44 protein-coding genes, 1 other RNA gene and 1 pseudogene (1 of these 46 running past the window's edge) are annotated in these 57671 nt (G+C 73.8%); 21 read left to right on the top strand and 25 right to left on the bottom strand.

Going from position 1 to position 57671, the window contains the following annotated elements; translation table 11 throughout:
• Positions 1-1300, top strand: partial view of a UDP-N-acetylglucosamine 1-carboxyvinyltransferase gene (gene murA / locus ADK41_RS23255; protein WP_030834393.1) — the 3' portion only. It extends 47 nt beyond the left edge of the window; only the last 1300 of its 1347 coding nucleotides appear in the window; its start codon lies beyond the left edge, outside the window; its stop codon occupies positions 1298-1300.
• A gap of 175 nt (positions 1301-1475) precedes the next feature.
• Here murA and ADK41_RS23250 read toward each other — a convergent pair whose 3' ends face one another.
• The 10 genes from ADK41_RS23250 to ADK41_RS23205 form a co-directional block, all read right to left on the bottom strand.
• Positions 1476-1757 (bottom strand): HU family DNA-binding protein, encoded by a 282-nt coding sequence (locus ADK41_RS23250; protein ID WP_004987462.1) that lies wholly within the window; start codon positions 1755-1757, stop codon positions 1476-1478.
• Positions 1758-2091: 334 nt separating this feature from the next.
• Complete coding sequence (locus ADK41_RS23245; RefSeq protein ID WP_030834390.1) at positions 2092-3510, bottom strand: NAD-dependent malic enzyme; 1419 nt, start codon at positions 3508-3510, stop codon at positions 2092-2094.
• 386 nt (positions 3511-3896) lie between these two features.
• Entirely contained in the window at positions 3897-6194 is a 2298-nt protein-coding gene (locus ADK41_RS23240) for a HelD family protein (RefSeq protein ID WP_030834388.1), read from the bottom strand.
• Between the two features lie 251 nt (positions 6195-6445).
• Positions 6446-7207, bottom strand: a complete 762-nt coding sequence (locus tag ADK41_RS23235) for an anti-sigma factor family protein (protein WP_078662144.1) — start codon at positions 7205-7207, stop codon at positions 6446-6448.
• Positions 7208-7272: 65 nt separating this feature from the next.
• Positions 7273-7857, bottom strand: a complete 585-nt coding sequence (locus ADK41_RS23230) for a sigma-70 family RNA polymerase sigma factor (protein ID WP_030834383.1) — start codon at positions 7855-7857, stop codon at positions 7273-7275.
• A 278-nt stretch (positions 7858-8135) separates the two neighbouring features.
• On the bottom strand, positions 8136-8735 hold the full coding sequence (locus ADK41_RS23225) for a CGNR zinc finger domain-containing protein (protein WP_030834381.1): 600 nt from the start codon (positions 8733-8735) through the stop codon (positions 8136-8138).
• A gap of 282 nt (positions 8736-9017) precedes the next feature.
• Complete coding sequence (locus ADK41_RS23220) at positions 9018-10172, bottom strand: uroporphyrinogen-III synthase (RefSeq protein WP_030834379.1); 1155 nt, start codon at positions 10170-10172, stop codon at positions 9018-9020.
• A gap of 129 nt (positions 10173-10301) precedes the next feature.
• The gene (locus tag ADK41_RS23215) at positions 10302-11660 is read right to left on the bottom strand and encodes a nitrate/nitrite transporter (RefSeq protein ID WP_030834377.1); all 1359 of its coding nucleotides are present in this window, start codon (positions 11658-11660) and stop codon (positions 10302-10304) included.
• 176 nt (positions 11661-11836) lie between these two features.
• Entirely contained in the window at positions 11837-12685 is an 849-nt protein-coding gene (locus ADK41_RS23210) for a membrane protein (RefSeq protein ID WP_030834374.1), read from the bottom strand.
• A gap of 26 nt (positions 12686-12711) precedes the next feature.
• Positions 12712-13182, bottom strand: coding sequence for an ATP-binding protein (locus tag ADK41_RS23205; RefSeq protein ID WP_037805153.1), 471 nt, complete (start codon positions 13180-13182; stop codon positions 12712-12714).
• A gap of 226 nt (positions 13183-13408) precedes the next feature.
• On the opposite strand from ADK41_RS23205, the gene ADK41_RS23200 reads away from it, so the two are divergent.
• Both ADK41_RS23200 and ADK41_RS23195 read left to right on the top strand, forming a co-directional pair.
• On the top strand, positions 13409-14263 hold the full coding sequence (locus tag ADK41_RS23200) for a helix-turn-helix domain-containing protein (RefSeq protein ID WP_030834369.1): 855 nt from the start codon (positions 13409-13411) through the stop codon (positions 14261-14263).
• 11 nt (positions 14264-14274) lie between these two features.
• Entirely contained in the window at positions 14275-14448 is a 174-nt protein-coding gene (locus ADK41_RS23195) for a DUF397 domain-containing protein (protein WP_078662143.1), read from the top strand.
• 45 nt (positions 14449-14493) lie between these two features.
• On the opposite strand, the gene ADK41_RS23190 is transcribed toward ADK41_RS23195, so the two are convergent.
• The 4 genes from ADK41_RS23190 to ADK41_RS23175 all read right to left on the bottom strand — a co-directional run bounded on the left by ADK41_RS23190 (position 14494) and on the right by ADK41_RS23175 (position 20587).
• On the bottom strand, positions 14494-15819 hold the full coding sequence (locus tag ADK41_RS23190; RefSeq protein ID WP_030834366.1) for an acyltransferase family protein: 1326 nt from the start codon (positions 15817-15819) through the stop codon (positions 14494-14496).
• A complete protein-coding gene (locus ADK41_RS23185) occupies positions 15816-18017 on the bottom strand; it encodes a polysaccharide deacetylase family protein (RefSeq protein WP_030834364.1) in 2202 nt (733 codons plus the stop codon). Before ADK41_RS23185 ends, ADK41_RS23190 begins: the two co-directional genes overlap by 4 nt.
• Positions 18017-19393: a hypothetical protein gene (locus ADK41_RS23180; RefSeq protein WP_106979577.1), complete on the bottom strand. Its 1377-nt coding sequence runs from the start codon at positions 19391-19393 to the stop codon at positions 18017-18019. The genes ADK41_RS23185 and ADK41_RS23180 overlap by 1 nt, the downstream gene beginning before the upstream one ends.
• Before the next feature lie 225 nt (positions 19394-19618).
• On the bottom strand, positions 19619-20587 hold the full coding sequence (locus ADK41_RS23175; protein ID WP_030834359.1) for a LysR family transcriptional regulator: 969 nt from the start codon (positions 20585-20587) through the stop codon (positions 19619-19621).
• A gap of 83 nt (positions 20588-20670) precedes the next feature.
• Here ADK41_RS23175 and ADK41_RS23170 point away from each other — a divergent pair, with 83 nt between their 5' ends.
• The gene (locus ADK41_RS23170; protein ID WP_030834356.1) at positions 20671-21993 is read left to right on the top strand and encodes an MFS transporter; all 1323 of its coding nucleotides are present in this window, start codon (positions 20671-20673) and stop codon (positions 21991-21993) included.
• A 90-nt stretch (positions 21994-22083) separates the two neighbouring features.
• Positions 22084-23088, top strand: a complete 1005-nt coding sequence (locus ADK41_RS23165; RefSeq protein WP_030834354.1) for a LacI family DNA-binding transcriptional regulator — start codon at positions 22084-22086, stop codon at positions 23086-23088.
• Between the two features lie 108 nt (positions 23089-23196).
• Here the strand turns inward: ADK41_RS23165 and ssrA are convergent.
• From ssrA to ftsE, 5 genes are all read right to left on the bottom strand, one after another.
• Positions 23197-23600, bottom strand: a transfer-messenger RNA (tmRNA) gene (gene ssrA, locus ADK41_RS38360).
• Between the two features lie 118 nt (positions 23601-23718).
• On the bottom strand, positions 23719-24198 hold the full coding sequence (gene smpB, locus ADK41_RS23160; protein ID WP_030834350.1) for an SsrA-binding protein SmpB: 480 nt from the start codon (positions 24196-24198) through the stop codon (positions 23719-23721).
• Positions 24199-24244: 46 nt separating this feature from the next.
• Entirely contained in the window at positions 24245-25420 is a 1176-nt protein-coding gene (locus ADK41_RS23155) for a S41 family peptidase (RefSeq protein ID WP_078662142.1), read from the bottom strand.
• A gap of 67 nt (positions 25421-25487) precedes the next feature.
• Positions 25488-26405: a permease-like cell division protein FtsX gene (gene ftsX, locus ADK41_RS23150; protein WP_030834346.1), complete on the bottom strand. Its 918-nt coding sequence runs from the start codon at positions 26403-26405 to the stop codon at positions 25488-25490.
• A 29-nt stretch (positions 26406-26434) separates the two neighbouring features.
• A complete protein-coding gene (gene ftsE, locus ADK41_RS23145; protein ID WP_030834344.1) occupies positions 26435-27124 on the bottom strand; it encodes a cell division ATP-binding protein FtsE in 690 nt (229 codons plus the stop codon).
• A 308-nt stretch (positions 27125-27432) separates the two neighbouring features.
• Between ftsE and ADK41_RS23140 the strand changes: the two genes are divergently transcribed.
• Positions 27433-27624 carry a hypothetical protein gene (locus ADK41_RS23140; protein WP_030834342.1) on the top strand — a complete coding sequence of 64 codons (192 nt, stop codon included), beginning with the start codon at positions 27433-27435 and terminating at the stop codon, positions 27622-27624.
• A 97-nt stretch (positions 27625-27721) separates the two neighbouring features.
• Here ADK41_RS23140 and ADK41_RS23135 read toward each other — a convergent pair whose 3' ends face one another.
• From ADK41_RS23135 to ADK41_RS23120, 4 genes are all read right to left on the bottom strand, one after another.
• Positions 27722-28477: an LPXTG cell wall anchor domain-containing protein gene (locus ADK41_RS23135; protein ID WP_030834339.1), complete on the bottom strand. Its 756-nt coding sequence runs from the start codon at positions 28475-28477 to the stop codon at positions 27722-27724.
• 308 nt (positions 28478-28785) lie between these two features.
• Entirely contained in the window at positions 28786-29892 is a 1107-nt protein-coding gene (gene prfB, locus ADK41_RS23130; protein WP_030834337.1) for a peptide chain release factor 2, read from the bottom strand.
• 143 nt (positions 29893-30035) lie between these two features.
• Entirely contained in the window at positions 30036-31277 is a 1242-nt protein-coding gene (locus tag ADK41_RS23125; RefSeq protein WP_030834336.1) for a serine/threonine-protein kinase, read from the bottom strand.
• Positions 31278-31386: 109 nt separating this feature from the next.
• Positions 31387-33060: a serine/threonine-protein kinase gene (locus tag ADK41_RS23120; protein WP_030834334.1), complete on the bottom strand. Its 1674-nt coding sequence runs from the start codon at positions 33058-33060 to the stop codon at positions 31387-31389.
• 462 nt (positions 33061-33522) lie between these two features.
• Here ADK41_RS23120 and ADK41_RS23115 point away from each other — a divergent pair, with 462 nt between their 5' ends.
• The 10 genes from ADK41_RS23115 (at position 33523) to ADK41_RS23065 (ending at position 51568) form a co-directional block, all read left to right on the top strand.
• Positions 33523-37086: an FHA domain-containing protein gene (locus ADK41_RS23115; RefSeq protein WP_030834331.1), complete on the top strand. Its 3564-nt coding sequence runs from the start codon at positions 33523-33525 to the stop codon at positions 37084-37086.
• Positions 37087-37248: 162 nt separating this feature from the next.
• Positions 37249-37437 carry a hypothetical protein gene (locus tag ADK41_RS41755; protein ID WP_030834329.1) on the top strand — a complete coding sequence of 63 codons (189 nt, stop codon included), beginning with the start codon at positions 37249-37251 and terminating at the stop codon, positions 37435-37437.
• 473 nt (positions 37438-37910) lie between these two features.
• A complete protein-coding gene (locus ADK41_RS23100; protein WP_030834323.1) occupies positions 37911-39326 on the top strand; it encodes an ABC transporter substrate-binding protein in 1416 nt (471 codons plus the stop codon).
• 7 nt (positions 39327-39333) lie between these two features.
• The gene (locus tag ADK41_RS23095) at positions 39334-40683 is read left to right on the top strand and encodes a carbohydrate ABC transporter permease (RefSeq protein WP_078662141.1); all 1350 of its coding nucleotides are present in this window, start codon (positions 39334-39336) and stop codon (positions 40681-40683) included.
• A 91-nt stretch (positions 40684-40774) separates the two neighbouring features.
• Positions 40775-41674: a carbohydrate ABC transporter permease gene (locus tag ADK41_RS23090; protein ID WP_030834320.1), complete on the top strand. Its 900-nt coding sequence runs from the start codon at positions 40775-40777 to the stop codon at positions 41672-41674.
• A gap of 148 nt (positions 41675-41822) precedes the next feature.
• On the top strand, positions 41823-44090 hold the full coding sequence (locus ADK41_RS23085) for a bifunctional glycosyltransferase/CDP-glycerol:glycerophosphate glycerophosphotransferase (RefSeq protein WP_030834318.1): 2268 nt from the start codon (positions 41823-41825) through the stop codon (positions 44088-44090).
• 156 nt (positions 44091-44246) lie between these two features.
• Positions 44247-46445, top strand: coding sequence for a bifunctional glycosyltransferase/CDP-glycerol:glycerophosphate glycerophosphotransferase (locus tag ADK41_RS23080; protein WP_030834317.1), 2199 nt, complete (start codon positions 44247-44249; stop codon positions 46443-46445).
• A gap of 1 nt (position 46446) precedes the next feature.
• The gene (locus ADK41_RS23075) at positions 46447-48663 is read left to right on the top strand and encodes a bifunctional glycosyltransferase/CDP-glycerol:glycerophosphate glycerophosphotransferase (protein WP_030834314.1); all 2217 of its coding nucleotides are present in this window, start codon (positions 46447-46449) and stop codon (positions 48661-48663) included.
• Positions 48660-49925, top strand: coding sequence for a hypothetical protein (locus tag ADK41_RS23070; RefSeq protein ID WP_030834313.1), 1266 nt, complete (start codon positions 48660-48662; stop codon positions 49923-49925). The genes ADK41_RS23075 and ADK41_RS23070 overlap by 4 nt, the downstream gene beginning before the upstream one ends.
• 98 nt (positions 49926-50023) lie before the next feature.
• Positions 50024-51568 (top strand): membrane protein, encoded by a 1545-nt coding sequence (locus tag ADK41_RS23065; protein ID WP_030834310.1) that lies wholly within the window; start codon positions 50024-50026, stop codon positions 51566-51568.
• Between the two features lie 9 nt (positions 51569-51577).
• Here ADK41_RS23065 and ADK41_RS23060 read toward each other — a convergent pair whose 3' ends face one another.
• Positions 51578-51991 (bottom strand): organic hydroperoxide resistance protein, encoded by a 414-nt coding sequence (locus tag ADK41_RS23060; protein WP_030834308.1) that lies wholly within the window; start codon positions 51989-51991, stop codon positions 51578-51580.
• 131 nt (positions 51992-52122) lie between these two features.
• On the opposite strand from ADK41_RS23060, the gene ADK41_RS23055 reads away from it, so the two are divergent.
• The 4 genes from ADK41_RS23055 to ADK41_RS23040 all read left to right on the top strand — a co-directional run bounded on the left by ADK41_RS23055 (position 52123) and on the right by ADK41_RS23040 (position 56270).
• Positions 52123-52620: a MarR family winged helix-turn-helix transcriptional regulator gene (locus ADK41_RS23055; RefSeq protein WP_030834306.1), complete on the top strand. Its 498-nt coding sequence runs from the start codon at positions 52123-52125 to the stop codon at positions 52618-52620.
• A 78-nt stretch (positions 52621-52698) separates the two neighbouring features.
• Positions 52699-54300: a glycosyltransferase family 2 protein gene (locus ADK41_RS23050; protein WP_030834303.1), complete on the top strand. Its 1602-nt coding sequence runs from the start codon at positions 52699-52701 to the stop codon at positions 54298-54300.
• A gap of 57 nt (positions 54301-54357) precedes the next feature.
• Positions 54358-55338: a UDP-glucose 4-epimerase GalE gene (galE, locus tag ADK41_RS23045; RefSeq protein ID WP_030834300.1), complete on the top strand. Its 981-nt coding sequence runs from the start codon at positions 54358-54360 to the stop codon at positions 55336-55338.
• Positions 55338-56270, top strand: coding sequence for an ADP-ribosylglycohydrolase family protein (locus ADK41_RS23040; RefSeq protein ID WP_030834298.1), 933 nt, complete (start codon positions 55338-55340; stop codon positions 56268-56270). Before galE ends, ADK41_RS23040 begins: the two co-directional genes overlap by 1 nt.
• 428 nt (positions 56271-56698) lie before the next feature.
• On the opposite strand, the gene ADK41_RS23035 is transcribed toward ADK41_RS23040, so the two are convergent.
• Positions 56699-57325 carry a TetR/AcrR family transcriptional regulator gene (locus tag ADK41_RS23035; RefSeq protein ID WP_030834295.1) on the bottom strand — a complete coding sequence of 209 codons (627 nt, stop codon included), beginning with the start codon at positions 57323-57325 and terminating at the stop codon, positions 56699-56701.
• Positions 57326-57487: 162 nt separating this feature from the next.
• Between ADK41_RS23035 and ADK41_RS23030 the strand changes: the two are divergent.
• Positions 57488-57671: pseudogene (locus tag ADK41_RS23030) on the top strand (ABC transporter permease); the annotation flags it as partial.

Here is a 57671-nt window from a genome sequence, read left to right as displayed (position 1 = left end):
CCCGCTGGAGGGCGAGATCCGTGTCCGCGGTGCGAAGAACCTCGTACCGAAGGCCATGGTCGCCGCGCTGCTGGGCAGCGCACCGAGCCGTCTGGGCAACGTCCCGGACATCCGCGACGTCCGGGTCGTCCGGGGGCTGCTGCAGCTGCACGGCGTGACGGTCCGTCCGGGCGAGGAGCCCGGCGAACTGGTGCTCGACCCCACGTACGTGGAGAGCGCCAACGTCGCCGACATCGACGCCCACGCCGGATCCTCGCGGATCCCGATCCTGTTCTGCGGCCCGCTGCTGCACCGGCTCGGGCACGCGTTCATCCCGGGTCTCGGCGGCTGCGACATCGGCGGCCGGCCCATCGACTTCCACTTCGACGTGCTGCGGCAGTTCGGCGCGACCATCGAGAAGCGGGCGGACGGCCAGTACCTGGAGGCCCCGCAGCGGCTGCGCGGCACCAAGATCCGGCTGCCGTACCCCTCGGTCGGCGCGACCGAGCAGGTGCTGCTGACGGCGGTCCTCGCGGAGGGCGTCACCGTGCTGTCCAACGCGGCGGTGGAGCCGGAGATCGAGGACCTGATCTGCGTCCTGCAGAAGATGGGCGCGATCATCGCGATGGACACCGACCGGACCATCCGCGTCACCGGTGTGGACAGGCTCGGCGGCTACACCCACCGTGCCCTCCCCGACCGCCTGGAGGCCGCCTCCTGGGCGTCCGCGGCGCTGGCGACCGAGGGCAACGTCTACGTCCGCGGCGCCCAGCAGCGCTCGATGATGACGTTCCTGAACACCTACCGGAAGGTCGGCGGCGCCTTCGAGATCGACGACGAGGGCATCCGCTTCTGGCACCCCGGCGGACAGTTGAAGTCCATCGCGCTGGAGACGGACGTGCACCCGGGCTTCCAGACCGACTGGCAGCAGCCGCTGGTGGTCGCGCTGACCCAGGCGACGGGCCTGTCCATCGTCCACGAGACGGTCTACGAGTCCCGGCTCGGCTTCACCTCCGCGCTCAACCAGATGGGCGCGCACATCCAGCTGTACCGCGAGTGCCTGGGCGGCTCCGACTGCCGCTTCGGCCAGCGCAACTTCCTCCACTCGGCGGTCGTCTCGGGCCCGACGAAGCTCCAGGGCGCGGATCTCGTCATCCCGGACCTGCGCGGCGGCTTCTCCTACCTCATCGCCGCCCTCGCCGCCCAGGGGACCTCCCGCGTCCACGGCATCGGCCTGATCAACCGCGGCTACGAGAACTTCATGGAGAAGCTCGTGGAGCTGGGCGCGAAGGTCGAACTCCCGGGCAAGGCGCTCGGCTGACAGGAGCCCGCACATACGCCGATGGGGCGGTCACCCACACCGGGTGACCGCCCCATCGGCGTATCCGCAAGCGCCCTCGAAGGGCGCGGGACTGCGTGCGTGTGCGGCTCCGCCGCGCGGGCGCGACCGGCCACGACAGGCCCGCAGTCACCTGCGACCTCTTAAAAAGGCAAGGTCACTTGCCCTTGGCGGCTTCCTTCAGCTTCGAGCCCGCCGACACCTTCACGCTGTAGCCCGCCGGGATCTGAATCGGCTCACCGGTCTGCGGGTTGCGCGCGGTGCGCGCGGCCCGGTGGGTGCGCTCGAAGGTCAGGAAGCCGGGGACGGTGACCTTCTCGTCGCCCTTGGAGACGATGTCGCCGACGACCTCGGCGAACGCGGCCAGCACGGCGTCGGCGTCCTTGCGGGTCACCTCGGCGCGGTCGGCCAGCGCGGCCACCAGCTCACTGCGGTTCATGTTGTTACTCCCGTGTTCTTCTTGCCGTTGAGGCGTGCCACGCGGCGGAGCCGCATGTCGGGCACGGCCAAGCCGATGCTGCCAGGTTCCTCGGTGGGTCCCCGGACCCGGGTCCCTCGTCAGACCCTCGCGCCCAGGGACGCATCCTGCCTCTACCTGCGGCGGTAATGCCAATCCGGCACCCGCAGGAGTCGTGAGAACACCCCAGGGAGTCACACGAAGAGCGCCACGGCCCGGCCGCCACGATAAAGGGCGACCAGGATCTCCGGGTGCCCCGACGCGCCGGTTCCAACCCGCCGTGGTGATCCTCACAGCCCTCCGGGGGCGATTTTCCCTAGGAGGCCGACGCCCCCGCCGCCTTCGCCGCGTCGCGCACCGCGCCGGCGACGGCGCCGGCGACCTTGTCGTTGAAGACGCTGGGGATGATGTAGTTCGGGTTGAGTTCGTCCTCGGTGACCACGTCGGCCAGGGCCTTCGCGGCGGCGAGCATCATCTCGGTGTTGACGGTGCGGGACTGGGCGTCGAGCAGGCCGCGGAAGACGCCCGGGAAGACCAGCACGTTGTTGATCTGGTTGGGGAAGTCGGAGCGGCCGGTGGCGACGACGGCCGCCGTCTGGCGGGCGATCGCCGGGTCGACCTCGGGGTCGGGGTTCGCGAGCGCGAACACGATCGCGCCCTCGGCCATCGCGGACACGTCCGTGCCGTCGAGGACGTTGGGGGCGGAGACGCCGATGAAGACGTCCGCGCCGCGCACGGCCTCCTTCAGGGTGCCGGTGAGGTTCTCGGGGTTGGTGTTGTCGGCGATCCAGCGCAGCGCGGAGCCGGGGGCGGCGTCGACGAGGTCGGCGCGGCCGGCGTGCACGACGCCGTGGATGTCGGCCACCACGGCGTTCTTCACCCCGGCGGCCAGCAGCAGCTTCAGGATGGCCGTGCCCGCCGCGCCGGCCCCGGACATCACCACGCGGATGTTCTCGATGGCCTTGCCGGTGACCCGCAGGGCGTTGGTCAGGGCCGCCAGGACGACGATCGCGGTGCCGTGCTGGTCGTCGTGGAAGACGGGGATGTCCAGGGCCTCGCGCAGCCGGGCCTCGATCTCGAAGCAGCGGGGGGCGGAGATGTCCTCGAGGTTGATGCCGGCGAAGCCGGGGGCGATGGCCTTGACGATCTCGACGATCGCGTCGGTGTCCTGGGTGTCCAGGCACAGCGGCCAGGCGTCGATGCCGGCGAACCGCTTGAACAGGGCCGCCTTGCCCTCCATCACCGGCAGCGCGGCCTTCGGGCCGATGTTGCCCAGGCCCAGCACCGCCGAGCCGTCCGTCACGACCGCAACGGAGTTGCGCTTGATGGTCAGGCGGCGGGCGTCCTCGGGGTTCTCCGCGATCGCCATGCACACCCGGGCCACGCCGGGCGTGTAGACCATGGACAGGTCGTCACGGTTGCGGATGGGATGCTTCGACGCCATCTCGATCTTGCCGCCGAGGTGCATCAGGAACGTACGGTCGGAGACCTTGCCCAGGGTGACGCCCTCGATGCCCCGCAGCTGCTCGACGATCTCGTCGGCGTGCGAGGTGGAGGAGGCCGCGATGGTGACGTCGATGCGGAGCTTCTCGTGGCCGGACGCGGTGACGTCGAGGCCGGTCACCGAGCCCCCGGAGGACTCCACGGCCGTGGTGAGCTGCGATACGGCGGTTCCGCTCGCGGGCACCTCCAGCCGGATCGTCATCGAGTAGGAGACGCTGGGCGCCGTTGCCATGGCCGACTTCCTCACATGCTTTTACCGTGCCGCTGAATATGCCGTCCGATCGTCGCACCTACCCCTGGGTACGCGGTAGCCGCCCTGGATTGCGGACGTTTTGTTCATCGGCACATACCGCATCACGGAAGCATGTTTCCGTCACGTGGAGGCGAGGGGGGCAGCAGAAGAGGCCCACGTCACCGGGGGTGACGCGGGCCTCTCGAACGCCTGAGTGGCACCGACCCGCCATGCTCGCCTCGCGGCAAGTGGTCGCTCGAAGCGACTAAGGTTGGGCCCGGGGGCTTGGATCGGGCCGGTGCCACGTCAAGGCTAACAAACGGATCCGGTGAGGCCATTCCCGCGGCGCAACCCTTTTTTCCGGGCACCCTCAGCCCTTCAGTCCCTCAGTCCCTCAGCAGATCCGGCACCCCGGCCGCGTCGGGCTCGTCGCGGTCCGCCGAGACCACCGTCAGCTGCTGCGTGGCCCGGGTCAGGGCCACGTACAGGACCCGTAGGCCGGCCGGGGACTCGTCGGCGATCTCCGCCGGGGAGACGACGATCGTCGCGTCGTACTCCAGGCCCTTGGCCTCCAGGCTGCCGAGCGCCACCACACGGTCGCCCAGCCCGTCGAGCCAGCGCCGGGCCTCCTCGCGGCGCTGCATGGCCACGACCACGCCGACGGTGCCGTCCACGCGGTCCAGCAGCCGGGCCGCCTCCGCGCGCACGGTCTCGCCCAGCGGACCCCCGGCGACGGAGAAGCGCGGCTCCACTCCGGTGGAGCGGACCGCGCTGGGCGAGGGCGAGCCCGGCATGGCGAGGGCGAGCACCTTCGACGCCAGCTCGGCGATCTCGGCGGGGTTGCGGTAGTTCACGGTGAGCTCGAAGCGGCGGCGCGGACGGCTGCCGAGGGCCTCGTCGCGGGCCTGGGCGGCCTCGTCGGGGTCGGACCAGGAGGACTGGGCCGGGTCGCCCACGATCGTCCAGGTGGCGTGCCTGCCACGGCGGCCGACCATGCGCCACTGCATCGGGGTGAGGTCCTGGGCCTCGTCGACGATGACGTGCGCGTACTCGACGCGCTCCTGGGCGAGCCGCTCGGCCCGCTCGCGCTGGCTCTCCTCGCGCACCGGCATCAGCTCCTCCAGGCCGGTGAGCTGGTCCAGCGGGTCGAGCTCGCGCTTCCTGCGGGGGCGGGCCGGGGCGCCGAGGATCGCCTGGAGCTCGTCGAGCATCGCGATGTCGTGCACGGAGTGGCCCTCCCGCTTCAGCGCGCGGGCGACCTTGCGGACCTCGCCCGGGTTGAGGACGCGCCGGGCCCAGCGGCCCAGGCGCCTCTCGTCCGCCATGGCGTCCAGGACGGCGGCCGGGGTCAGCTCGGGCCACCAGGCGTCGAGGAAGGCGGTGAAGTCGTCCTCGGAGGTGACGTCCTCGTCGAAGGAGGAGCGCAGCTCCGCGGCCAGCTCCGGGTCGGTGTGCCGCTTCCCGGCGCCGGAGCGCTCCCACAGGGCGTCGAGGAGCAGCTTGCGGGCGCGGGGGCGCAGCAGGTTGACCGGGGCGGTGCCGCCGAGGGCGGTGCGGCGGACCTCCGCCAGTTCCCCCGCCTCCAGCTCCAGGCGGCGGCCGAAGGCGACGACCCGCAGCCGCTGCGGTGCGTCGTGTCGCTCCAGCGCGCCGCGCGCGGCCTTCCGCAGCACCTTCAGCATGCGGTAGGAACCCTTGACGCGGGCCACCGACGGGGAGTCGTAGAGCGTGGCCTCGGCGCCGTCGACCAGCGAGCCGATGGCGCGGACGGCGACCTGGCCCTCCTCGCCGAGGGAGGGCAGCACGCCCTCGGTGTAGGCGACGAGGAGCGGGGTGGGCGAGACGATCAGGATGCCGCCCGCGTACCGGCGCCGGTCCTGGTAGAGGAGGTAGGCCGCGCGGTGCAGGGCGACGGCGGTCTTGCCGGTGCCGGGGCCGCCCTCGACGTACGTCACGGAGGCGGCGGGGGCGCGGATCACCAGGTCCTGTTCGGCCTGGATGGACGCCACGATGTCCCGCATGGTGTGCGTACGGGCCTGGCCGAGCGCGGCCATCAGGGCGCCGTCGCCGATCACGGGCAGCTCGCGGCCGTCCAGGGAGGCCGTCAGCTCGGGGCGCATCAGGTCGTCCTCGACGCTTCGGACCAGGCGGCCCTTGGAGCGGATGACGCGGCGGCGCACGACCCGGCCGGGGTCGACCGGGGTGGAGCGGTAGAAGGGGGCGGCGGCCGGCGCCCGCCAGTCGATGACCAGCGGGGCGTAGTCCGCGTCCAGGACGCCGATGCGGCCGATGTGCAGGGTCTCGGCGATGTCGGCGGTGTTGTCGGGGCGCACGGCTCCCTCGGCGGGCTCGACGGCGGTGTACGCGCCGTCGGGGCCCTTCTTGCCGTCCTTGCCGAGCAGCAGGTCGATGCGGCCGAAGAGGAAGTCCTCGTACTCGTTGTTCAGCCGGTTGAGGTGGACGCCGGCCCGGAAGACCTGGGCGTCCCGCTCGGCGAGGGCGCCGGGCGTGCCGACCTGGCCGCGCCGGGCGGCGTCGCGCATGAGGAACTCGGCCTCGTGGATCTTCTCCTCGAGGCGCCGGTACACCCGGTCGAGGTGCTCCTGTTCGACTCGGATCTCCCGGTCGCGAACGGAGTCGTGAACCGGATCGACCGCGGTTTGCTGTTGAGCCTGAACGGCCACCGGGCCCCCTTCTGACGTGCTGGGCAGCCGTCAACCGTACGCGAAGGGGGCCCCGGAAGGCTACGGGGCCGTCCGGCGGATCCCGCCGGGGACGCGGGGCCGGGCACGCACGTCCGCCGCGTCGTCGTCGGTCACCGGCTCCCCCGTCGCGTCGGCTCCCTCCTCCGCCTCGCGGCCGCGCGCACCGGGCCCCGCTCACCGGTGCGGAGCGGGACCGCGGCTTCGCTCCGTCCGGATCCGCCGGGCAGGCCCTATGCGTCGACCTCGACGAGCAGCTCGCCGTCGAAGGTCATGACCTGGAAGTGGTCGATCTCGTTCGGCCGGAAGGCGGCGCCTCCCTGGACGTACAGCGGCTGCCTGGCCTTCTCCGACGTGGCGTCCGGCAGCCCGTAGCCCTCGCCGGGGACCGACCAGGAGTTCACCGTCTCGCGCTCGCCGTTCTTGCCGACGGCGATCAGCGAGCACTTCTGCACGCCCTTGACGTTCTTCAGCTCCGTGACGATCTCGGTGCCCCAGAGCTTCTCCTCCAGGGCCACGGTCGCGGTCACCCGGCTGCCGGGATCGGTCGCCATGATCTTTTCGGAGCTCTTGTCGAACGCCTCCTTCGCCGGGTTGGCCGCGAGGGGCCGGTTGGTGCCGCCCCCGTTCCCGCTCCCGTCGCTCCCGCCGCTGGCCGCCACGGCCACGAACGGGCCGCTGACGATCAGCGCACCGGCGGCGGCCACCATGTAGAAGTTGCGGCGGCGCTTCCTGGCGCGGCGCTCGGCCACCTCGTCGACCAGCTTCTCCACCACGCGCGGGGAGGGCCTGGCGGACAGCGACTCGCCCAGCGCGGGCGTCCCGGTGCCGGGCAGGTCCGCGAGCGCGGCCAGCACCGGCTCCATGCCGGCGAGTTCGTCGAGCTGCTGGGCGCACCACTCGCAGGTCGCGAGGTGCGCCTCGAAAGCGGTCGCTTCGGCGTCGTCGAGGATGCCGAGGGCGTAGGCGCCGACGGTCTCGTGTTCGTTCGGCACCGGTGATCCCTGCATGGGACCAGACATACCCGTGCCACCCTCTCCGTATCCCCCGTATACCCTCGTCACGCCGTCACCCCCCGCTCCTCCAGAGCCAGCTTCATCGACCGCAGGGCGTAGAAGACCCGGGAGCGTACGGTGCCGCTGGGTATGCCGAGTGTCTGCGCCGCCTCATTGACGGTACGCCCCTTGAAGTACGTCTCGACGAGTACCTCCCGGTGGGCCGGGGTCAGGTCGTCGAGCGCGTCCGACAGCGTCATCAGCCACAGCGCCTTGTCGATCTCGTCCTCCGCGGGGATGACCTCCAGCGGCGACGGATCGACCTCCTGCGGCCGGGCCTGCCGGCTGCGGTGGCCGTCGATGACGATGCGCCGGGCGACCGTCACCAGCCAGGGGCGTACCGAACCGGTCGCCCGATTGAGCTGACCGGCGTTCTTCCAGGCACGGATGAGCGTTTCCTGGACGACGTCCTCGGCGCGCTGCCGGTCTCCGGCGACCAGCCGCAGGACGTAGGCCAGCAGAGGGCCGGCGTGCTCGCGGTAGAGCGCACGCATCAGCTCCTCGTCGGGTTCCGAGGGCTGTGAGGACATGCGATGTCGGGCCCTCGCTCCACGTTCTCTGGCCACGGCCGCATCCTTGCGCACGCCCACCTCCGGTGTCCGGGGGATTCCCCGTCGGTCGCTCGACAACCGGTACGGACGGTGGGATGCGGGTGTTCAAAGAGAGGGAGACGGTTTTCCGCGGGGGCGCGTGACGACCGGGACATGAACCCACAATCCCCCCGCCGCTTCTTTACATTTCCGGCACAACGACAGGGGTGTGACACCCATCACACCGCATGGGTGGTGAACGATGGTGTGACCGACGTCACTTCACCACTTCTCCGCGGGCGGCGCACGGAAGGCCCACGAGGGACACCGGAGTTCGGCTAGGCGCGCGCCGGCGCCGCGCGCCGGCGTCGGCGGTGGCGGGCCACGCGCTCCCGGTTGCCGCAGGTCTCGCTGGAGCACCAGCGCCGCCTGCGCCCCCGGGACGTGTCGACGTACACGATCGGGCAGTCGTCCCCCTCGCACTGCCGCAGGCTCGCGCGTGCGACGGGGTCGGTGAGCAGGTCCACCGCGTCCCGGGCGACGGCCGCGAGCAGCGCCGCGCGGCCGGGCGGGCCGTCGAGGCGGCGCACCAGGGCGCCGTCCTCACCGGGCACCGCGCGGGGCGCCGGGGGCGCCGCGCGGGCCAGTTCGTTCACCCGGGCGAGCGCGAGGTCGTACGAGGGGACGCCGGGCGCCGGCCGGCCGCGCACCAACGGGGCGAGCCACCCGCGCAGTTCGCGGAAGGCCGCCGGCCAGGAGGCGTCGGCGTGGGCGAGCACGGTGCCCGCGGGCACGAGTCCGGAGCCGGTGATCCAGGCGCGCAGCACCTCCACGGAACCGAGCCGTTCCACGGGATGGGTGGTCGCGAGCAGGTCCAGGCAGACCCGCCCGGTGTCGAACCGCAGCTCGTGGGGCGCCGTGACCGTACCCAGTGCCATGTTCCTGCCACCGCCTAGGTTGGCCCCGCGCGTGGGGGCCGGTGAGCGATCCGGGAAGCCGTTCCCCTCCCACAGTGCCTGCCCGCCCCGGCCGCCGGAACCCCTGGGGCCGGTCGTCGGGCCCCCTCTTCCGCTCCGGAGGACCGGGCCGCGCGGTGCCGGGTGCGTGCCCGGGGCGCCCTCCGCTCGCGGCGCCCGGAAAGCGTGCACGGCGTCACGGGACGGACGGGGTCGGCAGGACCCGGTGCCGGCAGCCGCACGGCCGTCCATTCGGCTGTCCGCTCAGCCTTCCCCGTACTTCGACTCCGCCGCCGGGTCCAGGGCGAGGCGGTAGCCGCGCTTGACGACCGTCTGGATCAGCTTCGGGGCGCCCAGGGCGGAGCGCAGGCGGGCCATGGCGGTCTCCACCGCGTGCTCGTCGCGGCCCGCGCCCGGGAGGGCGCGCAGCAGCTCCGCGCGGGAGACCACCCAGCCGGGCCGCCGGGACAGCGCCCGCAGCAGCGACATCCCGGCCGGCGGTACGGGTCTGAGCGCGCCGTCCACCAGGGCCGCGTGCCCCCGGATCTCCACCCGGTGCCCGGCCACGGGCAACGCGCGGGCCCGCGCGGGCAGTTCCCGGCAGAGCAGCTGGACCAGCGGGCCGAGCCGGAAGCGTTCGGGCTGCACCGTGTCGACGCCGCGGGCCTGCAACGGCAGCGCGGTGACCGGACCGACGCAGGCGGACAGCACGTCGTGGCCGAGCGCGGCGAGCAGGTCGTCGAGCAACCCGCGCTCCTGCGCGCGGGACAGCAGGGACGCGGCGGCGGGCGCGCTGGTGAAGGTGACCGCGTCCAGGCTCCGGGCGACGCATCCGTCGATGAGGCGGTCGACGGGGCCGAGGTCCTCCGGCGGCAGCCACCGGTAGACCGGCACCCCCACCACCTCCGCTCCTCCGGCCCGCAGCGACTCCACGAACCCGGGCAGCGGCTCACCGTGCAGCTGCACGGCGATCCGCAGTCCGTCGACGCCCTCCTCCAGGAGCCGGTCGAGCACCTCGGCCAGCGACTCCGACGCCGGCGACCACTCCTCGGTCAGCCCGGCGGCCCGGATCGCGCCCTTCACCTTGGGGCCGCGCGCCAGGATCCGCACCCCGCGCAGCCGCGCCAGCAGGTCCTCGCCCAGCCCCCAGCCGTCGGCGGCCTCCACCCAGCCCCGGAAGCCGATGGCGGTGGTGGCGACCGCGATGTCCGGGGCCTGCCCGATGATGTCCTTGGTGGCGGCCAGCAGTTCGCTGTCGTCGGAGAGCGGCACGATCCGCAGGGCGGGGGCGTGCACCACGGCGGCTCCGCGCCGCTCGAGGAGCGCGCCCAGCTCGTCGGCCCGGCGCGCCGCGGTCACGCCCACGGTGAACCCCGCGAGGGGCCCGTGCTGCGGCGGCTGCTCTTGTTCGTCGTACATGGCTCTCGTCCCGGCTCGAGTCGGCGTACTGCGAGGAGGAGCGGCTCCGCCTCCCCGCCGGACGAGCCTGTCAACGGTGCGTGACAGGCTCGGTTCGGCTTCATGTCACCAGTGTTACGTCACTTCGCGTCATACGTTGGCGTAGCTGAGCTGCGACTTCTCCTCCGGGGCGGTGTCCGTGTCCGTCGGCCGGACCGCCGGGCGGCGAAGGTATACCGCCCAGGTGACCGCGAAGCAGACCGCGTAGCAGGCCAGGAAGGCGACGAACGCGCCGGTGCCGGAGCCGTAGGAGAGGAAGGACTGGCGGAAGGCCAGGTTGATGCCGACCCCGCCGAGCGCGCCCACCGCGCCGATCAGCCCCATGGACGCACCCGACAGCCGCCGCCCGTACGCGGCCGCCGCCTCCCCCGTGAGCCCCTCGGCCCGCGCCTTCGCCTGGAAGATGCCGGGGATCATCTTGTACGTCGACCCGTTGCCGAGGCCGGTCAGCACGAACAGCACCACGAAGGCGACGGTGAACAGCGCCAGCGACTTCTGCATGGAGGCGACGATCAGCACCGCCGTCGCCGCGCCCATGGCGACGAAGTTCCACAGCGTGATCCGCGCGCCGCCGTACCGGTCGGCGAGCGAGCCGCCCACCGGGCGGATCAGGGAGCCGAGCAGCGGTCCGACGAAGGTGACGTACGCGGCCTCGAGCGGCGTGCGGTCGAACTGGTTCTGGAGCACCTGCCCGAAGGCGAAGCTGTAGCCGATGAACGAGCCGAAGGTGCCGATGTAGAGGAAGGACATGATCCAGGTGTGCGCGTCCCGCGCGGCGTCCTTGGCGGCGCCGGTGTCGTTCTTCACCGAGGCGAGGTTGTCCATGTACAGGGCGGCGAGCACGGCGGCGACGACGATCAGCGGGATGTAGACGCCGAGCAGCACCCGCGGTCCGCCGCCCGCGCCGATGATCGCGAGGGCGGCGAGCTGGATCACCGGGACGCCGATGTTGCCGCCGCCGGCGTTCAGTCCGAGCGCCCAGCCCTTCTTGCGCAGGGGGAAGAAGGCGTTGATGTTGGTCATGGAGGAGGCGAAGTTGCCGCCGCCGATCCCGGCCAGCAGGCCGACCAGGAGGAAGGTGGAGAAGGACGTCCCCGGCTCCATCACGGCGAACGCGGCGACGGAGGGCACGAGCAGCAGCGCCGCGCTGATCACCGTCCAGTTCCGCCCGCCGAAGAGGGCGACGGCGAAGGTGTACGGCACCCGGACCACGGCGCCGACCAGCGTGACCATCGACGTCAGCAGGAACTTGTCGGCGGGCGTCAGCCCGTACTCCGGGCCCATGAAGAGCACCAGCACGGACCACATCGTCCAGATCGAGAACCCGATGTGCTCGGACAGCACGGAGAAGAGCAGGTTGCGCCGGGCGATCTTCTCTCCGGTGCGGTTCCAGAAGGTCTCGTCCTCCGGGTCCCACTGCTGGATCCAGCGGCCGCTGCGGGCTGTCATGAGGCCTCCACTGCTCTCCGGGGACGCGGGCGGTGCCGCGAGGGGCTGGTCCCGAAGGTAGGGAGGGGTCGTTTCGTGGCTGTGGCGGGCGGTGACCGGGAGGGAACGTTGCGCTCACCCGGGGCGGGGGCCGGGTGAGAGGTGTCCGGCAGGGGGCGCGGGCGGCGCGGTGAGGTTCAGCGTTGCGGGGGTTGCCCGTAGGGGGTCTGCTGCTGGGCGGGCTGCCCGTACGGGGGCTGGGGCTGGGCGTAGGGATGGGGGGCGGAGGCGGGGGCCTGGGGTGGTGTGCCGTACGGGGCGGGCTGCCCGTACGGCATCGGGGGCTGAGGAGGCTGGTGGCCGTAACCCGGCACGGGTGCCGGTGCCGGCATTCCGGGTGCCTGGGCCCCGTACGGTCCGCCCCCGAATGGACTGCCGTGCTGTCCCGGCATCTGCCCGCCCGGGGGCAGGTAGCGCACCCGGCCCGTCCCGTCCGCCACCGGGGCGAAGCCGGCCGCCTGGAGCCGGGCCGCGAATTTGGCGTTGCGCTTGCGGGTGACGAGGAGACCGATGCCGAAGACGGCCATGAGGGCGAGCCAGATGACGGCCGCGATGACGAAGTCGGAGGACGCGCCGCCCATCCGGAAGGCGACGACCACGCAGCCGAGGGAGACGCCGAGGGCGCCGTAGCCCATCCGCTTCTCGGCGCTCTTGCCGGTGAGGTCGAAGTTGATGCGGGCCTTGAGGAGTTCGAGGGCGTCCGGCACGAGCGGCGGCAGGGACACCCCGTCGTGGGCGTTGGGGTACTGCGCCCGGTTCTGCGCGGCGCGGGTGCGGGCCTGCGGACTGTGATCGGGCACGATCAGCATCCTCAGCTGGCTGTTGTTCCCGCCGCCCTGCCGCACGTCCGCGTACTCGTAGCCGAACTGCTGGGCGACGAAGGCGAGTTTGGCGAGCTTCTTCACGGATGCCATCGCACTGGTGAGCTCGACCGGCTCCCCGCTCGCCATCAGCCGCAGCATCTTCCGCGTCTGCCGCTTGCTCATCCGCCCTCGCCCCCTGGCCACACCGTTCACTTCCGCAACAGGGGCAGTGTGGCACGCCCGCCCACCTCGAACCAGAGCAGCTTCCCGGCTCCCCGCCCCAGCGCACCGTCACCGAGGGCCCAGCCTCCCCAGGAGTCGGCGTACTCCTGCACGAGACGCAGTCCGCGCCCGGACCCGGCGTCGACCGGAGCGAGCGGGACGGAGTCGTCGCCGGCCTCGCCGAACGGTGCGGGAACGTACGGATCGCTGTCCCACACCCCGACCCGCAGCCGGCCGCCGCTCAGCCCCGTGAGCCGCAGGGAGGCGGGCCCCTCGGTGTGCAGGTAGGCGTTGGTGACCAGCTCCGACGTCAGCAACTCCACGACCTCGACGGCGTCCTGCCTGCCGTGCCCGTCGAGCGCGGCCCGCACCGTCATACGTGCGACGCGTACGGCGCGGGGGTCACGGGGGAGGCGAAGGGCGTACGCCCAGGGGTGGGACGGGGCTACGGTGACCATGGTTGGCTCCGGGGAGCTGGAGGGGGCACGAGTTCCGCGCTCACGGCCGCGCCGGGCGGTGGCAGTGCCTCGGTCGGTGCGCTTCCGGCTTACGAGCGCGGCGGATGAGCGATATCGCCACCGTAGGGCCGAGATGGAAGATAAATCTCCCAACTACGGGAGGTTCATCTCTAATTAGCTCGTGTGAGGGACATGAGAGCCGCTTCGCGGCCAGGAAGGACACACCGTGCCGCCCACGAACAATCCCACGCTGCGGCAGCGGAGACTGGGCGCCGAGCTGCGCAAACTCCGTGAGAAGGCGGGGTTCACGGTGACCCGTGCCGCCGAGCACCTCGGCGTCAACCAAGGGCGCGTGAGCATGATCGAGACCGGTCGCAGCCCGGTGAGCGCCGACCTCGTGCGCGGGATGGCGTCCGCCTACGACTGCTCCGACCAGGCTCTGGTCGACGCACTGGCCGCCATGACCGGGCGCCGACGCCGGGGCTGGTGGGACGAGTACCGCGAACACCTGCCCGCCGCACTGGTCGACCTGGCGGAGCTGGAACACCACACGACCGCACTACGCGTCGCCCTGGTGATCCACATTCCGGCGCTGCTGCAGACCACCGATCACGCCCGCGCCCTCTTCCGGACCGTGGTGCCGCCCCTGCGTCAGTACGAGATCGAGCACCGTCTCACGTACCGCATCAAACGGCAGGGCATCCTGCACCGAGAGGATCCGCCCTCCTACTCGGCGATCGTTCACGAGTCGGCGCTCCGCATGGGCTTCGGCGGCCCCTCCGTGTCCCACGGCCAGCTCACGCACCTGCTCGACATGGGCGAGCTGCCCAACGTCACCATCCGGGTGATCCCGTTCGGCACGGCCTACTTCCCGAGCACCGGCCAGTCCTTCGACTACCTCACGGGCGCTGTGCCGCAGCTCGACACGGTCCAGCTGGACACGCACCACGGCGGCTGCGGATTCCTGGACACGGAGGCACAGTTGACCAAGTACCGAGCCGTGCTGGACCACATGACGTCCTGCGCACTCGGTCCCACCGAGTCCCGCGACTTCATCCACGACCTCATCCGAGAAGCCTGAGAAGGAACCCCGTGCACACCATCCGCTGGCGCAAGTCGTCCCACAGCGGCGACAGTTCGAACTGCGTGGAGATAGCCACCACTCCCACCGCCGTCCTCATACGCGACTCGAAGGACGCGTCCGGTCCCCGGCTCGGCCTCTCCCCCACCGCATGGGCCGCCTTCCTCGCCCACCTCACGCAGTGACCGTCGGGCCACCGTCCGACCACGGTGGCCCGGGCGACCGTGACGTCAGCCCCGGCGCGTCCCGCCGCTCGGCCGGGGCCGCTCGCTCTTGCTTCCGTTCGGCCACAGGCGTGGCTTGCGCTTCGCCGCGAGGTCCTCGACCCAGCCGACCGCGAGGACCGCCAGGCCGATGAGCGGCCAGACGAGGGCGAACATCCAGAGGGTGTAGGCGCTGTCCAGGGCCGCCATCGCCCGCTCGCTCTGCATGAAGGGGAGCCGGTAGGCCAGGTCGATGATCGGGACCGTCGCCATGATCAGCAGGTTGTGCCACAGGTAGATGGTGACCGCGCGGTTGTTGGAGAGGGTCACCAGCTTGTCCCACTTGGCCAGCCGGCCGGGGAGTTCCTGCCAGGACGGGGAGTACTGGAGCAGGATCACGACGAAGCCGAACGACCAGGCGGCCTGGGCGAGGGGGATGTCGTTGAGGTCCCAGCCGTCGGGGCCGAGGTGGTTCGAGGCCCACCACAGGCCGAAGGCCATCACCAGCGACGCGCAGGAGACGGAGACGTACCGGGGGATCCGCTTCAGCAGGCCCTCGTGGTGGGCGAAGCCCAGCACCCAGCAGCTGCCGTAGACCGCGAAGTCGGTGACCGCGTTACCCGTCTCGCCGGGAATGGTCACCACGCCCGTGCCGACGATCGCCGTCAGGCCGAGCGGCGCGAGCAGCGTCGGCCAGGGGGCCTTGCGGAACAGCCACAGCAGCAGCGGCGACGCGAGGACGAACCAGAGGTAGGCGCGCAGGTACCACAGGACGCCCGCGGCCTGCACCGCCCAGGTGTCCTCCAGCAGCCCCGACGGGGAGCCCACGTGCCAGGGGTAGGGCGGGGCGCCGATCGGGACGATGTAGTTGAACAGTCCGATCAGGCCCCAGGTGTCACCGTGGTCCGGGTCCTCGGCGGGGTTCCAGCCGTTGACGAACATCATCGTCAGCACGACCGCCGCGAACGCCCACATCGGAGGCAGCAGGCGCCGGACGCGGCTGCGGATCACACCCAGCGCCGGGCGCTTCAGCGAACGCGCCATCAGCGAGCCCGCCAGCGCGAACATCACGCCCATCGACGGGAACAGCACCGTCAGCCAGGCCCAGCCGAAGAGGTGGTACACCACGACGCGGACCAGGGCGATGGAGCGCAGCAGGTCCAGGTACCGGTCCCGGCCCGGCTTCTTGGGCGCCGGGGCGGGCTCGGGCTCGGGCGCCGGCTCGGTCGTGCGCTGCTGCGGGACCGGGTACGGCGTCTCCGGGGCCGTACCCGTGTTCCCCGGGTACGGCGTTCCGTACGGGCCCGTCGGTTCCGGGCTCGTGCCGGTGCCGGTCGTGTATCCGTGGGTCATGCCACGGGCCTCCGATCATCGCTGTGCGGGGCGCGCTGGCCCGGCACCGTTCCGGCGACGGGCGCCTCGACCACGCCGGTGCGCCGCAGCTTCTGCCAGCGCAGGCGGCCGCCGGTGAGCGCGGTGATCCAGGACTGGAGCAGCACGACGTACATGAGCTGGCGGTAGAGGATCTGCTGCAGCGGCAGCGAGATCAGGTGGGTCATGCGTTCACGGTCGAGGCGGAAGGCGAAGGCCGCGCAGACCGCCTGGATGGCGAGGACGCCCAGCCACGCCGTGATCGTCTTCTGGGTCGGGCCGAAGACGATGCCGTAGAGCAGGAAGACGTCGATCAGCGGGGCCAGCAGCGGGGCCACGATCATGAACAGGGAGACGAAGGGCAGGCCGATGCGGCCGAAGCGGCCGGAGGGGCCCTTGTCGATCACCGCGCGGCGGTGCTTCCAGATGGCCTGCATGGTGCCGTACGACCAGCGGTAGCGCTGCGACCACAGCTGCTGGACGGACTCCGGGGCCTCGGTCCAGGCGCGGGCGTTCTCGGCGTAGACCACGCGCCAGCCGGCGCGGTGCAGCGCCATGGTGACGTCGGTGTCCTCGGCGAGGGTGTCGTCGCTCATGCCGCCGATGGGCTCCAGGGCGGAGCGGCGGAAGGCGCCGACCGCGCCGGGGATGGTCGGCATGCAGCCGAGGATGTCGTACATCCGGCGGTCCAGGTTGAAGCCCATCACGTACTCGATGTGCTGCCAGGCGCCGATGAGGCTGTCCTTGTTGCCGACCTTGGCGTTGCCCGCCACCGCGCCGACCCGGGGGTCGCCGAAGGGCTGGACGAGTTCGCGGACGGTGGACGGCTCGAAGACGGTGTCGCCGTCCATCATCACGACGATGTCGTACCGGGCGTTGGCCAGGCCCCGGTTGAGCGCGGCCGGCTTGCCCGCGTTGAGCTGGCGGATCACCCGGACGTTGGGCAGGCCCATCGCCTCGACGATGCGGGCGGTGCCGTCGGTGGAACCGTCGTCGATGACGAGGACCTCGATCGGGTGCTCACTCGCCATCAGGGAGTTGACGGTGTTCTCGATGCACTTGGCCTCGTTGTACGCCGGCACCAGCACCGTCACCGGTTCGGTGACCGGCGGGCCCCAGCGGAAGTTCCTGCGGCGGACGCGGCGGGCGTGGACACCGGAGAGGAGCAGCATCAGCACGAAGCGGGCGATGACCAGGGTGCCGATGATCGCGAGGCCGACCACCAGGACGCCGGTGATGTTCTCGGAGGCCTGGACCAGGAAGATCCACGCCTTGCCCTTCCAGAGTTCGGCGCCGGTGACCGGGCTGTGCGCGCTGGGCGCGTCCAGGGCCTCGGTGAGGTTGTCGAACTCGTAGCCCTTGTCCTTGAGACCGGGCAGGAACCTGTCGAGCGCCTCGACGGTCTGGCTGCGGTCGCCGCCGGAGTCGTGCATCAGGACGATGGCGCCCTTGCCGCCCTCGGGCGTGGCGCGGCGGATGATCTCGTCGACGCCGGGCCGCTTCCAGTCCTCGCTGTCGGTGTTGTTGACGACGGTGAGGTAGCCGCGGCCGCCGATGTACTGGGCGACCGGCCAGGTCTCGTTGTCCATGGCCTCGGCGTAGGAGGAGTACGGCGGGCGGAAGAGCGAGGTGCGGATGCCGGCCGCGCCGGTGATCGCCAGCTGGTTCTGCGACAGCTCCCAGTCGATGCGCTTGGGGGACTGGAGGGCGAGGTCGGGGTGGTTGAAGGTGTGCAGGCCGATCTCGTGGCCCTCGTCGACCATGCGCTGGACGAGGTCCGGGTAGCGGGAGGCCATGGTGCCGGTGACGAAGAAGACCGCGTGCGCGTCGTGCTTCTTGAGCACGTCGAGCACCTTCGGCGTCCAGGTCGGGTCCGGGCCGTCGTCGAAGGTGAGGACGAGGCGGCGGTCGGGCACGCTCAGGCTCTGGGTCTGTCCGGCGCGGGCGTCGATGACCGGGCCGCCCTCCAGGATCTCCTTGGGCACCTGCGTGGTGGGGGCGGGTTTCTGGATGCGGTGGTCGGCGAGGATCTCGCTGTGCACGTAGCCGCGCAGCATGAGCATGGCCGCCAGGGCGACGAGGACGAGCACGGGGAGCAGCAGGCGCAAGGGCACGCGGCGGCGCGGGGAGCCGCCGCGGGACCGGTGGGCGGCCCTGCGGCGGGGGGAGCGGGATGCCATCAGAGGACGTTCTCCGGGGACGGTGCGGCGGGGGCGGTGGACGGCTCCGGCTGAGCGGCGGAGCCGTCGGCGACGACGACCGGCTGGTCGGCGGGGGCGCCGGCGAGGTCGTCGGTGCCCCCGGCCTCACCTCCGGTGGGGGCGGTCGTCACGGGGTCGGGGGCGGCCTCCGACGCCGGCGGGTCGGCGGGTGCCGTGCTCACGGTGTCGTCCGGGGGCGTGGTGGTGGTGTCGCCGGCACCGCCGGTGGCCGGTTCGACGGTGTTCCGCCGGGTCGCCGTGGGCGCCGGGTCGGCGGCGTCCGGCCGGTCCGCGGTGCCGGCGCCGCCGCCCGTCGCGGGCGCGGTGGCGTCGGGCGCGGGCAGTGTGGGGGCGCCGGTGGTCGGTGTGTCGCCCGGGGCGGGGCCGGTGCCGGCGTCGGGTGTGTCGCCGGTCTCCTCGGGCCGCGGTGTCGTCTCGACCTGGCCGGCGGGCTTGTCCTCCTGGCCGGGGACGGGCATCCAGGGGGCGTCGGAGTTGCCGGACAGCAGCGTGGCGACCATGACGACGGCGTAGCCGGCGCAGGCGAGGCCGACGGCCAGGCCGATGCGGCGGTAGAGCCGGATGCGGCGGCCGGACTCGTCGACGAACACGGGTCCGGCGGCGTCCTGTGCGCCGGCCGCCCGGCGGCCCGGCGCCCGGCGCAGTTCGAGGCCTTCCCCGATCTGCACCGAGTCGAGCTGGACCGTCACCTCGTGCGGGTCGTGGGTGGCCGCGGCGGAGCCGTCGGCCTCCTCCTCCCAGGGGTCACGGACGGGGATGCGGGAGGTCGCCGGGGCGCCGGGGTCCGAGACGGGACGCAGGAACTCGGTCGGGACGCCGGGGTCCGCCGGCGAGCCTCCGGAGACCGGCGGGAGGACGGCCGTCCCGGAGTCGGGCGACGGGTGTCCGTGGGCCGGCGGGGAACCGGCCGCTCCGAGGGCTCCCGAGGGGTGTGCTCCGCCCGGCCGGGAGGAGGGTCCCGCCGGCCGGGCGCCGAGGGCCCCGCCCGGCTGGCGGGGGATGCGCAGGGCGGTGGTGCGCTCGGTGTCCCAGGGGCCGTCCGCCGGGCTCCCGGACGGTGCCGTCCGGGAGCCCGGCGCCGCGGGGCCGCGGGTGCCGCCGTCGCGCGGCTCGGGCCGGGCGGGGGGCTCCGCGCGGTGGGCGGCGTCGGGCAGCGCCTGGGTCCTGTCGTCGCCGGGGAAGGCCCCGGGGCGGGCCCAGCGGTCGTCGAGGGAGCTGGGGCCGAAGCCGGCCCCGCGCGCGCCCGTGCCGGGTCCGGCGGGCTTCTCGTTCAGGGGGAGGACCCTCGTCTCACGCAGGTCCTCGTCCTCGGCGTCCTTCCCGAACGCCGACACGCCCTCGGGTCGTCCCGGTTGGGCGTCTTCTCGCCATTTTTCCACGCGCACGCACTTCCCCCCAAGAGGACATTTCCGGCGCGCGTACGACCCGAGCACTCGCCGGTGGAGCAGGCCCCCACCCGCTCCGAGCGCTCCGTCTATCACACTGTGCTCGGGCACCGAATGTAGCGCACGTGAAGGTCCTGTGTTCCCGGGACAGTCGTTCGTGTCAGTAGTGAGACATCACCGGGCCGCCATCACGACAATATCCCGGTCGGGCAACCACCCCTCGAGCGGCCGCCGCAACCAGCCCTCCTCGGCGGCGACGACGGCCGCCGCCCGCCGAAGAGCGTCCAGAGCGGGATGGACCAGTCCTTTCCGCCACACCAGGGACACGGGGGACAGCGGAACCGGATCCACCAGAGGGCGCAGCACCGTCGAGGGCAGTGGCGGAAAATCGACCACGGTGAGGACCGGCTGGCGCGTCCTGGCCATGATCCGCTGGAACTCCTCCTCCCCGACGGCCAGCGGCGCGGGCGGTGCGAGCGTGATCCCCCGGCCCTCGAACAGCGACCGTGCGAGGTCGGTCCACTCCGGCGTACGGGGATTGCCGGCCCCGGCGTAGACCGTCTCGCCGGCGAGCGCGGCGAGCGGCACCTCGGGCAGGGCGGCCAGCGGATGGTCCTCGGGCAGGACGACCGCCATCGGCTCGTGGCGCACGGGCTGCTGGTCGAGCCCGGCCCGCAGGGCGGGGGCGAGGCCCGCGAACCGTCCGAACGACGCGTCGAGCCGCCCCGCGAGCAGCTCCCCCGCGGCCCCGGTCAGCCCGCTCTCGTAGCGGGCCATCAGTTCGTGTCCGGGGGCGAGCTCGCGGGCGCGGCGCAGTACCCGGCGGGGGGTGTCGAGGCCCGGCGAGTTGAGGTCCACCAGCAGGAGCCGGGCCTGCCCGGCGGCGGCGAGCAGGTCGTCCTGCGCCTGGAGCACCGCGCGGGCGTACGGCAGCAGGCGTTCGCCGTCCGCGGTGAGCGTCACCTGGCGGGTGGTCCGCACGAACAGCTCGTTGCCCAGCTCCCGCTCCAGCCGCCGCACGTCCCTGCTGAGCGCCTGCTGGGCGACGTAGAGACGGGTGGCGGCCCGGGTGAAGTGCAGCTCCTCGGCGACGGTCACGAAGGCGCGCAGCAGGCGGGGGTCGAGGTGGACGGGGGCGGACATGGCGCGAACCTACAACACAGGTGCGTCAATCGGCGCCGGGAAGGTGTTGGACCGGGCACGTGGGCGCGGGCGACGGTGGTGTCATGCCCCGATCGCCCTCCCCCTCCCGGGACACACCCCTGTTCACGGTCACCGCCGACACCCTGGTCGCCGTCGACTTCGGCCCGCGCGGACGGAGCGAGCCCCGCCCGAAGGGCCCGTACCGCCGTCTCCTCGCACTGCCCGGGGCCCGCGCGTTCACGGCCGGCAACCTCATCGCGCGGCTGCCGATGGGCATGTTCAGCGTGAGCGCGGTCGTGATGATCGCCGGGACGCGGGGTTCGTACGCCCTGGCCGGCGCCGTCACCGCGACGGGCCTGGCGGCGACGGCGGTGGTCGCCCCGTGGACCGCGCGCCTGGTGGACCGGTACGGGCAGGCCCGCGTCGCCCTGCCGGCCACGGCGTTCGCCGTGCTCGGCTCCCTCGCGCTGGTGCTCTGCGTGCGGTACGGCGCCCCGGACTGGACCCTGTTCGCCGCCTACGCCGCCACCGCCACCACCCCCAACACCGGCGGGATGTCGCGGGCGCGCTGGGCGCACCTGCTGAAGGGGGACGCCGAGGCCCTGCACACCGCGAACTCCTTCGAGCAGGCCGCGGACGAACTGTGCTTCATGCTCGGCCCGGTGCTCGCGGCCTTCCTGTGCGGGACGTTCTTCCCGGAGGCGGGCACGCTCGTGGGCGCCGTGCTGCTGCCGGCGGGCGTCCTGCTGTTCGCCGCCCAGCGGTCGACCGAGCCGCCGGCCGCCCGGCGCTCCGCCGCGCGGTCGCCGCTGCGGTCGCCCGGCATGCGGCCGCTGCTGGTGGTCTGTCTCGCGACGGGCGCGGTGTTCGGCTCGCTGGAGGTGGTGACCCTCGCGTTCGCGGACGAGCGGGGGCACCGCGCGGCGTCCGGCGCCGTGCTCGCGCTCCAGGCGGCCGGTTCCTGTGCGGCGGGGCTGCTGTACGGGGCGGTGCGGCCGGCGGGGTCCGCGCGGTCCCGGCTGCCGTGGTGCCTGGCCGCGATGGCCGTGCTGATGACCCTGCCGCTGCTCGCGGCCGGGCTCACCGGCTCGCTGGCGCCGCTGGCGGGGGCGCTGCTGGTCGCCGGGATGGCGACCGCGCCCACCATGGTCACCACCATGACCCTGGTCCAGCGGTGCACGCCCGCGGACCGGCTGAACGAGGGCATGACCCTCGCGGTGACCGGGCTGCTCGGCGGGATCGCCTGCGGCAGCGCGGCGGGCGGCTGGACGGTGGAGCACGTCTCGGCGACGGCCGGGTACGGCGTGCCGGTGGCGGCGGCCGCGACCGCCCTTCTCGTGTCCCTCTGCACCCTCGTCCCGTTCGGGTCGTCGAACCGCTTCACCGATTCCCTCCCGACCCATTGACGGTCACGGGTCGCGCACATACCTTCACCCGTCGAAGCGCTTCGAAACCGCTTTCCGCATCCCCACGGACCGTGCAGATGAGGACCCCCGATGGTGAAGATCACGGATGTGGCCCGGCGCGCCGGGGTCTCCCCCAGCACCGTCTCGTACGCGCTCAGCGGCAAGCGCCCGATCTCCGACGCGACCCGGCTCCGGGTCCAGGCGGCCGTCCGCGAACTGGGCTACCACGCGTACGGCGGCCGGGGCGTGGTCGGCCGCAGGTCGAAGGTGCTGGCCCTGGCGGCCCCGATGCGCTCCGGCGTCCACGTGCCGGTGGTGACGCAGTTCGCGGTGTCGGTGGTCACCGCCGCCCGCGCCCACGACCACGACGTGCTGCTGCTCACCCAGGGCGAGGGCGAGGAGGACATCGGGCGTGTCGCGGCCACCCGGCTGGCGGACGGGGTGATCGTGATGGACGTCCAGCTCCAGGACCCCCGGCTGCCGCTGTTGCGCTCGGGGGCCCTGCCGTCCGTACTGATCGGTGTGCCCGCCGAGCCGGACGGGCTGACCTGCGTCGACCTGGACTTCCGGGCGGCCGGCGAGCTGTGCGTGGACCATCTGGCGCGGCTCGGGCACCGGGCGGTGGCGCTGGTCGGCTCGCCGCCGGAGGTGTACGTGCGGCGGACCGCGTTCGCACGGCGGCTGGTGGAGGGCTTCACGGCAGCGGCCGACCGGCACCGGATCGCCTCGGCCGTGCATCCGTGCGGGACCGGCCGCGGGGCCGCCCGCGCGCTCGCCGAGCGGCTGGTGCGCGAGCTGCCCGCGCTGACGGGGGTGGTGGTGCACAACGAACCGCTGCTCGATCCGCTGATCGACGCCTTCGGGCAGCTGGGGCTGAGCGTCCCCGGCGATCTGTCCCTGACCGCCGTCTGCCCGTCCCCCGTCGCCGCGTCGGCCCGTGTCCCGGTCACCTCGGTCGCCGTGCCGTCGGCGGAACTGGGCACCCGCGCGGTGCACCTGCTGGCACGGAAGCTGTCCGGTGGCCCCGTGCCGGGGGCCACCCTGCTGCCGCCCCGGCTGACGGAACGGGCGAGCACGGCGCCGCGCGGGGCGTGACGACCGGGTGCGGCCTCGGCCCCGCCTTCCCCGGCCCTCCCCGCCTTCCCGGACCGCATGACGAAGGCCCCGTCGCCGGAAGCGACGGGGCCTTCGCCCACATGGGATGAGTGGAGATGGCGGGAATCGAACCCGCGTCCAACGGTGCGGAACCAGGGCTTCTCCGTGTGCAGTCGGCTGTGCTTTTCTCGGCCCCGGAGATCACGCCGACAAGTCTCCGACGGGCCCAGTCACTGTGTGGTTTCCCTCTTCACCCCGTGACCGGGATCAAGGTTTAGTTCCCTAGCTGATGCCAGGATCCGGGTCGGGAACACCCCCGGGCTGACACTCCCTTAAGTAGGGGAGCCGCTGCTCGCTACCTGAAGATCAGGCAGCGAGGGCGAGCTCGCCCTGGGAGATGGATCGCTTGGAATTGGCGATTATTTTTTTCGGCCTGTGGTTTACGAGATCATGGCCGCTTCCTCGACACGCTTCCCCTGCTTCGACAGCCGCTGTCGAAACCGATCATCCCCATGTTGTTTTTTCAAGTCCCTCCGAGGAGGGGGCTCGCACCCGCTGTGAGGTGCTGTCGCCATCGTACGTGACCAACGCGGGTCGGTGCCAGCGTATTCCCCGGCACTCCGCGGGGGCCTACGCGCGCTGCTTGCGGCGGACCGCGGAGATCGCCCGCTCGGTCTCGCGCCGGTCCTGCTTCTCCCGGAGCGTCTGCCGCTTGTCGTACTCCTTCTTGCCCTTGGCCAGCGCGATCTCCACCTTCGCGCGGCCGTCCTTGAAGTACAGGGCGAGCGGCACGATGGTGTGGCCCGTCTCCTGGGACTTGGACTCCAGCTTGTCGATCTCCTCGCGGTGCAGCAGCAGCTTGCGCTTGCGCCGCGCGCTGTGGTTGGTCCAGGTGCCCTGGCTGTACTCCGGCACGTGCACGTTGTGCAGCCACGCCTCGTTGCCGTCCAGCTGGACGAAGCCGTCCACCAGCGACGCCCGGCCCTGACGCAGGGACTTCACCTCGGTGCCGGTGAGGACCAGGCCCGCCTCGTAGGTGTCGATGATGAGGTAGTCGTGCCGCGCCTTCTTGTTCTGCGCGATCAGCTTGCGCCCTTTTTCCTTAGCCATAGTGCCGCCCATTTTCGCACTACGGAGGGGGTCCGCGGGAAGCCGATTATCGACCGCGGGACTGGCGGCCGAGTCCGCCGAGGACCGTCTCGGCCCGCTGGAGCGCCTCTTCGTCGGCCTCCAGGTCGGGGGTGATGCCGTGGCCGTCGACGCCCCGGCCGGAGGGGGTGCGGTAGTGGCCGACGGTCAGCTCGGCGACGGAGCCGTCGGGCAGCGGGGTCGGCATCTGGACCGAGCCCTTGCCGAAGGTGCGGGAGCCCACGACGACCGCCCGCCCGCGGTCCTGCAGGGCGCCGGTGAGGAGCTCGGCCGCGCTCATCGTCCCGCCGTCGACGAGCGCGACCAGGGGTCTGGTGGTGTCGCCGCCGGGCTCGGCGTGCAGGGCGCGCTGCTCGCCCTCGACGTCGTACGTGGCGACCAGGCCGCCGTCGAGGAAGGCGGAGGCGGCGGTGACCGCCTCGGCGACCAGCCCCCCGGAGTTGCCCCGCAGGTCGAGGACGATGCCGGCGCCGGCCGGGACCCGCCGTACGGCGGCGCGGACCTCGTCGCCGGAGCCCTTGGTGAAGGCGCCGACCTCGATGACGGTCGCCCCGGAGGCGAGTGCGCCGACGGTGACGGTGTCCCGGGACAGCCTGGCCCGGCGCAGGGTCTCGCTCCACACGCGCGTGCCGCGTTCCAGGCCGAGGCGGACGGTGGTGCCGGCGGACGCGCCGCCGCTCCCGCCGCGCAGTAAGGAGACGACCTCCGTGACGGGCCGGCCGTCGACCTTCTCGCCGTCGACGCTGCGCAGCCGGTCCCCCGCGCGGATCCCGGCGTCGGCGGCGGGCGTGTCGTCGCCCACCCGCGTCACCTCGATACGGCCCTCCCGCTCGCGGGCCCACAGGCCGACGCCGGTGTACCGGCCGTCCAGGGCCTCCTCGAACTCCTCGTACTCGCCCGGGGAGTAGACGGCGGCCCAGCGGTCCCCGCTGCGGCTGACGGCGCGCCGGGCTGCCTCCATGGGGGAGGCGCCGTCGGCGGCGGCCTCCTCGGCCGCCCGGGCGACGTCCGCGCCGTGGCCGACGGGAGCGGCCGCGGGGGCGCCGTCCGCCGTGGCCCCGCCGCCGGCCCCGGGAAGGCTGCCCGTGGCCGCGCCGGCGACGAGCACGCTCGCGAACACCAAGGTCAGGGCGGCCCCGCGGCGGATGCGGCGGGGCTGACAGAACAGGGCACGACCTGACATGCCGGTGAGTCTAGGACAACGCGAAGGGGCGCACGGTCGGTTGACCGCGCGTCCCTCTTGGCAAGAGTCACACCTTCAGGTACTTGCGCAGCGCGAAGAACGCGGCCAACGCGGGCATCAGCAGACTGGTCGCGAGGATCAGCGGCAGCTTCGTCAGCACGGCGTCCCAGCCGATGAAGTTGATCAGGTTCAGCTTCTCCGACAGGGCCAGTCCGTGGTCGATGATGAAGTACCGCCCGACCACCAGGAATCCGCACGCGAGGATGCCGCCGATGAGCCCGGCGACGGCGGCCTCCATGATGAACGGCGTCTGGATGTAGAAGCCGGAGGCGCCGACCAGCCGCATGATGCCGGTCTCGCGGCGGCGGCTGAAGGCGGAGACGCGCACCGTGTTCACGATCAGCATCAGGGCCACGACCAGCATGAGCGCCATCATCGCGAGGGCGGCGATGTTCATGCCTTCCAGCAGCCCGAAGAGGTTGTCCAGGGTGCCCTTCTGGTCCTGCACCGACTGCACGCCGTCCCGCCCGTCGAAGGCGGTCGCGATGACCTGGTACTTCTCCGGGTCCTTCAGCTTGATGCGGTACGACTCCTGCATCTGGTCCGGCGTCAGGGAGCTGGCCAGCGGGGAGTCGCCGAACTGCTCCTTGTAGTGCTTGTACGCCTCGTCCTGCGACTCGTACGTCACCGAGTCGACGGCCGGCATCTTCTCCAGGTCGGTCTTGATCTGACCCTTCTGATCGTCGGTCACCGCGCCCCTGGCGCAGTTGGGATCGGACTCGGCGTCGCTCTTGTTGCACAGGAAGATGGAGATGTTGACCTTGTCGTACCAGTAGCCCTTCATGGTGTTCACCTGGTCGTTCATCAGGAGCGAACCACCGAACAGGGCGAGCGACAGGGCGACGGAGACGACGACGGCGAAGGTCATCGTCAGGTTGCGGCGGAGACCGACGCCGATCTCCGACAGGACGAACTGGGCGCGCATGGCGTCTGATCAAGCCTTTCCGTGGAGCGTCAGTGCTGGTAGCCGTAGACGCCGCGCGCCTGGTCGCGGACGAGACGGCCCTTCTCCAGCTCGATGACGCGCTTGCGCATCTGGTCCACGATGTTCTGGTCGTGCGTCGCCATCACCACGGTGGTGCCCGTCCGGTTGATCCGGTCGAGCAGCTTCATGATGCCGACGGAGGTCTGCGGGTCGAGGTTGCCGGTGGGCTCGTCGCAGATGAGCAGCTTGGGCCGGTTGACGAAGGCCCGCGCGATGGCGACGCGCTGCTGTTCACCGCCGGAGAGCTCGCCGGGCATCCGCTCCTCCTTGCCGCCGAGCCCGACGAGGTCGAGCACCTGCGGCACGGACTTGCGGATCTCACCGCGCGACTTGCCGATCACCTCCTGCGCGAAGGCGACGTTCTCGGCGACCGTCTTGTTCGGCAGCAGGCGGAAGTCCTGGAAGACGGTCCCCAGCTGGCGCCGGATCTGCGGCACCTTCCAGTTGGAGACGCGGGCGAGGTCCTTGCCCAGAACGTGCACCTGCCCGTGGCTGGCCCGCTCCTCGCGGAGGATCAGCCGCAGGAAGGTGGACTTTCCGGAGCCGGAGGACCCCACGAGGAACACGAACTCGCCCTTCTCCACTTCCAGGGTGACGTCCCTGAGCGCGGGGCGGTTCTGCTTGGGGTAGGCCTTGGACACATTGTCGAATCGGATCACGGATGCACCACGGGTAGCCGGGGGTAGATGAGCGTGACCATACGCGAACCTGGTGGGCGAGCGCAGGCACCGGTAGGGGTTGTGCAAGACTTGCGCCCTTTTGTTCCAGCACGGGGCGAGCACAACACCTCAGGGGCGCGGGGAACTGCGCGGACAACCCCCACGGCCCGCAGCCGCGAAACCTCCGAAACCACCCCTTCCGGAGCGACCCAGCGCAGCCTCCGCGGGAACCTGGCACAGTGGAGGGGGAACGTTCGCGGGGTGGCGGGCGTTATGTCATCCGGAACAGGTGCGAGGAGGGCGAGCGCATGACGTACGACCGGCTGGTGTGCGCGAACTGCGCCGCGCCCGTGAGCGAGGGCCGGTGCCCGGTGTGCCGCGCGAACCGCGAGCGGCTGCAGCAGGAGAACTTCTTCGCGGGGCTGAACCCCATGATGCTGATCGCACTGCTGGCGGTGCTGGTCGCGGCGGTGGCGCTGCTCGCCCACCAGACCGTCTGACGTACGGGTACGGAACGCGGGAAGGGCCCGGAGCGCGACCGCGCTCCGGGCCCTTCCCGTCACCTCGTGCGTACGGTGCGTACGCGCGCGGCCACCGTCAGGCGGCGGCGCCGCGGCCGGCCATCAGGCGCGGCAGCACCCGGAAGCCGACACCGCCGGCGATCATCGTGGCGGCGCCGATCAGCAGGAAGGTGGTCTCGGCGGCACCGGTCTCGGCGAGCTCCTTGCCGCTGCCCTGGGCCGAGGCGCCCGTGGCGTCGTCGCCGGTGTCGGTGAGGGCCGAGGAGCCCTGGTCCTGCGGGGAGGCGTTGTTGCCGCCGTCCGGGGTGGTGCCGGGGGTGTCGTCGTCACCCGGGGTGGCGGGCTCGGTGGGCTCCTCCACGGGGCCCTCGCCGCCGTCGCCGGGGTCTTCACCGCCGTTACCGGGGTCCTCGCCACCGTTACCGGGGTCTTCACCGCCGTTACCGGGGTCCTCGCCACCGTTACCGGGGTCCTCGCCACCGTTACCGGGGTCCTCGCCACCGTTGCCGGGGTCCTCGCCACCGTTGCCGGGGTCCTCGCCACCGTTGCCGGGGTCCTCGCCACCGTTGCCGGGGTCTTCACCGCCGTTACCGGGGTCCTCGCCACCGTTGCCGGGGTCTTCACCGCCGTTGCCGGGGTCCTCGCCACCCTCACCCGGGCACTCGGGACCGGTGCCGACCTCGCAGCCCGGGTCCGGGTCCTCTCCCCCGGCGGTGATGCCGATGCTGAAGTCGAGCGCCGAAGCGGCACCCGCCGCCGACAGCGAGGCGCCGGCCGCGATCACGGCGCCGGCCGCGATCCGAGCGACACGGATCCGCGTCTTCTTGGTCATATGTGTGCTACCCCCAGTAGCTCATCGTCAATGAGGCGGCGCTCGGGGCCGTGATCAACGGGGGTGACTACGATGAAACGCCCCCCGGTTCACATGCGCCCCAGAGATACGCATGCCACGCTTCACCCTTCCCATTTTCCAAAAGAACGTCAAGGCCGTTGCGTGCGCGATGTCCGCCTACGCGCGCTTTGTGGGACAACGAAGCTGTGAGTGTGATGTAAATCCCGGACAACAGCGGCACGAAAAAGACAACTGCCGTCCAACTGACGGCAGTTGCCTTGTCGACAAATCGGTGTGCGCGCCGGGAGTTACTTCTCCTGCTGCTTGCGCCAGCGAATTCCGGCCTCCAGGAAACCGTCGATCTCGCCGTTGAACACGGACTCGGGGTTGCCGACTTCGTGCTCCGTGCGCAGGTCCTTGACCATCTGGTACGGGTGCAGCACGTACGAACGCATCTGGTTGCCCCAGGAGTTGCCGCCGTCGCCCTTGAGGGCGTCCATCTTGGCCTGCTCCTCCTGACGGCGCCGCTCCAGGAGCTTGGCCTGGAGGACGTTCATCGCGGTGGCCTTGTTCTGGATCTGGGAGCGCTCGTTCTGGCAGGAGACCACGATGCCGGTGGGGAGGTGGGTGAGCCGCACCGCGGAGTCGGTGGTGTTCACGCCCTGACCGCCGGGCCCGGACGACCGGTACACGTCCACCCGCAGTTCGGACTCGTCGATCTCGATGTGGTCGGTCTGCTCGACCACGGGGAGGATCTCGACGCCCGCGAAGGAGGTCTGGCGGCGGCCCTGGTTGTCGAAGGGCGAGATGCGCACCAGGCGGTGGGTGCCCTGCTCGACGGAGAGGGTGCCGTAGGCGTAGGGCGCCTGGACGGAGAAGGTGGTCGACTTGATGCCGGCCTCCTCCGCGTACGACGTCTCGATCAGCTCGGTCTTGTAGCCGCGCTGCTCGGCCCAGCGCAGGTACATGCGCTGGAGCTTCTCGGCGAAGTCGGCGGCGTCGACGCCACCGGCCTCCGCGCGGATGTTGACGAGCGCCTCGCGGGAGTCGTACTCGCCGCTGAGCAGCGTCCGGACCTCCATCTCGTCCAGCGCCTTCTTGACGAGTGCGAGCTCCGCCTCGGCCTCCGCGCGGGTGTCCGGGTCGTCCTCCTCCTCGGCCATCTCGAAGAGCACGGCGAGATCGTCGATCCGGCCCCGGAGTGCCTCGGTCTTCCGCACCTCGGCCTGGAGGTGGGAGAGCTTGCTGGTGATCTTCTGCGCCTCGTCCGGGTTGTCCCACAGGGACGGCGCGGCCGCCTGCTCCTCGAGCACGGCGATGTCTGCCCTCAGCTTGTCGAGGTCCAGAACGGCCTCGATCGACTCCATGGTCGAGGAGAGGGACTTGAGCTCTTCGGATACATCGACGACTGCCACGCCCTCCAGCGTAACGGCTCCGCGCTCCGGCCCACGCAGTGCGGCCGCACGAGGGCGCCGCCGGACGGGCACGCTCGCTCGCCGGCGCCGGCAAGGTGCCGCTGCGCCCACCCGTGCCGCCCCAGCGGCACGACTGCCCGCAGCTACGGGTTCGCGGGGGCCGAGTTCCGGGTGTTCTGGGGTGGGGTCGGGGCGTCCTCCGTCGTGGCCAGCCAGGTGCCGACGCCCGCCGCCACGAGCACCGCCGCCACCGCCAGGGTGAGCCGGCGTCGGCGGGCGACCGCGCGGTTGCGGGCGGAGCCCGGCCGGCGCGCACCCGCCGCGCGGGGCGCGCGGGCCGTGCCGCGGGCGCCGCCGGCCAGCTCGTCGGGGGCCGGCACCCTCATCGACGTGTGCGTGTCGCGGTTGGAGTCGGCCGGTTTCGCGCCCGGCACCAGCGGGACCGCGCCGCGGCGCCGCACCGGCTCCCCGGCGCCCTGGGCCGCCCCGGAGGGCTGGAAGTCCTCCCCGGCCTCCTCGGCGGGCTCGGTGTCCGGCTCGTCGACGTCCAGCGGCGGCATCCCCGCCAGCATCGGCAGCAGCTCCCGCAGCCGCGCGCCCAGCTCGGAGGCGCGCAGCCGGGACGCCGGGGCCTTCGCCAGGCACTGCACCAGCAGCTGCCACAGCTCGTCCGGGATGCCGGGGAGGGGGACGACCGTCTCGGTGACGTGACGGCGCAGCACCGCGCCCGGGTGTCCGCCGCCGAACGGCGTGAAGCCGGCGAGCAGCTCGTACAGGACCGTGGCCAGCGCGTAGATGTCGACCGAGGCGCGCGGGGGCAGGCCCTCGACGATCTCCGGAGCCAGGTAGTCCGGCGTTCCGATGATCTTCGTGGCCCGGGTGCGGCGCGGGGTGTCGATGAGTTTCGCCACACCGAAGTCGGTGAGCAGGGCGCGGTGCGAGCCGCCGGGGCCGAGCGGGCCCTGCATGTCGAGCAGCACGTTCTCCGGCTTCACGTCCCGGTGCACGACCCCGGCCGCGTGCGCCGCCGCCAGCCCGTCGGCGACGTCGGCGACGATCGCGACCGCGGCCTCCGGGGCCAGCCTGCGCTCCCGGTCGAGGCGGGTGCGCAGGTCCGTGCCGCGGACCAGGTCCATGACCAGCGCGAGGTCGTTGCCGTCGACCACCATGTCGCGCACGGAGACGACGTGCGGGTGCTCCAGACCGAGCAGCGCCGTCCGCTCCCGCACGAAGCGGCCGACGAGCTCCTGGTCCGAGGAGAGATCCTCACGCAGCAGCTTGATGGCGACGGGCCCGTCGGGGCCCTCGCCCAGCCACACCGTGCCGGCGCTGCCCCGCCCGAGGATCTGATGGGCGGTGTACCGGCTGCCGATTCTCCGTGCCAAGACTGCTCCTACCGACGCGTGTTGTCGCCAAAGCTACGCGTCCGGGGTGCCGGCCTTCACAGCGGATCCGGAAATCAACCCTCAGATGTCGATAAATCAGTAAACAAGCTCAGTTCGTCCCGGTGGGGTCCGAGGAGCCGCCCAGGTCCTCGATCCAGCCCGTCACCGAGCCGAACCAGTCGCTGAGCTGTCCCCAGTAGCTCTTGCCGGTGCCGATCCAGTCCTGGAGCGGGCTCAGCTCCCAGATCAGCCAGCCCGCGACGAACAGGATGACGACCGTGAACAGGCAGCCCTTCAGACAGCCCAGGCCGGGGATGCGCATCGGGTTGGCGCTGCGCTGCCGGGGCTCCCGGGGCTCCCTGGCCGGGCGCTGCGGCTCGGGCGGCGGGGCGTACCGCTGCGGCGGCTGGGGCTGCTGCCGGCGCTGCGGCTCCGGCGGCGGGGCGTACTGCTGGGGCCGGTGCTGCTGCGGGTGGCCGTATCCGGGGCCGGGCTGCTGCGGCTGCGGACGCCGCTGCGGCTGCTGGGGCTGCTGCTGCGGGGGCCGGGCGACCTGGCGCTGGGGGCGGCGGCGCAGCGGGTCCTCGCTGGGGTCGAGGTACTGGACCTGGGTCTGCTCGTTGCGGTCGCGGGCCGCGCGGAGCTGGTTCTGCCAGGGGTGCGGGTCCTCCGGCCCGGCTCCGGGTCCGCCGGGCTGCCCCGGCGGCACGGGGGGCATGACGGCCGTGGGGTCGGCGGCGCCGGCCGGGCCGCCGGTCTGCGGCAGGACGCTGGTCGCGCCGTTGGGGTCGTAGACGCCCGCGCCGTGCGGCAGCACCTGCGTCGGGTCGGCGTCGCCGGATGCGCCGGGCGTGCCGGGTACGGGCGCGGGGGCCGGGTCGGGGGCGAGCAGCGCGCCGACGTTCTCGGCGGCGGCGATCTGCGCGGAGTTCGCGTGCACGCCGATGCCGTCGGCGACGACGCGCAGGCCGCGCGCGAGGTTCTCGGCGCTGGGCCGTTCGTCGGGGTTCTTGCGCAGGCAGCGCTCGATGACCGTCCACAGCGGGTCGGGGACGGTGGAGGGGCGGCGCGGTTCGGCGCTCAGGTGCTGGTGCAGCACCTCCAGGGCGGAGCCGCCGGAGAACGGCGGGCGGCCGGTGACCAGCTCGTACAGCAGGATGCCGGCGCCGTAGATGTCGACGGCGGAGGTCTGCGGGCGGCCCTCGGCGGACTCGGGCGCGATGTACGCGGGCGTGCCGACGAACTCGTGGGTGCGGGTCAGGCCCGGGGAGTCGGCGAGGCGGGCGATGCCGAAGTCGGTCAGCATCGGGTGCATCTCGCCGCCGGTCTGCTTCAGCAGGACGTTGGCGGGCTTCAGGTCGCGGTGCACCACGCCGTCGGCGTGGCTGGCGCCGAGCGCGTCGGCGATCTGCGCGGTCAGCAGGGCGGCGGCGACGGGGGTGAAGGGGCCGTTCTCGCGGAGGTGGCGGTGCAGGTCGGGGCCCTCGACGAGGTCCATGACCAGGGCCAGCAGATCACCCTCGACGACCAGGTCGCGGACCCGGACGATGTTGGGGTGGGTGAGCCGGAGCAGGACGGACCGCTCCCGCAGGAAGCGCATCACGACGTCGGCGTCGCCCGCGAGCTCCTCCTTGAGGACCTTGATCGCGACGGTCTCGCCGGGCTGTCCGGGCACGGCCGCCTCGGCGCCCGCGGTCTCGCGCTGGCGGGCTCGCCAGACGGTGCCCGTGGCGCCGCGACCGAGCGGCTCCTCGAGCAGGTACTTGCTGCCGACTGGCCGCACGTCACGCACTCCCTGCTGCCTGCTCGGCGTCCACCCTGGTCCACCGTGCTACGGAACGTTCCGACCCACTGTAGTGCCGCGGCGCGGGGGATACCGGCCGGTCGCCTTCGACGTGATCTCCCCATGGGTCCTGCGCAGGGGTTCCCGTCCGTGTTCGGAGATTCGCAGGAAAGACGCTCGACTCGGTCCATTGGTTGCCGCGGGCCGGACGTGACCGATCCCAAGTGGACCCGGAACGATCATTCGCTCCCCACCGGTCAGGCATTTTTGCGGGCAGAGCCGACCAATCAAGATCATTCGATGTCGGAGGGCGGGCGCGTTGTCGGTGGCAGGTGCGAGGATGCGTGCAGTACTGGCCGTACGTGCGCGTGTGGCGGTGGGGGAAGTCCGCGGTGGGGGACCGCGGGGCGGTGGTGTCCCCCCGCGTCGCGGGCGCCCGCGCAGAAGGGACCGCTGACGGCGATGCAGATCCGGCTGACCGTCGTAGACCCGCTGGGCCCCTCCTCCCCCGCGCGGGAGCGGGCCGCGAGCTGTGACGTGCTGGTCACGGCACCCGCGGGCACGGCCCTGGCCGCGGTCGCCTCCGCGCTGGCCTCGGTGCTCCCCGGCGGCGACGGCCCGTCCGGTTCCTCCGGCACACCGGTGCTGTACGCCGGTGACCGGCGGCTCGACGCCCAGCGCTGCACGCTGGGCGAGCCGCCGCTGATCGACGGCGCGGTGCTGGCCGTGGGCGCCCCGGGCGAGCCCGAGCCGCATCCCGAGCTGGACGGGACCCCGACCCGGCTGCACGTCGTCGCCGGTCCCGACGCGGGCGGGGTGCACCTGCTGCACGGCGGCGAGATCCGCATAGGCCGTTCCGCCGACGCCGACGTGCCGCTCGACGACCCGGACGTCTCCCGGCTGCACTGCGCGGTGACGGTCGCCCCGGACGGCGGCGTCTCGGTCGCCGACCTCGGCTCCACCAACGGCACGACCCTGGACGGCCGGCGCGTGGGCCCCCGCCCGGTCCGCCTCGCCCCGGGCGCGCTCCTGCGCATCGGGGAGTCGGCCCTGCGCCTGACCCCGGCGGCGGGCCCCCGCGCGCGAGCGGCGACGACACCGGACGGCGAGGGGCACGTACGGGTGCCGTCCCCGGCCCGGCGGGCCGACGACGGGGACGCCCACCCGCGCGTGACGACGCCGACGGCGCCCACCCACCACGCCCACGGCTCGGCCGACCGGGCCGTGCCGGCACAGGACGCACGGCGGACGCCGGACGCTCCGCGGCCGGACGGCGCGGGCGGACCGCCGCGGGTGCCGTCCCAGGGCCGCGTCCCCGGCATCGAGCGCACCGGGACGGCTCCCGGGGGACGCGCGGTGCACACGGTCGCCCGGGGAGACGTACCCCGCCTCCCCCAGGGCCGCCGCGTGTCGCGGCCACGGCCCGCCGACGGGGACACGCACACGGGGCGCTCCGGCGCGAGCGCGCGCGAGGCGGACCCCGGCGCCGCCGACCGCTCCGCCGGGACGGCGCCGGACGGGGCCCGGGGCGGGACGGCCCAGGGCGCCGCTCCCGATCGCGGCCCCGGCGGGCCGACCGGCCCGACGTCCGGCCCGACGCCCGGCAGCGCGTCCGGCCGCCCCACCGGCCCGACCACCGGGCCCGTCACCGGCCACATGCCCACCGGCGCACCCCCCGCCCCGTACGAGGAGTCCCCCGGCACCCGCAAGGGCACCCCCGTGCGCGGCACCGAGCTCCCCCGGCCGGGGGGCGGGCGCAGGCGCGGCGGGCTCACCGCCTGGGCCCGGCGGCTGACCGGCGGGCGGCAGGAGCCGGAGGCCGCGTGGACCGCCCACGACGAGGAGGGCCCCGGCGCCGCGCCCGACCCGGGCGCGACCGCCCCCGCCGTGCCCGAGACCTGGCCGGACCCCGCCACGCTGCTGCTGACCGCGCTCGGCCCCGGCCCCCGGCTGTGGGAGCGCGGGCCGGGCCACCCGGAGGCGCTCGCGGTGCGGCTCGGCACGGCGGACCGGCCGGCGCCGGACGGCTCCGGTCTGCTGCCCGCCGTACCGGTGACCTCGGGGCTGCGCGAGGTCGGCGCGCTGGGACTGGCCGGCCCGCGCGAGCGGCTCGCCGGACTGGCCCGCGCGGTGCTCGCCCAGCTCGCCGCGCTGCACTCCCCCGACTCCCTGGAACTCGTCCTGATCGCCGCGGACCCCTCCCGCCCCCTGGCGGAGCGCACCGCCGAGTGGTCCTGGCTGGGCTGGCTGCCGCACGTGCGCCCGGGGCACGGCCAGGACTGCCGGCTGCTCCTCGCGCACGACCGCGAACAGGCCGCGGCCCGCGCCGAGGAACTGCTGCGCCGGCTGGAGGACCACGCCCCCGCGGCCCCCCGCATATCCGGCGGAGGACCGCACGAGGGACCGCACGAAGAACGGTGCGAGGAGCGGTACGAGGGGCCGTACACCGTGGTCGTCGTGGACGGCGACCCCGACGGCCCCGAGGTGGGCGAGGCGGTGGCGCGGCTGGCCCTGGAGGGGCCCCAGGCCGGGATCCACGTGGTGTGCCTCGCCGAGACGGCCGCCGCCTCCCCCGCGTCCCCGGTGACCGAGACGTACGAGGCGGCCTGCGCGGCGGCCCCGGCGTTCCGGCGGTGCGGGGCCGTCGCCCTGCTCAGCGGGGACGTGGCGACCGCCCTGCGCCTGCTGCGGGTGGCCGGGACCGGCTCCGGCCGTCCCCCCGGTCCCGTCGGCCACGGCACCCTCGCCACGGTCGACGCGGTCTCCCCCGCCTGGGCCGAGCGGTTCGCGCGGGCGCTCGCACCGCTGCGCACGGACGGCGCCGGCGGGGAGCGGCACGCGCGCGTGTCGGCGCCGCTGCCCCCGTCGGCGCGGCTGCTGGACGAGCTGGGCCTGGCCCGCGCCACCCCGGCCTCGCTGATGGCCCGCTGGGCGGACGCGGCCGACGACGCCCAGGCGCTCGGCGGACGCGTCACCGCCGTACTGGGCGCCGGTCCGCGCGGCCCGGTCGTCGCCGACCTCGCCGCCGACGGACCGCACCTGCTGGTCGAGGGACCGTCCGGCAGCGGTCGTACGGAACTGCTGCGGGCGGTCGTCGCCTCGCTGGCCGCCGCCGAGCGTCCCGACCGGCTGGCCGTCGTGCTGGTCGACGGCCGGGGCGCGCCCACGGCGGGCGCCGCGTCCGGCGAGGGCCTGCGCGTGTGTACGGACGTACCGCACGTCACCACGCATCTGTGCGCCAACGACCCGGTGCGGATGCGGGAGTTCGCCCAGTCCCTGAACGCCGAGCTGAAGCGGCGCGCGGAGTTGCTGGGCCGGTCGGACTTCGCGGAGTGGCACACCGGGCGGGAGCTGTCGGACCGGATGGTCGCCCAGCGCACGGCCGCGTCCCGCGCGGGCGCGGGCCCGGCGGTCGGCGGGGAGCGGAACGGGGACCTCGACACCCCGTCCAGTTCGACGCTGCGGCTGCGGCCCGGGGCGGACCGGCGCAAGACGGGTGCGGTGCCGCCGCTGCCCCGGCTGGTGGTGGTCGTGGACGACCTGGACGCGCTGGTCTCCCCCGCGCTCGGTTCGCCGGGGCGGCCCGCCGCCGGATCGGTGATGCGGGCGCTGGAGGCGGTGGCGCGGGACGGCGAGCGGCTGGGCGTGCACCTGGTGGCGGCCACCGGGCCCTGCGCCCGCACGGCGCAGACCGAGCCGGTGCGGCAGGCGACGCTGCGGGTCGCGCTCGACGCGGCGGTGCCGGGGGGCGGGCCGGACGAACCGGCGCCGGGGCGGGGGCGGCTGGCCCGTCCGGACGGGCGGGTGACGGCGTTCCAGGGCGGGCGGGTGACCGGTCGCATCCCGCGGACGGCGACCCTGCGGCCGACGGTCGTCCCGCTGGAGTGGCACCGCATGGGGGACCCCCCGGCCCGCCGGCAGGTGCGCGAGCTCGGCAACGGCCCGACCGACCTGGCCCTGCTCGCCAGCGCGTTGGAGCGGGCGGCCCGCCAGGTCGTGGCGGCGGAGGTGCCGTCGCTGCTCTGACCCCCCGGGCGGAAGCCGGTCAGTGGCCGCCCCGGCTCTCGACGCAGGGCCCCGGGCCGAGGCTCGGCATGGGCACCGTGCACCTCGGCGGCCGGCTCGTCCTTCGTCACCCGGCCGGAGACGCGGACGACCCCGGTGTGCACGCTGTAGTACCCGTCGCCGATGGAGATCCCGTGCTCCTCGCCGCAGCCGAGCCGGGCCGGCGCCGCCGCGATCCGCTCCTCGGCGAAGCGGCCGTACTCGCCGGAGCCGCCCTTCGCGCGCACCTTCTCCGGCTCCGCGCGGACCAGCTCCGCCGACGCCGCCCCCGAGGCCCGCTGCTCGGCGGTCGGCGACCCCCGCATCCGGTAGGCGTGGTTCCCGGCGTAGTGGGGAGCACCGTCCCCGTTCCGCTCCCGCCGTCCGTCCGTGCCCTCGCCGGAGGCCGCGGCGGAGCCGGACGGCGCGGAGGGGGACGGCAGGCCCGTCGGCGCCCCGGCCGGCTGCGCGCACTTCGGCCGGGGGCTGAAGGACGGCCGGGGACTCGCCGACCGCGCCGACGGGACGCCCTGTCGCGTCCCGCACGCCGTCAGGGCGAGCGCCAGGAGGGCGGTCGTGGTGACCGATCGTCTGATGAGCACGTCCACAGCCTCACGGGCGGGAGGGCGGGCGTCATGAGTCGGAGCACTCACCCGCGATGACACTTGGTCACGACGCGATCACGATCGCCGACTTGACGCGGGAGGCGCTCTTGCCACCCCCATTCCCCGGGCATAGACCAGAGCGCACGGGACAGCGCTCGAGCGTTCGGCGAAGTACGACGGAGTACGAAGAACGGGGCAGTGATGCGCAGCACGAGCAGGATCATCCGGATACACAGGTCGCCCGGCGACCACGTGACGACCCCCCGCTCCCGCAGGGGTGCGAGAGCCGCCGCCGCGCTCGCCGCGGGCGTGCTCGCGGTCTCGCTCACCGCGTGCGGGGGCGACGACGGCGGCGACGAGGACAAGGGCGGCGGGACCGGCGGGACCGGCGGGACCGGGAGCACCGTCACCCTGCCGAAACTGGACGGCGCGAGCCTCGAGGTCGCCGCCGTGTGGACCGGCGCCGAGCAGAAGAACTTCAAGAAGGTCCTCGCGGAGTTCGAGAAGCGCACCGGCGCCGAGGTGACCTTCGTCCCCGCCCAGGACCCGATCATCAACTTCCTCGGCTCGAAGGTCGCGGGCGGCGCCCCGCCGGACGTGGCGCTGCTGCCGCAGCCGGGCGCCATCAAGCAGGCCGTCGACAAGGGCTGGGCCAAGCCGCTCGGCGCCGAGGCGGTCAAGGAGCTGGGCGAGAACTACTCGCAGGGCTGGCAGGACATCGGCAAGGTCGACGGCAAGCAGTACGGCGTCTACTACAAGGCCGCCAACAAGTCGCTGATCTGGTACAACGCCCAGGTCTTCGAGAACGCGGGGGCCGCCGAGCCGAAGACGTGGGACGAACTGCTCACCGCCGCGCAGACGGTGTACGACTCCGGGGTCACCCCGTTCTCGGTCGGCGGCGCCGAGGGCTGGACGCTGACCGACTGGTTCGAGAACGTCTACCTCTCGCAGGCCGGCCCGGAGAAGTACGACCAGCTCGCCCAGCACGAGATCAAGTGGACGGACCCGTCCGTCAAGGAGGCCCTGACCACGCTCGCCGGGATCTGGGGCAAGAAGGACTACGTCGCGTCCGGCGCGCTGCAGACCGACTTCCCGACGTCCGTGACGCAGACCTTCGCCGGCGGCGACCAGCCCAAGGCCGGCATGGTCTACGAGGGCGACTTCGCGCAGGTCAACATCGGCGAGACCAAGGCGGAGGTCGGCACGGACGCGAAGGTCTTCCCGTTCCCGGCCGTCGGCGACGCCGCGCCGGTGGTCTCCGGGGGCGACGCGGCCGTGATCCTGGAGGACTCAAAGGCGGCGCAGGCGCTGGCCACCTTCCTGGCCTCCCCCGACGCGGCGGCGATCCACGCGAAGCTGGGCGGCTTCCTCTCCCCGAACAAGAGCGTCGACCCGTCGACGTACCCGAACGCCGTGCAGAGGAAGATCGCCGAGGCGCTGATCGCGTCCGGCGACGACTTCCGCTTCGACATGTCCGACCAGGCCCCGCAGGCGTTCGGCGGCACGCCCGGCAAGGGCGAGTGGAAGGCGCTGCAGGACTTCCTGAAGAACCCGAAGGACGTCGCGGGGACGCAGGCGAGGCTGGAGGCCGACGCGGCCGCGGCGTACGGGAACTGATCCGGCGATGGCGTCGGACACGGCGACGGGGGCCCCGAGGAAGGCTCCCGCCGCTCCCAGGTCGCGCAAGAGCGTCACCGGCACCCGAGGAACCGTGGCGGCGCTGTTCCTGCTGCCCGCGCTGGTCCTGCTCGGTGCGCTCGTGGTCTACCCGATCGGGTACTCCGTCATCCGCAGCTTCTACGACCAGTCCGGCGACGGCTTCGCCGGACTCGACAACTACCGGGCGCTGTTCACCGACGACGGCATCCGCACCGCCCTGAAGAACAACGTCGTCTGGGTGGTGTTCGCGCCGACGATCGCGACCGCGCTGGGTCTGGTCTTCGCGGTGCTGACCGAACGGGTGCGCTGGGGCACGGCGTTCAAGCTGGTCGTCTTCATGCCGATGGCGATCTCGATGCTGGCGGCCGGCATCATCTTCCGCCTGGTGTACGACCAGGACCCGGACAAGGGCGTGGCGAACGCGGTGTGGGTGGGGGTGCACGACACCTTCGCCCGGTCGTCGGCGTTCCCGAAGGCGCACCCGGGCCGCGAGTCGCCGCTGGAGCCGGCCGGCGGGGGCGCCTTCGTCACCGGGGGGACGGTGAGCGCCGGTGGCACGGTCACGCTGCCGCTGGTGGGCGTCGCCCCGGACCTGATGCCGGACGACGCGAAGCCGGCGGCGGCGCCGAAGCCGGAGGGCGACCGGATCACCGGCACCGTCTGGCAGGACTTCACCCGCGGCAAGGGCGTCGGCACGCTGAACGCCGTCGACGCCTCGGAGCTGGGCTACGCCGGGATGAGGATCGAGGCCGTGAAGGGCGACGAGGTGGTGGAGACGGCCACGGCGGCCGCCGACGGCGCCTTCTCCTTCTCCTCGAAGGCCGACGGCGCCCGGCTGCGGCTCCCGGCGAGCAACTTCGAGGAGCCGTACAACGGCCTGGACTGGCTCGGCCCGTCCCTGGTCACCCCGGCGATCATCGGCTCGTACATCTGGATGTGGGCGGGCTTCGCGATGGTGCTGATCGCGGCCGGGCTCGCGGGCATGCCCCGGGAGCTGCTGGAGGCCGCGCGGGTGGACGGCGCGAACGAGTGGCAGGTGTTCCGGCGGGTCACGGTGCCGCTGCTGGCGCCGGTCCTCGCGGTCGTCACCGTCACCCTGATGATCAATGTGCTGAAGGTGTTCGACCTGGTCTTCATCATCGCCCCGGGCTCCTCCCAGGACGACGCGGGCGTCCTCGCGCTGGAGCTGTACCGCCAGGGCTTCTCGGCGGACCAGCCGGGCGTCGCCAGCGCGATCGCGGTGTTCCTGCTGCTGCTCGTCATCCCGGTGATGTGGTTCAACGTGCGGCGGCTGAGGCGGGAGGTGCGGCGATGAACCGGCGTAGCCCCGGCGGCTGCCGGAGGTCCGGGGGGCGCCCCCCGGGTGAGCACGGCAACGTCAGGCGGCCGAGAGGGGAGGTGCGGCGATGAGTGTCACCGAGGACGGTGTGCCGCCGGTCCCGCCCGTCAGGGCCGAGCGGTCCGTGGGCTCCCGGCTGAGCGAGTGGGTGAGCGGCGGCCTGGTGCGCGTCTTCCTGATCGTCGTGGGGCTGTTCTGGCTGGTCCCGACGGTCGGGCTGCTGCTGGCCAGCCTGCGCACCCCGCAGGACATGGCCGCCGACGGCTGGTGGAAGGTGTTCACCGAGCCCTCCCAGCTCACCTTCGGCGCCTACGAGAAGCTGCTGGAGAACGACGACATCACCGGCTCGCTGCTGAACACGGTGTACATCACCGTCCCGGCGACCGTGCTGGTGGTGGTGATCGGCTCCCTCGCCGGGTACGCCTTCGCCTGGATGGAGTTCCCCGGCCGGGACTGGTGGTTCCTGGCCGTGGTGGGGCTGCTGGTGGTGCCGGTGCAGGTGGCGCTGATCCCGATCGCCGAACTCTTCGGCAACCTGGGCCTCTTCGGCTCCGTGACCGGCGTGGTCCTCTTCCACGTCGGTTTCGGCCTGCCGTTCGCGGTGTTCCTGCTGCGGAACTTCTTCGCGGAGATCCCGAGGGAGCTGCTGGAGGCGGCCCGGCTGGACGGCGCGGGCGAACTGCGGCTGTTCGTGCGGGTCGTGATGCCGCTCGCCGGGCCGGCCATCGCCGCGCTCGGCATCTTCCAGTTCCTGTGGGTGTGGAACGACATGCTGGTCGCGCTGATCTTCACCGACTCCGGCAGCCAGCCGATCACGGTCGCCCTGCAGACGCAGGTACGGCAGTTCGGCAACAACGTCGACGTCCTGGCGCCCGGCGCGTTCCTCTCGATGGTGGTCCCGCTGGTCGTGTTCTTCGCGTTCCAGCGGCAGTTCGTCTCCGGTGTGATGGCGGGCGCGGTGAAGTAGCCGCCGAACACCTCGCGTTGAAGGGGCGGATCGCCGCGGGTCCGCCCCTTCGTGTGACGTGCGTCCCCCGGATGCCGCAGGGGGCGTAACCAAGTCGGGCCGGCGTCCGTTGCCGGGCAGAACGCCCGCGCCGACCGTTGGATGCCCCTTGCCCAGGTTCAGTGTCATTGTCCCCGCGTACCAGGTTCAGGCGTATCTGCACGAGTGCCTGGAGTCCGTGCTGTCCCAGTCGTACCCCGATCTCGAACTGATCGCCGTCGACGACTGCTCGCCGGACGCCTGCGGTGCGGTGATCGACGAGTTCGCGGCCCGCGACCCGCGTGTACGGGCCGTGCACCTGCCCCGGAACGCCGGCCTCGGCCCGGCCCGCAACGCCGGGATGGAGCGGGCGACCGGCGACTACCTGGTGTTCCTGGACGGCGACGACACCCTCACGCCCGACACCCTGCTCGCCCTCGCCGACCGGCTGAAGGAGACGGGCGAACCGGACGTCCTGGTCTACGACTACGCGCGCACCCACTGGTCGGGCGAGACCGTGCGCAACCGGGCCGCCGCCGAGCTCGCCGAGGACGGCCCCGCGCCGTTCCGCCTCGTGGACCGGCCGGGGCTGCTGAACCTGCTGATGGTGGCCTGGAACAAGGCGTACCGGCGGGATTTCGTCGCGCGCGCGGGCTTCACCTTCCCGCCCGGCTACTACGAGGACACCCCGTGGACGTACCCGGTCCTGATGACGGCGGAGTCGATCGCCACCCTGGACCGGGTGTGCGTGCACTACCGGCAGCGCCGGGCGGGCGGCATCCTGCGCACCACCAGCGAACGGCACTTCGACGTCTTCGACCAGTACGACCGGGTCTTCGCGTTCCTCGACGGGCGGCCGGAACTCGAGCGCTGGCGGCCGGTGCTGTTCCGCCGCATGGTCGACCACCTGGTGACCGTGTACGCGCGGCGGGACCGGCTGCCGCGCGGGTCGCGCGCCGCCTTCCTGCGCCGGGCGCGCGTCCACTGCCGGCGCCACCGGACGCCCGGCGCGTCCGTGTCCGCGCGCGCCCGGGTCCACCACACGCTGGTCCGTCTCGGACTGCACCGCACCTACCGGGCGCTGCGGCTGGCGGCGGCGCTGCGCCGCAGGTGGGCCCGGACCGCGCGTCCGCTGCCGCGCACCCTGCGCCGCGCGGCCCTGCGCCTGCACTACCGGTTCCAGCGGCTGCTCCCGCTCCGTGCCGACCGGGCCGTCTTCGCCGCCCACGGGGACCACGGCCACGGCGGCGACCCGGCCGCGCTGGAGTCCGCGCTGCGCGAGCTGGCCCCGCACATCCGCACCGCCTGGGTGGCCCGTCCCGGGTGCCACCCCGTCCTGCCGCCGGCCGTCCGCCGGCTCGTCCCCGGCACGGCCGCCCACTGGAGCGCGCTCGCCCGGTCCGCGTACCTGGTGACCGACGCCGACGTCGTGCCGGGGCTGGTCAAGCGCAAGGGGCAGGTCCTGGTGCAGACGCGGCGCGGCACCCCCCTCGGGCACATGGGCCTGGACCTGCTGGAGCGTCCCGCGGCGGCCCGGGACACCGACTTCGCGCGGCTCCTCGAGGGCGTCGACCAGTGGGACTACGTCGTCTCCGCCAACCGTCACTCGACCCTGACCTGGGAGCGGGTCTGCCCCGGCCGCTACACCACCCTGGAGTACGGCAGGCCGCGCACCGACCGGTTCCACACGGCGACCGGGGCGGAGGTGGCCCGGCTGCGGGAGTCGCTCGGCGTCCCCGAGGGGGCGGTGGCGATCCTGTACGCGCCGGCCCACCGCGACTACCGGCGCACCCAGCGCCGGCTGCTCGACCTGGAGCGCGTGGTGCGCCGTCTCGGCCCGCGGTTCGTCGTCCTGGCCCGTGCCCACCACTCCTGGGGCGGGCCGCTCGAGGCCGCCTCCGACCGGGTCCTGGACGTCACCGGCCACCCGGACGTCGTCTCCCTGTGCCTGGCCTCGGACGCCCTGGTCACGGACTACTCGCCGCTGATGTTCGACTACGCGGGCCTGGACCGGCCGGTGGTGCTGCACATCCACGACTGGGAGGCGTACGAGGCGGCCCGCGGCGCCTACTTCGATCCGCGGGTGTTCCCGCCGGGCGCGGTCGCGGGCAGCGAGGACGAGCTGATCGACGTCTTCGCGACCGGTCGCTGGTGCGACGCCCGCGCCGCCCGGCTGCGGGCGGACTTCCGCGCGCGCTTCTGCCCGTACGACGACGGCCGCGCCGCCGAGCGGGTCGTACGCCGGGTGGTGCTCGGGGAGACGGACCTGCCGCCGGCGGTGCCGCCGGACGGGCGCCGCCCGGTGCCGTCGGCCGGCGCCGTGTCCGTCCCGTCGTCGCTCACCACGGTGCCGCAGCAGCAGCCCGCCGGTGTCCTGGCCGTCACCGATCACGGCTGACCGCCGTTACCCCTGCGGACCCGGGGAGTCCCCGTGCCCCCCCCGGCCCGTCGCGGCCCGCCCTGGCCCGGCCGCCCGTCCGGCGGCCGGCGGGGCGGCCGGGCCGGCGTCCCTCCCGCCGAGGGCGCCACGCCCTCCTCCACGAGAAAGAACAGCATGCCCCGCTTCAGCATCATCGTCCCGTCCCACGGGGTCGCAGGCCGACTGGGCCGGGCGCTGGACTCGGTCCTCGCCCAGTCCTTCGGCGACTTCGAGCTGATCCCGGTCTGCGAGGCGCCCGGCTCCCTCGCGGCCGACGTGGCCGCCCGGTACGCCGCGCGCGACTCGCGGGTGGCGCCGGTGCACGCGCCGCCGTCGGCCGGACTGGCGGGCGCCCGCAACGCGGGGACGCGGGCGGCCACGGGGACGTACCTGCTGTTCCTGGACGGTGACGACGTCCTCGTGCCGGGCGCGCTGGCGGCGCTGCACGCGCGCCTGGCGGAGACCGGTCCGGTGGACGTGCTGCACTGCGCGCACGAGCGCGCGCCGTGGTGGGGGGGCGAACCCGCCCACCCGGCCGCGCCCCTGCTCGCGAAGGCCCCCGACGGCGTGTTCTCCCCCGACCGCGCCCCGCACCTCACCGGCGTGAACCTCCCGGCGTGGAGCGCGGTCTGGCGCCGCGCCTTCGTCGCCGAGCGGAATCTCGCCTTCCCGGCGGGCCACTTCACGGACGTCGGCTGGGGCGGGCCGGCCGTGCTCGACGCCGAACGGGTGGCGGTGCTGCGTACGGTCGTCGTACGGCACCTGGTGCGGCGGCAGGGCAGCCGGCTGAACCTGCCCGGGGAGCACCACGCCGAACTGCTGGACCAGGTCGAACTGGTGCTGGAGCGGGCCGCCGAACGAGGGCTGTCCGCCGGGCGGTCGGCGCCGCTGTTCGAGCAGCTGTTCGGCGCCGTGCTGAAGACGGCCGCCCATCCCCGGCGGCTCCCCTCGGGCCACCGCGCCTTCTTCCGCCGGGCGAGCGCCCTGTACCTCCGCCACCGTCCCGCCGGCTACCGGCCGCCGCGCGGCAGCCTCGGGGTGCAGCACCGGCTGCTGGCGTCCGGCTCCTACGGAGCCTTCGCCGCCCTGCGCGGCGCCCGCCGCGCGGTGGCGCGGGCGACGGCGGCGGTGCCGCGCCCGCGGGGCCTGCGTACCCGGCTGCTGTACCGGATCCACTTGCGCCGCCCGCTCGATCCGCACCTCGCCGTGTACTGCGCGTACTGGGGCCGCGGCTACACCTGCAACCCGGCCGCGATCCACGCGAAGGCCCGTGAACTCGCCCCGCACATCCGCTCGGTGTTCCTGGTGGAGGCGGAGCGGGCGCACACCGTGCCGGACGGCGTCGAGTACGCGGTGATCGGCAGCCGGCGTGCCTGGGAGGTGCTGGCCCGCGCGACGTACCTGGTCAACAACGCCAACTTCGCGGAGGGCGTCGTCAAGCGCCCCGGCAGCGTCCACCTCCAGACGCAGCACGGCACCCCGCTGAAGACCATGGGCGTCGACCAGTCGACGTACCCGGTGGTGGCGGCCGCGACCGGCAGCTTCACCAGGCTGCTCGGCCGGGTCGACCGCTGGGACTACAACCTGTCCTCCAACCCGCACTCCACCCGCGTGTGGGAGCGCGCCTTCCCCGGCTCCTACGAGCACCTGGAGTACGGCTATCCGCGCAACGACGCGTATCTGACCGCCACCGCGGACGACGTGGCCCGGATCCGCGCGGAGCTGGGCGTCCCCGAGGGCGCGCGGGCCGTGCTGTACGCGCCCACCCACCGCGACCACCGCACCGGCTTCGAGCCCGGCCTCGACCTGGAGGCGTTCTGCGCGGCGGCCGGCGAGGACGTCGTGGTCCTGTTGCGCGCCCACTACTTCTACGACCGGGGCGGGCGCGGGGGCGGCGGCCGGGTCCTCGACGTCACCGCGCACCCCTCGGCGGAGGAGGTGTGCCTGGCCGCCGACGCGCTGGTCACCGACTACTCGTCGATCATGTTCGACTACGCCAACCTGGACCGCCCGATCGTGGTGTACGCCGACGACTGGGACGTCTACCGGGAGGTCCGGGGCGTCTGCTTCGACCTGATGGACGGGCCGCCGGGACCGGTGGTCCGCACCCCCGACGAACTGGCCCGGGTGTTTTGCGACGGCTCGTACGCGGACGCGGGGTCGGCCGCGCTGCGGGCCCGGTTCCGGGAGCGGTTCTGCGCGTTCGACGACGGGCGGGCCGCCGAGCGGGTGGTGCGCCGGGTGCTGCTCGGCGAGCCGCCCGAGGCCCTGCCGCCCGTGATCCCGCTCGCGGAGCGGGTCCCCGCCCCCGCGGCCACCCCGGTGAGGAGCTGACGTGCCCCGGTTCAGTGTCGTCGTCCCCGTCCACCAGGTGCAGGGGTACCTGCACGCCTGCCTCGACTCGGTGCTCGGACAGTCGTACCGCGACCTGGAGGTGATCGCCGTCGACGACCGCTCGCCCGACGGCTGCGGCGCGATCCTCGACGCGTACGCGGCCCGCGACGAGCGGGTCCGGGTGGTGCACCTGCCGCGGAACGTGGGCCTCGGCCCGGCCCGCAACGCGGGCATGGAGCAGGCGACGGGCGACTACCTGTTCTTCCTCGACGGCGACGACACCCTCACCCCGGGCGCGCTGCGCGCGGTGGCCGACCGCCTCGACGAGACCGGCGCCCCGGACGTCCTGATCTTCGACTACGCCCGCACCCACTGGTGGGGCGGCACCCGCCGCAACGTCCTGGCGCACCTGCTGGCCCAGGCGTCCGGGGGCGTCTTCACGGCGGCCGAGCGGCCGGAGATCCTCGACCTGCTGATGGTGGTGTGGAACAAGGTCTACCGCCGCGACTTCGTGGCGCGGGAGGGCTTCGTCTTCCCGCCCGGCTACTACGAGGACACGCCCTGGACGTTCCCGGTGCTGCTCAGCGCCGGGCGCATCGCCGCCTTGGACCGGATCTGCGTGTACTACCGGCAGCGCCGCCGGGGCAGCATCCTGTCCACCACCAGCCGCAGGCACTTCGACGTCCACGAGCAGTACGCGCGGGTGTTCCGGTTCGTCGACGCCCGCCCGGCGCTCGCGCACTGGCGGCCCTTCCTGCACGCCAAGATGGGCGAGCACTGTCTCGACATCCTCTCCAAGCCGGACCGGCTGCCGCCGTCCGACAAGGGCGAGTTCTTCCGCCGCACGGCCGAGATGTTCCGGGCCCACCGGCCGGAGGGCACACCGGTTCCGCCGGAACTGCGGGTGCTGGAGGGGAGCTACGCCGGTTACGTCCTGCGGCGGCAAACCGGGCGGGCGGGCCGGGAGCTGGGGCGGCGGGCCCGGCGGGCGGGTACGGCGACGGCGGCGCGGTACACCCGGGCCCGGCCCGCGTTCCGCCGTCCGCTCGACCCGGACCTCGCCGTGTACTCGGCGTTCTCGCACCGGGGCGTGCTCGGCGACCCGGCGGCGGTCCACCGCGCGGCGCGCGAACTCGCCCCGCACATCCGGGGCGTGTGGGTGCTCGCCGACGAGGAGCGGGCGGCCGGGCTGCCGCCGGACACCGAGTACGTGCTGCTCGACTCGCCCGGCTACCGCCGGGTGACCGAGCGGGCCACGTACTTCGTCAACAACGTCAACTGGTCCGGCGCGCTGGTCAAGCGCCCCGGAAGCGTGCACGTCCACACCCACCGGGGCACCCCGCTGAAGTACCAGGGCGCCGATCTGCTGGACCGGCCCGGCGCCCGGCTCGGCTTCGACGTCCCGCAGATGCTGCGCCGGGCCGACCGCTGGGACTACAGCCTGGTCGCCAACCGGCACTCCGAGCTGGTGTGGGAGCGGGCCTTCCCCTGCCACTTCGCCTCCCTGCGCAGCGGCAGCCCGCGCAACGACGTGCTGGTCGCCGCGCCGGCGGACCGGGGGCGCGCGGTGCGCGAACGGCTCGGCGTCCCGGACGGCGACACGGTGGTGCTGTACGCGCCGACCCGCCGCGACTACCGCAGGGACGGGCTGGTGGAGCGGCTCGACCTCGCCCGGTTCGCCGCCGAGCTGGGCGAGGGCCGCACCCTCGTCGTCCGTCTGCACCCCTCGCTGGCCGCCGGACCGGCGCGCGGCCTCGGGCTGTCCGAGCTGCACCGGCGGGGCGTGCTCGTCGACGCCACGGACGAACCGGAGGTGCAGGACGTGCTGCTCGCCGCCGACGTCCTGGTCACCGACTACTCGTCGGTCATGTTCGACTACGCCCTCCTGGACCGCCCGATCGTGGTGTACGCCGACGACTGGGACGCCTACCGGGCGAGCCGGGGCGCCTACCTGGACATCACGGCCGAGGCGCCGGGCCACGTGGCGCGCTCCCCCTGGGAGCTGGCGTGGCTGTTCGACTCGGGGACCTGGCGGGACGAGGAGGCGGCGCGGCTGCGGTCGGCGTTCCGGAAGCGGTTCTGCGAGTTCGACGACGGGCGGGCCGCCGAGCGGGTGGTGCGGACGCTGATGCTGGGCGAGCCGATGCCGGAGCGGCCGGCCGGACCGGCCCGGGTGCCGGCCCAGGCCGCCGGCCGCGACCTGCTGACCCCGTCGTGAGGCCGCGCACCCCGGTCCTGCTGCTGGCCGCCGTCTTCGCGCTGCTGCAACTCGCCAACGTCACCGGCCGGGACACCCCCGACAGCAAGAACTACCTGTCGTACGCCCTGAGTCTGACCGGTGCGGACAAGCGGGAGGCGGCGACCGCCACCATCGACTACTTCTGCGCGGGGCGGGCGTCGATCGCGCACCGCGAGCAGAACGTGGACGTGGTGCGCTTCCACGCCCCGGACCCCGCCCCGCGGGTGATGCGGGAGTGCCGGGAGCGGGAGTGGCGGCAGGTGGAGGCGATGCTGGCGGCCGGGCGGACCGGCGGGCACACCGTGCCGTTCATGCCGGAGCGGTTCATGCGGATCTTCGAGGTGCGGCCCGGCTATCCGGTGTTCCTGGCGCCGTTCGTCGCCCTGTTCGGGGTGGTCTGGGGCGTGTGGGCGGCGGGCGTGGCGGTGACCTGCGCGGGCGGGGTGCTCGCCTTCCTGGTGCTGCGCGCCCTGGCGGTGTCCGTGCCGTCGGCGCTCACCGGGCAGGCGCTGTTCATGGTCCTGCCGTGCGGGACGACCGCGATGCGCCCGATGACCGAGGGGTTGCTGCTGGCGCTCACCCTGGCGGCGCTGTGGGGCTGTGCGCTGGTGCTCCGGGGGCGGCGGACGCGGGCGGGCCTGGCGCTGGTGGGCGGGGCGCTGCTCGCGCTGTTCACCGTCAAGCACTCGCAGGCCCTGTTCCTGGGGCTGTGCCTGGCGGGCGCGGGCGCGGCGGTCGCCGTACGGCGCCGGTCGCGGGGGCTGCCGCCGGGGCGCGGGGTGGTGGCGCTCGCCGGGGTGGGGTGCGCCGGGTTGCTGGGCACGGTGCTGCTGGCCCGGCTGGCGCACTACCCGTCGGTGTCGGAGAGCGTGCAGGACCTGCTCACCGGTCACTTCGCCCGCCCCGACCGGGAGCGGCCGTGGGCGGAGTTCCTCCAGTTGCAGGGGAACTTCTGGACGGAGTGGCTGCGGCGGCAGCTGTGGGAGCCGGTGTTCGTCGCGTTCCTGGCGGCCGGTGTACTGGGGGCGCGGCGGCGGCCGGCGTTCGGCGCGTTCCTGGTCGCCGCCGCCTGCACGGGGTTCCTCAACCAGGCCGGGCATCCGGACATCGGCATCTGGGGCGACCGGCTGATCACGCTGGCCTGGCTGCTGCCGGTGCTGGGCGTGCCGCTGCTGCTGGAGCCGGCGGTGCGGCGGGCGGTGGTGCCGGCGCAGGGGGCTCCGGTGGAGCCGGCGCGCTGACCGCCGGGGTCATCCGATGAGGTGAGGCGAGGTCATGCCGTCGACCTCGCCGGGAACATACGGCAAATGCCCGAGACGCTCCCCTCCCCCGCCGTCCGATGAGCTCCCCGGTCCTCGTCCGGCCGGCCGTGCGCGGCGCCACGGCGCTGCGCGGCGGCGGGGCCTGGCGCCCCACCCCGTACCAGTTCTTCGGCTTCCTGTTCTGGCTGGTGATGTCGCTGGCGTACTGGAGGGTGCCGCTGTGCTGCGACGCCGGGCAGCACGCGGCGGTCGTCGAGCGGCTCAGGGAGGACCTGCTGGAGCCCCGGCACCCGACGGCGGACCTGCCGGGGGCGGGCAGCCCCTACTACTCGCCGTTCGCGCTCGCGCAGGGCGCGTTCGCCCGGCTGACCGGGCTGGGCGGCTGGGAGGTGCTGCGGCTCACCGGGCCGCTGAACCTGCTGGTGCTGCTCACCGGGACCGGCCGCTTCGTGCGGGTGCTGACCCCGCGCCCCTGGGCGCCGGTGCTGGCGCTCGGCGCGATGACGCTGTTGTGGGGGGTGGAACGGGCCTGGTGGAGCGGCTACCTGAACCTGATGTCGATGACGGGCAACCTGGCCTATCCGTCGGCGTGCGCGATCGGGCTCGCCTTCTGGGCGTGGGCGCTGACGGGGGCGCGGGCGCGGGGCGCGGGGGCCGTGCGGTACGTGGGGCCGAGCGGGCTGCGCCCGGTGTCCGGGTACGCGGCGCTGGGCGCGCTGTACGGGCTGATCCTGCTGGTGCACCCGATCACGGCGGTCGCGGCGGTGCTGGGGGCGGTGGCGCTGGTCGCGGGACGGCAGCGGCGGTGGGGTCCGGCGGTCGCCGGGCGGTGGGCGCTGACGGGGGCGGTGGCGCTGCTGACGGCCGCGGTCTGGCCGTACTTCGACGTGTTCGCGCTGGCCGGGGACGACAGCGTGGACGCGATGCACCGGCGGCTGTACCTGGACCTCGGCGGGCAGTTCGGGCTGGCGCTGCTCGGGCTGCCGGCGCTGTGGCTGCGGGCGCGGCGCGCCTCGTGGCGCGACCCGCTGGTGCTGATGTTCGTCCTGGACTGCCTGGTGGTGGCGTACGGCTGGGTCAGCGGCCACTACACCTACGGCAGGATCCTCGGGCTGACGCTGGTGCCGTTGCAGTGCGCGCTGGCGGTGGAGCTGGCGGCGCCCCGGCCGTGGCTGGCGGGGCGGAGGCTGCTGGGCGGCGCCGCCGCGGCGGGGGCCTGCGCCGCGTTCCTGACCGTGCACGCCGGGGCGGTGGTGCCGGCGGGCTTCGAGCGGCCGCCGGACTGGCCGTCGTACGCGTGGGCCGCGCGGTACGTCGGGCCGGGCGAGGTCGTGATCACCGACGGCTACCACGCCGTCCACGCGATCGCCGGGTACGGGCCGAACCTCGCCGCGCCGGCCTGGCCGGACGCCTCGCTGGACGAGGGGGAGCGGCTGCGGCGGCTGGCCGACGTGCGCGCGTACCTCGACCCCGGTTCGACCCGCGCCGGGCGGGCCGCGGTCGTCCGCCGGTACCACGCGCGCTGGCTGCTGCTGACGCCCTCACAGCGGGTGCCCGAGGAGGCGGTGGTGGTGGCGTGGAGCCGGCGGACGGGGGAGGTGCTGGCGCGGGTCGGCGGGTGAGCGCCGGGACTACTCGATGACGAGGTCGACCGCGATGTTGCCGCGGGTGGCGTTGGAGTAGGGGCAGACCTGGTGGGCCTGCTCGACCAGCTTGCGGCCGGTCTCCTCCTCGATGCCCTCGGGCAGCTCGACGCGCAGGGTCACCGCGAGCGCGAAGCCCTCGCCCTGCTTGCCGATGCCGACCTCGGCGGTCACCGCGGCGTCGCTGACGTCGACCTTCGCCGCCCGGCCGACCACGCCGAGGGCGCTGCCGAAGCAGGCCGCGTAACCGGCGGCGAAGAGCTGCTCGGGGTTGGTGCCCTGGCCGTTGCCGCCGAGCTCCACGGGGGCGCTCAGGGCGAGGTCCAGCTTGCCGTCGGAGGTGACGGCGCGGCCCTCGCGGCCGTGGGTGGCGGTGGCGACAGCGGTGTAGAGCGCGTCCATGGAAAGGACCTTCCCTCTCGAGTCGTGGCTCGGCCGGGCCCCGTGGTGGGTCCGGCCGCCGTACGACCACAAGTAGAGCACGCAATTGAATTGCGCGCAACCAAATTGCCCGCGAGAGCTACCCTGGAGGCATGACAGCCACTCCGAGCCCCCTCCCCGCGACGGCCCCGCTGCCGGGCGCCGCGGACGACTGGCTCCGCCTCGACCAGCAGATCTGCTTCAACCTGAACGCCGCCTCCCGCGCCTTCAACGGCGTCTACCGGGTGGTCCTCAAGGACCTCGGGCTCACCTATCCGCAGTACCTGGTCATGCTGGTGCTGTGGGAGCACGGCACGCTGCCCGTGAAGCGGCTCGGCGAGCATCTGCGCCTGGACTCCGGCACCCTGTCCCCGCTGCTCAAGCGGCTGGAGACGGCCGGCCTGGTGCGCCGGGAGCGCAGTGCGCGCGACGAGCGGTCGGTGGAGGTCCGGCCCACCGAGGAGGGCGCCGCGCTGCGGCGGCGGGCCCTGGAGGTGCCGCGCCGGATCATGGCCGCGACCGGCTTCGACCTCGACGAGATCCGCGACCTGAGCACCCGCCTCCACCGGCTCACCGCGGCACTGGACACGGCGGTGGCGGACGGCGCGTGACGGCGCCCGAGGTGCGCCGCGCGCGCCGGGCGTCCTCAATGGAGGCAGGAGCACCCCCGTGACGCGCCCGAGGACGCCATGCAGCCCTCTCAGCCCCAGGCCGCCGTCGTCGTCATCGGCCACGACGACGCCGCCCACGTGACCGACGCCGTGCGCTCGGCGCTCGGGCAGGGCGACGCCGTACGGGAGGTCGTCGCCGTCGACGACTGCTCGACGGACGGCAGCGCGGACCTGCTGGACCGGCTCGCCGAGGACGAACCGCGGCTGCGGGTGCTCCGGCGCCCCGTCAACAGCGGCGGCTGCGGCACCCCGCGCAACACCGGGCTCGCCGCGGTGACCTCGCCGTACGTGATGTTCCTGGACAGCGACGACGTGCTGCCGCCCGGCGCGGTGGACGCGCTGCTCACGGCCGCGACAGAGGCGGACGCCCAGGTCGCGGGCGGTCTGTGCGTGCGCCGCGAGCTGCCGTCGGGGCGCGAGGCGCCGTGGGAGCCGGCCCTGTACGCCGCGCCCGCCGTGCTCGCCCGTCCGGCGCTGCGCCCGCGCCTGGTCCACGACACGCTGTGCGTCAACAAGCTCTACGCCACGGCCTTCCTGCGCGCGCACGGCATCCGCTTCCCCGACGGCCGGTTCCCCTACGAGGACCTCGTGTTCACCGCGCGGGTGTGGGCCGCCGCCCCGCGCGTCGCGCTGGTCCCGGACCGGGTGTACGTCTGGCACGTCCGCCGGTCCGCGCGCCGGCTGTCCATCTCGCTGGACCGCGCGGGCGTCGACAACTGGCGGGCCCGCACGCACGCGTGCCGCACCGCCCACGGGATCCTGCTGGCCGCCGGGCAGAAACGGCTGGCGCGCCGGGCGCGGGCCAAGTTCCTCGACCACGACCTGCGCATGTACGCCCGCGAACTGCCGCTGCACGACGAGGAGTACCGGCGGGAGTGGTGGGCGCACACGCGGGCGTTCCTCGCGGAGTACGACGCCGCCGACTGGACCCGCGACCCCGTGGCGCCGGGCCGGCTGATCGGGCGGGTCGTGCTGGCCTCCGCCGAGCCGTGCGACCTGCCCCGGCTGCGGGAGCTGGCGGCCCGGCCGGCCCGGCTGTGCCCGCCCCACCCCCGCGCGGCGGACGGCGCGCCCTGCTGGTCGGCCGCCCTGCCCGGGATCACCCTGGAGCCCCTGCTGACCCGCCCCGTGCACCTCCTCCCGCTCGCCGTGGACGCGGAACTGCGCCCCCACGCGCACGGTCCGCGGCTGCGGGTGCGCCTGCACGAGCTGTACGGCCGGGTGGCGCGGGCGGGGCCCTGGTCGGTGGAGACGGAGTGGCGCCACCGGGACCGAGCCGGCGCCCGGGTCCGCCGCACGGTGCCGCTGCGGCCGGCCGCCGACGGCACCTGGGTCGCGGAGACGACCGTACGGCCGGACCGGCTGGCCACGCTCGGCACGGGCGCCTGGGACCTGCGGCTGCGGGTGCGCTTCCGGGACGGCTCCAGCCGCCGGGTGGCGGCGCACGCGCTCGCCGGGCCGGGTCTGCTGCGCCGCCGCGTGCTGCCGAGCCCCTGGCACGGCGTGGTGCTGGTGCGGCCGTACGCCACGCACTCGGGCGCGCTGGCCCTGCGCGTGGCGGCCGGGTTCCGCGGAGTCGTGCCGGTGCTGCGCGGAAGGCTCCGGCGCCTGCTTCACTAGGGGCCGGCCTTTCCGGGAGCGGACGGGCACGGGCCAACGACGAGGGGACTGCCGTTCATGACCTGGTTGATCACCGGTGGCGCCGGCTACATCGGGGCGCACGTCGTACGGGCGATGACCGGGGCGGGCGAACGGGCGGTGGTGTACGACGACCTGTCCACCGGCCTCGCCGACCGGGTGCCGGACGGGGTGCCGCTGGTGGTCGGCTCGACCCTGGACGGCGAGCGGGTCGCGCGCGCCCTCGCGGAGCACGGGGTCACCGGGGTCGTCCACCTCGCGGCGAGGAAGCAGGTCGCCGAGTCGGTCTCCCTCCCCCTGTACTACTACCGGGAGAACGTCGAGGGCCTGCGCGTCCTGCTGGACGCGGTGACGTCGGCCGGGGTCCGCTCCTTCGTCCTCTCCTCCTCGGCGGCGGTGTACGGCACGCCGGACGTGGACCTCGTGACGGAGGAGACCCCGTGCCTGCCCCTGTCGCCGTACGGCGAGACCAAGCTGGCCGGCGAGTGGCTGGTCCGCGCGGCCGGCAGGGCGGCCGGACTCTCCACGGCCTGCCTGCGCTACTTCAACGTGGCCGGCGCCGCCCGCCCGGACCTCGCCGACACGGGCGTCTCCAACCTGATCCCCATGATCTTCGAGAAGCTGACCGCCGGCCTGCCCCCGCACGTGTTCGGCGACGACTACCCGACCCCCGACGGCACCTGTGTCCGCGACTACGTCCACGTCGTCGACCTGGCCGAGGCCCACGTGGCGGCGGCCCGCGCGCTGCACTCCGCGCCCGGCCGGGACCTCACCCTCAACATCGGCCGCGGCGAGGGCGTCTCCGTGCGGGAGGTGATCGACCGCGTCAACGCCCTCACCGGCCACGACCGCCCGCCCACGGTCTCTCCCCGCCGCCCCGGCGACCCGGCCCGCGTCGTCGCCTCCGTCGACCGCGCGGCCACGGAGCTGGGCTGGAAGGCCCGTCGCGGCATCGACGACATGATCACCTCGGCCTGGGCCGGCCGACTGCGCCCGCACCCGCCGGCGCCCCGCGCCTGATGCCCACCCGCACCGAACGCGCCCTGGGCGCCGTCATCGGCTCCGCCGTGGGCGACGCCCTGGGCGCGCCCTTCGAGTTCGGCCCGGAGGGCGCCTTCTCGGCCCGCTTCCCGACGCCGGGGCTCGGCGGCGAGATGTGCGGGGGCGGCGGCTGGGACCCGGGCGAGGCGACGGACGACACACAGATGGCGGTGCTGGTCGCCGAGTCGCTGCTGGAGCACGGCGGCCTCGACCTCCCCGACGTCTTCCGCCGCTTCCAGCGGTGGGCCGCCGCGGATCCGAAGGACATAGGCCTGCAGACGGAGGCCGTACTGACCGGCGGCGACCCCTGGGACCTGGCCGCCGCACTGCACTTCCAAACCAGTCAGCGGGCGGCCGGAAACGGTGCGCTGATGCGGGCCGCCCCCTCCGCCGTGTACTTCGCGCACCTCGGCCGGGACGCCACCATGGACGCCGCCCGCCGCCTGTCCGCCCTCACCCACGGCGACCGGGCGGCGTGGGAGGGCACGGCCGTCCTCCACGCACTGATCCGCACCGCTCTGGCCGGCGACGACCCCGTGGCCGCCGTGCCCGAGACCCTCCGCGCGGTGCACCCGGACCACCACGACCGCTACGCCACCGTCCTCGCCCCCGACTGGCACCCGGACCGGGCCACGGAGTTCAACGGCGCCGTCTGGCCCTGCCTGGCCTCCGCCGTCTGGGCGGTGCGCACCACGACCGGCTACGAGGAGGCCGTCCGCGCGGCGCTCGACCTGGGCGGCGACACCGACACGGTGGCGGCGGTGACCGGCGGCCTGGCGGGAGCGGTGTACGGCGTCGGCGCCGTCCCCGCCCGCTGGACCGAGCCGCTGCACGTACCCCTGCCGGGCTTCGCGGGGCGCGTGCTGCGGGTGGCGGACCTGACCGTCCTCGCCCGGCGGCTGTGCCGCTGAGCCCGTGGCGCCCCGGCCGGAACGGCCTGTCCGCACGACCGCCGGGCTTCCCCGTGACTCCGGTCCGCCACAGCCGGCTCGCCCCGCTCGCGCAGCCGGACGCGCTTCGGCGGACGGGGGACGACGATGCCCCCCGGGAGGGCCCGCCCGGAGCCGGACCGCTCGCGGGCCGGGGCGTCCAGTGTGCCGGTCTGCCGGTCTGCCGGTCTGCCGGTCTGCCGGTCTGCCGGTCTGCCGGTGACGACGATGCCCCCCGGGAGGGCCCGCCCGGGGCCGGACCGCTCGCGGGCCGGGCCGTCCGGTGTCCGGTGCGGCCGGAACCCGGGCGTGCCGGCGCCCCGGCTGCCGCGGACGGCCCGTCCGGCGTCGGCGGGGGCGACCGCGTCACGGCCGGCGTCCTCGCGGCCGGCGCCGACGGCGCCCGCCCGTCACAGCGCCTTCAGCGCCTCCGTCGTCGCCCGGGTCAGGGCCTCCAGGTAGCCCTTCGGCGGCTTCGGGCCGCGGATGACCACCGAGCGCCAGTACAGCGGGCCCGAGATCAGGTCGAGGGCCAGGGCGTGGTCGGCGCCGGGGCGGAGTTCGCCGCGTTCCTGCGCCGCCGTGACGATGCCGCGGGCGACGGAATCCTGGCCCTCGCGCAGCGCCTTCTGCAGGGCCTCGGCGATGTCCGGGTTGCGGGCCGCCTCGGCCTGGAGGTCGGGGAGGATCTGGGAGGCGACGGGGTGGCGCAGGGCGCGGGAGGTGACCTCGTACAGCAGCCGCAGGTCGCCCTCCAGGGAGCCGGTGTCCGGCGCGGGCAGGCCCTGGACGGCGATCGCGGAGACCAGGTCGAGGACCAGGTGCAGTTTGGAGCGCCAGCGGCGGTACACCGCGGTCTTGCCGACGCCCGCGCGGCGCGCGATCCCCTCGATCGACATCCGCGCGTAGCCGGCCGCCGCCAGTTCCTCGAAGACGGCCGCCCGGATGGCCTCCGTCACGTCCTCGCGCAGTACGGCGGCCCCGGCGGGGGCCCTGCGGCGCGGACGCGGCTGGGGCTCGTCGGAGTTCGTCGTCATGCGGACAGCATAGGCCGCCACCGTCACGACGAAACGGTTGCGTTCCGACGTTCTTTCGACTTACGCTCCCGTTGCGACGATACGGTCCCGTCCCGACGTGGGAAGTCGCACGACGTCGTGAGAACCCGTTGCCACCCCTCCCCCCTAGCGAAAGCAGCGGATGTGAGTCAGGTCCTCCACACACCGCCCCCCTCCTCGGCCGCCCCGCCCCCGGCCGGGGAAGACCTCGCGGCCCTCGCCGCCCGGCACGGCCTCACGGTCAGCGGTGCCCGGCCGTCCCTCGTCGAGTACGTCCGTCAGCTCTGGGACCGGCGGCACTTCATCCTCGCCTTCTCCCGGGCGAAGC

Source organism: Streptomyces caelestis, assembly GCF_001279005.1.
Lineage (GTDB): Bacteria > Actinomycetota > Actinomycetes > Streptomycetales > Streptomycetaceae > Streptomyces > Streptomyces heliomycini.
The sequence above is the reverse complement of the archived record's forward strand: the minus strand, read 5'-3'. Positions and strand labels throughout refer to the sequence as shown.

Bases quoted from the DNA above. Each gene is read 5' to 3' on its own strand.
- ADK41_RS23250 (WP_004987462.1), bottom strand. From the start codon at position 1,757: ATGAACCGCAGTGAGCTGGTGGCCGCGCTGGCCGACCGCGCCGAGGTG.
- ADK41_RS23245 (WP_030834390.1), bottom strand. From the start codon at position 3,510: ATGGCAACGGCGCCCAGCGTCTCCTACTCGATGACGATCCGGCTGGAG.
- ADK41_RS23225 (WP_030834381.1), bottom strand. From the start codon at position 8,735: ATGGCACTGGGTACGGTCACGGCGCCCCACGAGCTGCGGTTCGACACC.
- ADK41_RS23220 (WP_030834379.1), bottom strand. From the start codon at position 10,172: ATGTACGACGAACAAGAGCAGCCGCCGCAGCACGGGCCCCTCGCGGGG.
- ADK41_RS23215 (WP_030834377.1), bottom strand. From the start codon at position 11,660: ATGACAGCCCGCAGCGGCCGCTGGATCCAGCAGTGGGACCCGGAGGAC.
- ADK41_RS23210 (WP_030834374.1), bottom strand. From the start codon at position 12,685: ATGAGCAAGCGGCAGACGCGGAAGATGCTGCGGCTGATGGCGAGCGGG.
- ADK41_RS23205 (WP_037805153.1), bottom strand. From the start codon at position 13,182: ATGGTCACCGTAGCCCCGTCCCACCCCTGGGCGTACGCCCTTCGCCTC.
- ADK41_RS23190 (WP_030834366.1), bottom strand. From the start codon at position 15,819: ATGACCCACGGATACACGACCGGCACCGGCACGAGCCCGGAACCGACG.
- ADK41_RS23185 (WP_030834364.1), bottom strand. From the start codon at position 18,017: ATGGCATCCCGCTCCCCCCGCCGCAGGGCCGCCCACCGGTCCCGCGGC.
- ADK41_RS23175 (WP_030834359.1), bottom strand. From the start codon at position 20,587: ATGTCCGCCCCCGTCCACCTCGACCCCCGCCTGCTGCGCGCCTTCGTG.
- ADK41_RS23170 (WP_030834356.1), top strand. From the start codon at position 20,671: ATGCCCCGATCGCCCTCCCCCTCCCGGGACACACCCCTGTTCACGGTC.
- ADK41_RS23165 (WP_030834354.1), top strand. From the start codon at position 22,084: ATGGTGAAGATCACGGATGTGGCCCGGCGCGCCGGGGTCTCCCCCAGC.
- smpB (WP_030834350.1), bottom strand. From the start codon at position 24,198: ATGGCTAAGGAAAAAGGGCGCAAGCTGATCGCGCAGAACAAGAAGGCG.
- ADK41_RS23155 (WP_078662142.1), bottom strand. From the start codon at position 25,420: ATGTCAGGTCGTGCCCTGTTCTGTCAGCCCCGCCGCATCCGCCGCGGG.
- ftsX (WP_030834346.1), bottom strand. From the start codon at position 26,405: ATGCGCGCCCAGTTCGTCCTGTCGGAGATCGGCGTCGGTCTCCGCCGC.
- ADK41_RS23140 (WP_030834342.1), top strand. From the start codon at position 27,433: ATGACGTACGACCGGCTGGTGTGCGCGAACTGCGCCGCGCCCGTGAGC.
- ADK41_RS23135 (WP_030834339.1), bottom strand. From the start codon at position 28,477: ATGACCAAGAAGACGCGGATCCGTGTCGCTCGGATCGCGGCCGGCGCC.
- ADK41_RS23115 (WP_030834331.1), top strand. From the start codon at position 33,523: ATGCAGATCCGGCTGACCGTCGTAGACCCGCTGGGCCCCTCCTCCCCC.
- ADK41_RS41755 (WP_030834329.1), top strand. From the start codon at position 37,249: ATGGAGATCCCGTGCTCCTCGCCGCAGCCGAGCCGGGCCGGCGCCGCC.
- ADK41_RS23100 (WP_030834323.1), top strand. From the start codon at position 37,911: ATGCGCAGCACGAGCAGGATCATCCGGATACACAGGTCGCCCGGCGAC.
- ADK41_RS23095 (WP_078662141.1), top strand. From the start codon at position 39,334: ATGGCGTCGGACACGGCGACGGGGGCCCCGAGGAAGGCTCCCGCCGCT.
- ADK41_RS23090 (WP_030834320.1), top strand. From the start codon at position 40,775: ATGAGTGTCACCGAGGACGGTGTGCCGCCGGTCCCGCCCGTCAGGGCC.
- ADK41_RS23080 (WP_030834317.1), top strand. From the start codon at position 44,247: ATGCCCCGCTTCAGCATCATCGTCCCGTCCCACGGGGTCGCAGGCCGA.
- ADK41_RS23065 (WP_030834310.1), top strand. From the start codon at position 50,024: ATGAGCTCCCCGGTCCTCGTCCGGCCGGCCGTGCGCGGCGCCACGGCG.
- ADK41_RS23060 (WP_030834308.1), bottom strand. From the start codon at position 51,991: ATGGACGCGCTCTACACCGCTGTCGCCACCGCCACCCACGGCCGCGAG.
- ADK41_RS23055 (WP_030834306.1), top strand. From the start codon at position 52,123: ATGACAGCCACTCCGAGCCCCCTCCCCGCGACGGCCCCGCTGCCGGGC.
- ADK41_RS23050 (WP_030834303.1), top strand. From the start codon at position 52,699: ATGCAGCCCTCTCAGCCCCAGGCCGCCGTCGTCGTCATCGGCCACGAC.
- galE (WP_030834300.1), top strand. From the start codon at position 54,358: ATGACCTGGTTGATCACCGGTGGCGCCGGCTACATCGGGGCGCACGTC.
- ADK41_RS23040 (WP_030834298.1), top strand. From the start codon at position 55,338: ATGCCCACCCGCACCGAACGCGCCCTGGGCGCCGTCATCGGCTCCGCC.
- ADK41_RS23035 (WP_030834295.1), bottom strand. From the start codon at position 57,325: ATGACGACGAACTCCGACGAGCCCCAGCCGCGTCCGCGCCGCAGGGCC.